The following is a 45,307-nucleotide window of genomic DNA, read 5'->3' as shown; positions in this document are numbered from 1 at the left end:
AACGGTGCGCACGCCCAGATACCCCATATCCCGCCGCGCCTAAAGGACAGATGCAACCCTGCGGCAGACCAACCCATCCCAACATCCAAACACGCTAAATAAGACCTAACCACCAAACCCGCAACCAATACCAAATACTCAAGCAATCCATAACCGCAATCGAACGGCTTATGTGCTTTGGAACACCATGCCTTTGGTCGAAACCAATACAACTGCCGCAAATGGCCAGTATCCAACACCCAGTTGGTTGCAGAAACAGGCGCTGCAACAATTACAGACGCAAACGTGACTGCTTGGAGCAGGAGTTTCGTTTCATTTCACTGCTAAATATGGCAATTCTGCCCTTGCGGGTCCGATCCGCGATTGAGAAACACAAGCAGGTCGCGATCATTCGATGAGAGCTGAGATGACTTCTGAACAAGCCGTCCGCGATGCGGTTCAGACGCATTCGAAGCGTGTCTGGCGGTTTGCGCTGGCATTATCGGGTGCCTCGGATGTAGCGGACGATTTGTTGCAGGCCACATGTTTGCGCGCGCTTGAACGACATCATCAGGTGACGTCGCATAACCGTCTGGACAGCTGGTTGATGACAATCTGCCGGTCGATCTGGCTGAATGAGCTGCGTTCGCGGTCGGTTCGGAACGCGCAGGCGCTGTCGGTGACCCCCGAAGCGGATCTGGTTGCAACGGGACCAGACACAGAAACGAATATTTTCGCGGCTGAAGTGTTTAATCAAGTGATGCAGTTGCCTGAGGCACAGCGCGAAGCGGTAATGCTCGTCTTCGTTGAGGGGTACAGTTATCGCGAAGCAGCTGCCTTGTTGGAGGTTCCAATTGGCACGATCATGAGCCGGCTTTCGAATGCCCGGCAGAAACTTAAAACCGTGATGCAGATTGATGCAGCGGACACCGCGCGACGGAGTGGCAAATGACGTTTTCCGACGAGACGCTTCTAGCGTATCTGGAAGGCAGCCTGGACGAGGCTCAGACCCGCGCTATTGAGGCTGCGGTTGAAGATGACGCTACGTTGGAACATCGTCTGATGGCGCTGGATCCGTTTGCGCTAGTTGTTCGGGGCGTTTTTGAGAACCTGCCCGCTGAAGCGCCGAAGGTGGACCTGCCGGAAAAAACGACGCGGCCCGGCATTAACGGGTTTCTGCGTCTTGTTGCGGTGGCTGCCAGCGCGGCGTTTGCAGCCGTCGCCGTAACATTCTGGGCCACCCGGCCAGCAGGTTTAAGCTGGGCCCAGCAGGCCGCGATCTATCAATCACTTTACGTGCCGGAAACGATTGCATCGCTGGACAGTTCGGACGCGTCGCTGGCCAAGCAATTTGCAATGGCCGAAGCTGAGTTAGGACGATCGCTGAATCAGGACATACTGGAAGCACTGCCAGGGTTGGAGCTGAAGCGTGCGCAGGTTCTTTCATTCAAAGGCAAGCCCTTGATCCAAGTGGTTTTTGCTGATGATCAGGGTCGACCACTTGCCTTCTGTGTTATTCGCCAAGGACCGAATGCCCCAAGTACCGACGTCCAACTATCGGTCTTGAGCGGTTTGGCAACTGCAAAGTGGGAGCAAGGCGGTTATGGATATATGCTGTTGGGCAGTTCCCCGCATACGGATTTAAGCGCTGAACTGGAAGTGTTGACCCGTACATTCTCGGGCTGATGGAAAACCCTTGTGAACAGTTGCAAATGCCCGAAGAATGCCGGGTATGACGTCGAAGAAAACCATGCTCCTTCCAGAAGACGAGGTCGATGATCTTGGCCCAGCCAGTATCTATGACGGCGATCCGGCAGAAGAGGACGACCCTTGGTTTTTGCCCCCGGACCAGGACGTGGAGGAAGATTTCTTTCTGCCTGGTCCCCGATCAGATCAGCGCCCGTTGTTCGATCCGCGCGATTGGCATTCGGCACAATCAGAATTGTCGGCAGAGCTTGCTGATCTTGCCCTGACCTTTGGCGCTCTGGATGAGCGGCTGCGTTCGGGGCCTGAGGGGTGGACGCACCGTTTGGCACTTATGGAAACGTCCGATCTGGGGTGGTGGACAGGGGATCGGGTCAGCGTAGACCGCCTGGCTTTGTGGACGGGTCTGAGGATCGGCGCGACCCACGATGACGTGCAGGCGCTGTTTCGGGCAGGTTGGGCCGTGCGCCGTCTGAGCTCAGGCGCAGGCCCGGCTACAGGCGGGTGGGAAAGCGGGTTGACAGCGTTTCTCGACCGTCTGGCTCAGGGCTCTGGTGCGACGCCCGAAGCGATCGTTGATCTGGCCGAAGTCATGCAGAATGCTGAAAGGTTGCACCCAGTAACACAATCGGCGATCGCGTTTCATGCTTGGCGAGCTATATCGCAGGGCGTCGGACACGACACCGAGGCGGCAATCATCGCAGCGCGGCACGCGGCTTCGATGGGGCGCGGCGGCGCAACGTTCATGCCACTGGCGCTGTCTGGTCCGGGTGCGTTGCGCGGAACGGGTGGGCCGACGGAAAAGTTAGGGTCTTGGATACTGGGCGCCGGGCAAGCCGTTCTTGCGGCCTTGCTGCACCTCGACCGGATCAGTGCCTGGGAGGGCAAGGCGCGCGACGCAACGCATGATTTGAGCGGTCGCACCCCCCCGCGTCTGATTGATGCTCTGGCGGCGTGGCCCATGGTCTCGGCCCCGCTTGCGGAAGAACTTACCATTTCTTCGCGCGCGGCGGTTCAGCGGAATTTTGACCTGTTCACCCGGAGAGGTCTGGTGCGTGAAGTCACCGGCCAAGGCCGTTACCGGGTCTGGACTGCCGCACTATGATCCGTCAACCACTTGAAGATGCGTGCGGCGGGAAGCACGCTTTCAGCGCCCAACGCCGACATAGGTGTCAAATCCTGACTTCAGCGCCGTAGTTTTCGAGTAGATGTTGCGCAGGTCAACCATCCTGGCTGATTTCATTGACGCCGCAATTTCGGAAAGGTTCAGCGCGCGGAATTCATTCCATTCCGTCAGCAGCACAACAACATCCGCGCCCCGCGCGGCGATATACGGATCGTCGCACCATTCGACGCCCGGCAAGAGCGCCTCCCCTTCAGATTTTCCCTGTGGGTCAACAACACGCACCTTTGCGCCTCCGCCTATTAGGGCGGGGACGATGGACAGTGATGGTGCGTCGCGCATATCGTCTGTGTTGGGTTTGAACGTAACACCCAGAACTGCCACGGTCTTGCCGTTGAAATGATCGTCACATGCGTCACGAATTTTCTCGATCATCCGCTTCTTGATTTCGTCATTAACGCGGATGACGGTCTCGGTGATCTGCATTGGATGCGCGTGGTCCTGCCCGATCCGCGCCAACGCGGCCGTGTCTTTTGGAAAACATGAACCACCGTAGCCGGGTCCTGCATGCAGAAATTTGTTGCCGATCCGCCCGTCAAGGCCGATGCCGCGCGCAACTTCTTTAACATCCGCGCCAACTTTTTCGCACAGTCCTGCGATTTCATTGATGAAGGTGATCTTGGTCGCCAAAAACGCGTTGGCGGCGTATTTAATCATCTCGGCACTTTCCAGATCGGTGGTCAGGATCGGGAAGTCGCGCAGATACAGAGGGCGATATATTTCTGCCATCACTTCGGCAGCGCGGTCGTTTTCCACGCCGACCACGACGCGGTCCGGGCGCATGAAATCGTCGATTGCCGCGCCTTCGCGAAGAAATTCAGGGTTCGAAGCCACGTCAAATTCGGCCTGGGGGTTGGCGGCCTTGACTGTTTCCTGCACTTTTCTGTTTGTTCCGACGGGCACAGTCGATTTTGTGACGATAACGGTATACCCGGTGACAGCCTGAGCGATTTCTTCCGCCGCTGCCATCACATAGGTCAGATCCGCATGGCCGTCTCCACGCCGGGTCGGCGTTCCAACTGCAATAAAGATAGCATCCGCGCCGTCCACTGCGGCTGCAAGATCGGTTGTAAAGCTCAGACGGCCAGCCACGACGTTTCGTGCCATCAGCACGTCCAGACCCGGTTCATAAATAGGCACCTGTCCGGCTTTGAGCATATCGATCTTCTGCTCAGCCTTATCAACGCAAATCACATCATGTCCGAAGTCCGAGAAACACACACCGGACACAAGGCCCACATAACCTGTGCCGATCATTGCAATGCGCATCTGCCAAATCCTTTTTTACCAATTACTATCAACGGCGCGGGCACAATCGAAGAATCCAGGGCCGGTTTCAATGATTTACAGGTATGGCTGTTGAGTTCCCACGTTTTCTTGTTGTTTTTGAGGCAATAAGTGCTGGAAAGGAGTTTCTAAAGTCCGTCGTGCAGCGCAGAAACTGTTGAATCACGGCCATTGTCAGCTGAGAAGATACAATTCTGGGCATGGATCAGTAATAAACAGCCACCAGGCGTGTGGTGTTGCGTCGCTCGCTTTTCGCCCGGAGCAAGGCGTCTGTGGCGGGTCCAATGAAATCGGTGATTGCTAAAGAAATGGGTCGACTACACAAAAAAACCGCCTGAACCACAGTTCAGGCGGCAGCTGTACTCAGAACCAGCGCCCTATGGCGATGACACTTGGTGAAAAAGCGACTGCATCCGAAGTTGAGGAGAGGGCTTTGCAGGTAACTTGAGTGTTTCCGGGCACATCAAACCCGATGAAGCGATTATTAGCTCCAGCGCTGCCACTAACGCTTGGCGCAGAGGAAAATGGCGCTGGGTAGTCCCACGTCATTGCAGCGCTTGCGAATAATGCGCCTTCAGCGGTCGTACATGCGACAGGAAGCAACACGGCGGTGCAAATCATGGTTCCATCAGCAAAACGCGTGAAATCGCCACTGGCATTACTTCCGCGCTCTATGACAGCACCGGTTGGTGTGCCGCCAACTTCTGATACCGCCCCCAGAAGGTTGCCCGGCCCATAGCCGTAGTCGGCACGCATCAGGCGACCCGGAGTGGTATCCGTCATATTACCCTGAATAGCTGCACCAGCCGCTGTTCCGGTCGTAGGGTCAAAAGTCAGAGCTTCCGTCCAGGTACCTCCGTCAGGGGACACTTTAATTGAGAACCCCGTACTTCCGGATAACCCCATTTCAGCGTGGCCGGTCCAGTTCGACTGAAACACCAGCGATGCCGTATCGCTGGCACCCGCCTTGTTGATCTTCAGCTGATGCCCGCCGCCCTCGTGGCTCAGAAGCGTGGCCGGGCTTCGGACAGACAAGCGATTCGTAACGTCCGAACTTGTCGCCACCCCGATACCATCCAGGTTCTGAGTATTGACGGGCAAGGGCAGCCAGTCAGACCCATTCCAGAACTTCAGTTCACCAGTGGCTTCGTCCCAGGCACGCCAGCCCGCATACGGGGTCAAGAAATGCCAGGCGTTGTCCAGCCATGCGGCAAGCTCTCTTGCATGTCCGGCCCAGTCCCCGGTGGGGGTGGCGCCCAGAGCATAGATATCGCCCTGCTCGGGGACTACGGGCGGGGTGCTGGCATTGGTCGTCTGTACTGAAAGTTGAACGACCAGATCAAGCTGTCGCAGTGCTTCATTGTGGATGACGTGTTTTTGGGCCTGCGAAGGTTGCAGAAAAGGCAGGTGCAGTCTGGGTGAGATCTGTGACACGGGGGGGCCTCCTGTGGCTGTCGGTCCGAAAATCGGTTGCGCGCCACCCTGCCGTAAGGCGCGTCAATCTCGTCTGACCTGGCCGACCGCACAGGAAATGATCTGTTAACCTGAGTATCTCCGGGGATAAGCCGACCCGAGTATGGCCTGTGGAGAACTATGTCGCCGCTTAATCCCGGGCATAAATGTCTTCATATCGAATGATGTCATCTTCGCCTAAATAGGTGCCGGTCTGCACTTCGATCAATACCATGGGCACCTTGCCAGGGTTCTCCATCCGGTGCACAGCACCCAGCGGGATATAGACTGACTGGTTTTCACTGACCAACCGTTCCTGATCATCGATTGTGACCTTGGCGGTGCCCTCTACCACAATCCAATGCTCGGACCGGTGGTGATGGGACTGCAGGCTGAGCGCTGCGCCCGGATGCACATGGATTCGCTTGACCTGAAATCTGTCACCGATCACGAGGCTCTCAAACCAGCCCCAGGGGCGGTGATCGACCGGAAGCGTATCTGCCTGTTTGGCCCCTTTTGCCTTTAAGGCAGCAACAGCCTGCTTGACGTCCTGGGCTTTATCCATGCTGGCAACCAGCACAGCATCTGGCATCGCAACTGCGATAACGTTCTCAAGCCCCATTGCCACCACTTCCTGCGCTGGCGATTCTGATCGTATCAGAACGTTGCGGCAGTCGATTGTGGTTACTTCCCCATGTGTCGCTATGTCATTTTCATCAGGATCTGACAATTCTTGAACAGCCGTCCAACTGCCAACATCAGACCAACCTGCGGAATAGGGAACCACGCTGAGGTTGGGAGCTTTTTCCATGACCGCATAGTCGATCGATATGTCATCGACGTCAGCCCAAGCTGAAGGATCCAATCTCAGGAACCCCAAATCTGTCTTTGCGCTGTCGACGGCCTTTTGGACAGGTGCAACAAGGGTGCTAGCGTACTTTTCATATGCGGCAACGATGTCACGTGCCGCAAACAGGAAGATGCCGGAGTTCCACAGGTAACTGCCATCTTTCACCATCGCCTGCGCCGCTTCCAGATCCGGTTTCTCCACGAACCGATCCAGGCGAACTGCACCCTCGGACGCGTCTGGGGCGTCGTTCAGCTTTAAGTAGCCATACCCGGTTTCGGGCCGAGTGGGCGTGATGCCAAATGTCACCAGATCGCCTCGTTCGGCAATTGCGCGCACGCCTATGTCGACTGCCTGATGAAAAGCCGCCTTGTTTGGAAGCACATGATCTGAAGGTGCAACCAGCATGATGGCATCCGGATCACGTAAGGCAAGGTACAACGCAGCCGCCAGTACGGCAGGGGCCGTGTTGCGCCCTTCAGGCTCAATCAGGATCGGGCCGGGGGCGATCCCCACAGCTGTCAACTGTTCAGGGACAATAAACCGAAAGGCATCGTTGGTTAGAACCAGTGGTTTGGCATAGGGCGCATGCGAGGGCCCAAGCATCCGGTCGGCACAATCTTGTAAAAGACTGGTTTTGCCGACAAGTGGGACGAATTGCTTGGGATAGCTTTTGCGCGACAGGGGCCACAAACGCGTTCCTGAACCACCACACAGGATGACTGGATAGACCGTTCTGTTCATGCGCGTGCCCCTGAATTGCTGATGACCAACGATATTTTTCAGTTCTTTTTGTGGAATGAGTGATCCCTTGGCTACTGGGCCGCTTTTCCAGTTGCAACGATGTCATTCAGATACTGGCTCAGGTCATCACGCAGGTCGTCACGGGCAAGGGCAAAGGAAACGGTTGCTTGCAGAAAACCGGATTTTGAGCCGCAGTCGAAACGCTGCCCGTCGAACTTGTAGCCAAAAACGGGCACGCCGGATGCGATATCTTCGGCGATTGCATCAGTCAGTTGGATTTCACCGCCGCTTCCGGTTTTCATTGCGTTCAGGTTGTTTAACACGGAAGGTCGAAGAATATAGCGCCCGATAACGGCCAAATTGGATGGCGCTTTCGATGGTTCAGGCTTTTCAACCATGCTCTTGGCCGGAATGACCGGGCCGATACTGTCGACAACATCCAGCACGCCATACGAACTTGTCTTTTCTGGCGGAACCTCCATCGTTGCCACCATGTTGCCGCCCGTTTCCTCATAGGCTTCGACCATTTGTTGCAGACATGGTTTGTCTGCAGCAATCACATCGTCAGGCAACATAACGGCAAAAGGTTCATCGCCTATCAAGCGGCGCGCGCACCAAACGGCGTGGCCCAGACCCAAGGCTTTGTGTTGGCGGATATAGGCGATCGCGCCGCTTTCCATATTGGTCTTGTTCAGGATATCGAGAAGCTTGTTTTTCCCTTTGGCCATTAGTTCCTGTTCGAGGACGAGGTTATGGTCAAAGTAATCTTCAAGCGCGGATTTCCCGCGAGACGTCACAAAGATGAACTCTTTGATCCCAGCGGCGCGGGCTTCATCGATTGCATATTGCACCAGGGGGCGGTCCACCAACGTCATTATCTCTTTCGGAACGGACTTGGTTGCCGGCAAAAACCGGGTTCCCATTCCCGCCACTGGAAAAACTGCTTTGGTGACTTTGCGTGTCATGGTGCCTCTCAAATCAAAACTTGGCCGGTAAAACAGAAAACATCCGGAATGTCCTCTTAGTCTTCAAAACCGTGTCAATCAATCATGCCCAGTGTGCCGGCTGTTATTGACCAAATCGTGCCACCTTGGTCCAGACGAGTCAAAAGCCGACTCCGTTGTTTCCTGTATACAAGGCCCGAACGACAGTTCCCAGCGACCCTTCCCTTACAACTCTGTGCCAAAAATCTGGCGACGATTTGTCGATCACGGAAAGTTGATATTTTGGAGCAGCATCACTTGCCTTGAAAAGCCCCCGAACGGAGTTCCGCGTGCCTTTCTTTGGATGGGCATATCGCCTTGTTATGACAAGTAGTTTTGGACTGCGCGGTCAAAAAGAACTCAGATGGAAGGGATTACTTAACTGGAATTAACACGGCTCACTTAGTCGCAAGTTGCGTCAAGTAACGTGTCTTAAGGGCACAAGTAACCCGTCGGCAAACATCCGAGCTTCTTGGAAATACATGATCTGACGCATCAAGTCCGTTTTTGAAAGAGCAACAATATGGTCGAAATCATTAAGATTGATGATAAATGCGGTCTGTTGCGACCGGCGATAAGATGCTTCAGCAAGTCGAGAGCGACCGTTCAACGCATGCTTGGTGCCTTATCGGGCCAGTTTCGTTGTCATCGAGGCTTCAGGAAAGCAGGTAGGTGCAACACCCATCGTTTCCTGCCATCTGCCTATTGATCGGCGGGTTTTGAAACCTGGCAAGCCGTCAACGCCTCCGACATCGTACCCCAAGCTTTCCAGCGCGCCCTGCATCTTTGCGATGTCAGAACGGTACAAACCGCCGACCTTGCCCCACCGCCCTGCAAAATCGTCGCTTCCAAATTGGATTCTGTCACCGACATGGCCGACGAACAAAGCATACAGATCACTTTTGTTGTATTCCTTCAGAACGTAAAAATTCGGAGTGACAAGAAAAGCAGGACCAAATCGTCCTGCTGGCATCATCAGGTAACCTACCCCCTTCATCTCGTGGGCTGGAAAAGGTTTGCCAGAGACCCGGTTTATGCCCATCGCTTCCCACTGCTGAATTGACTGCCCCTGGTCGGGTCCTTCCAATGTACATGAAACGGTTGCCGGCACAGACACTTCGAAACCCCAGTCACGCCCGGCGATCCAGCCGTGCTTTTTCAGGTAGTTGCCAATCGAAGTGATTGTATCATCGGATGACCCCCAGATATCGACCTGTCCATCGCCGTTGCCATCTGCGGCGTAATCCAAATAGCTTGATGGCATGAACTGGGGTTGCCCTAACGCGCCTGCCCAACTGCTTTTCATTTGCCGGGCTGGCAGGGGCCCCGCTTCTGCGATTTGCAGAGCTGCGATAAGCTCGGCCGTGAAGTATTCCGCGCGTGTGCTCATGAATGCCTTGGTCGACAGAACCCTGAACGCATCATGGCGGATTGGCACCTGCCCATAGCCGCTTTCTCTGCCCCAGATTGCCAGAATGATACGAGCAGGAACGCCAGTATTGCTTTCGACTTTGGCAAGAATCGCAGAGTGTTGCTTTGCCATCCTGCGCCCGACAGACGTTGCACCCTGAATTGACCCCGTATTGAAATACCGGCTGGGCGAGCCAAATTCGGCTTGTTTTTGCGCCTTGGGCGTTTTGCGTTTATGTCCGGGCGGAACCAGATCCGGCAGGTCCCAGTTCAGAGTAACACCGGAAAACGCCTGTTGCAGTGTGTTGCGTGAAACACCTTTGGCCTGCGCCTTGGGCCAGATCGTCTCCAACAGCCACGACTGAAACTGGCGTTCAATTGCTGCACGATCCTGTGCCAGTGCGGTCTGGGACAGAAGGATCAATCCTAGAGTGACAAGCAAAGTACGCATTGACGATTTTTCTGTCCCGACTGGCCTTGCAAGTCAACGGGAAGATGCCGCGCGACCCGTCGCTGTTTATACCCAAAGTTGAAAGAAAGCTGAGGATGGCAATTTGTGGTTCGGAAAACTCTTGAGAAATTTCACCCACTTGCCGATAGTTGGATGGGATCGAGATGAGGAGAGGACAGTCAGCTGTGGCACAAGTCGTTTCGTCCAATCCATCCTTGCTCAGACTTGCCGCTGTGTTCCTGTTGATCGCTTCGGCGCAACCAGCTTTGGCCAGCGACAGCTTTATGGACCCGCAAGGCCCATTAGCGGCAGTTCAGAAGACGCATTTGCTTCGCGCGACCGTATTGATCCTGCTGGCCGTTATCCCGGTATTGGTGCTGGTCCCGATAATAGCGTTTCGGTATCGCCGCCGAAGCAACCGCATTGCGCCTTACGCACCGGATTGGGATTTCTCGGCCAAGCTGGAATTTGTCATGTGGGGCTTACCTGTAATAATCGTGGCCCTGCTGTCCTTTTATCTTTGGAAGGCGACGCATCGGCTTGACCCGTATTCGGCACCGTTTGGTGAGGATCCGGCGCTGCGGGTTCAGGTTGTCGGTCTGGATTGGAAATGGCTGTTTCTGTACCCAGATCTCGGGATCGCCACAGTGGGAGAGTTTGGAATTCCGACAAAGCGGCAAATTGCATTGACGCTGACGACCGATACCGTAATGCAGTCTTTTATGATACCCGCGCTGGCTGGGCAAATTTATGCGATGCCGGGCATGACCACCCAGTTACATCTTGTCGCGGATGCGCCGGAAGTGATGCAAGGTGAAAACACTCAGTACAACGGACGGGGCTTTACCAAGCAGAAGTTCCGCACCATCGCAATGAGTGGTGAGGATTTCGCCACTTGGGTCGAAGAAGTGCGTAACAACAGCATTCAACTAGACAAGGAAACGTATCGGAAACTGGCCATGCGGACTGACAGGGATGAAGTACAGGCCGCTTTGGGAACATCTCGGATGCCGGATGATGCGCTCTACTTCTCAATAGAAGACGACCTGTTCCGGAGTATCCTGAGCCGCTACCACAGCGGTCAGCCTTTACCGATCGAGCTACAGCCTGGAACTGCATCATTTGGGCAGGAGGCGCAAAAATGACGCCGACCGAGACAGGTTTCTTCGGGCGTCTGAGTTGGGACGCTTTTCCGATTGCCGGGTTGATCCAGAACCCAAATACTAATGAGATCGTGGCCAATACAGCCGCAGCTGTTGTGATTATTGGCGTTGTTGTTGTCGTAGGATTGCTGAGCTGGTTTCGTCTGTGGACACCCCTGTGGCGCGATTGGCTGACCAGCGTCGATCACAAGAAGATCGGTGTCATGTATATCGTCTTTGCCATCGTGATGCTGGCACGCGGTGTGCTTGAAGGCGTTGTCATGCGCGCGCAGCAGGCTTCCGGGCCCGGCGACGGTTTCCTCGAAGCCGAACATTTTGCCGAGCTTTTCAGCACTCACGGCACAATCATGGTCTTCTTTGTTGCCGTTCCCTTTGTCTTTGGTGTTGCGAATTACATTGTCCCGCTGATGATCGGCGCGCGCGATGTGGCATTCCCGCGACTAAACCAGATTAGTCTGGGCCTTACGGTTTCGTCAGGCATGATGCTGATGGTGTCGCTGGTGATTGGAGAGTTTTCGACCGGCGGCTGGACAGCCTATCCACCGTATACCGGCGCGGCGTTCAATCCCGGTGTTGGACCGGATTACTGGATCTGGGCAATCGTTGTTTCGGGCATTGGCACCTCACTGACCGGTATCAATTTTGCTGTAACGATCTACAAGTTGCGCGCGCCGGGCATGACGTTCATGCGGCTGCCGATGTATTGCTGGACAATCATTTGCAGTTCGATCTTGATCGTCTTTGCTATGCCGCCTTTGAGTGTCGCCGCGCTGATGCTTGCCGCTGATCGCTATCTTGATTTCCACTTTTTCACAAACGACCTCGGTGGCAACATGATGAACTATGCCAATCTGTTTTGGCTGTTCGGCCACCCCGAGGTTTACCTGCTGGTTTTGCCTGCTTATGGCATCTATTCCGAGGTGTTTGCGACCTTCTCGGCCAAACGGCTTTATGGCTACAACTCGCTTGTCATCGCGACCATGTCGATCGCCGTGTTGTCGTTCACAGTCTGGCTGCACCACTTTTTCACCATGGGTCAAAGCGCGCTGATCAACGCGGTGTTTGGTATCGCGACCATGCTGATTGCCATCCCAACCGGCGTGAAAGTCTATGACTGGATGGCGACGTTGTGGCGGGGACGCATTCGGTTCTCGGTGCCGATGCTTTATGGGTTGTCATTTTTGATGCTGTTTGCCATCGGCGGGCTGAGCGGCGTGATCCTGGCAAATCCAACCGTAGACTACCAGGTTCACAATACGCTGTTTTTGGTAGCTCATTTCCACAACGCGTTATTGCCTGGCGTGTTGTTCGGATTGTTGGCGGCATACAATTACTGGTTCCCCAAGGCCTTTGGATTCCGACTGAACGAATTCTGGGGCCGGGTTTCTGTTTATTGCTGGACCGGGGGGTTTTTGCTGACATTCATGCCTCTCTACTTCGTCGGGCTGTTGGGCATGCCGCGCCGATCTTTCAGCTATAGCGATCCGTCTTTCCACCCTTTCATGATCGTGGCCATCATCGGAGCGATTGTTATTACTTGTGGATTGTTCTCGATCCTGATCCAGCTATGGGTCAGCATTCGTGACCGCGACCAAACCCGTGTTCCGGTTGGGGATCCCTGGGATGGTCGCACATTGGAATGGTCTATCCCTTCACCGCCTCCCGCTTATAACTTTGCGATCATCCCCAAGGTTTCGGATCGGGATGAGTTCACGGCACAGAAGGCAAAAGGAACGGCCTATCCAACACCAGACGCTTATGAAGATATCGAACTGCCCCGAAACACGGGAATTGGCTTTGTTCTGTGCGTTCTCAGTGGCATATGGATGTTTGCGCTGGTCTGGTGGATCTGGTGGCTTGCGGCGTTAATGACGGTTTTGATGATCCTTGTGGTGATCATCTGGACATTCGATGACAGTACAGAACTCACCATCCCAGCGGAAGAGGTGCGAAGGGACCACGAAGCCTGGCTGGCATTGGTCCACAGCGAAGCGGCGGTTGATCGCGATTATGAAACTTCTCCGGAAAACCGCGGCCTTGCCCGCCCGGATCTGGAGGTGGCGACATGAAGCGCGCGCCCACTCACAGCTATCCCGGTATCAATCTAGGGGAACATCACGCCAGTGCCCACAAGGCAACCGAGGTTGTCACCTTTGGGTTCTGGGTCTTCTTGATGAGCGATCTGGTCTATTTTGGCCTGATGTTTGCGATTTACATAACGATGATCGATGCGCAGGCAGGTGGCCCCGGCCCGCACGAGTTGTTTGATCTGAAAAGTGTCTTTGCGCAGACCATGATACTGTTGACCAGCAGCCTGACAGTGGGTCTTGCCATGCTGGCGTTGAAGTACAATCTGCCGCGCGGTCGCATTGTCTTATGGTTTGGCGTCACTCTTGCGCTTGGGCTTGGTTTTCTGGTGCTTGAAGTGCGTGACTTCATGGCTATGGCGGATAAAGGCGGCATTCCGCAGCGCAGCGGTTTTCTGTCGGCTTTTTTCGGGTTGGTCCCACTGCATGGTCTGCACGTTGCGACTGGATGCCTTTGGTTGATCGTTTTGGGTATCCAGCTGCGCGTCAAGGGTATGACGGATGTGGTTATCTCGCGCGTGGTGCGACTGGCGTTGTTCTGGCATTTTCTCGATCTGATCTGGATTGGGATCATTACCATCGTGTATTTCGGAGGTCTGACCTATGGATAAGCGCTCTGAAATGCATCGTCGCGAGCGTCGGCGCTATGTGATCGGGTATGGTGGCTCGCTGTTGCTGACCTTGGCGATGTTTGGCGTGGCGCAGGTTTATGGGATTGAAACGGTTGGTGTTTACCTGACCATCGGGTTGCTTGGATTGGCACAGCTTGTGTTGCAGCTTGTCTACTTCCTACATATCGACCGTCGGCGCAGCAGCCGCGAAGATCTGCACCTGGTGCTGTTTTCGACATTGGTTCTGATGATCATGATCCTTGGCACCATCTGGGTTCTGGGCAGTCTGGCCACCCGAATGCACATGCACTTGATGTAGTGCGTACTTGAAACAAGCGGGGGTAGCGGATCGAGATTTTGGCATTCGGCGGGATCACCAATAACGAATACGGCCTCAGTACGTAGTCCGCATTTGATAACCCTGATGAAAGGTCATGCGCACAAAGGTGACCGGGGTTTTTCGAAACCACGTTGTCCGCTCCAACTGGAACAAAGGGGTGCCGGGCGGAACGGAAAGAAAATCCTGAAGCGGACCGGTTGCCGGAACAGCTGAGAATGCAATTTCCGCGTTCGAAAAAGGAACCTCGGCCAGCAACCATTCGTTAGGACCGGTGGTCAGAAAGTCTTCATCCATGACGTGCGGTACTGCGGCGGTATTGATCCATCGTTCCTCGTACTGGAAGGGGCGGTTGTCGGCATGGTGCATACAGCGCAAATGCAGAATTTGCGTACCCTCGGGCAGTCCGAGTTTGGCTTGCAGCCATGCCGGACAATCTATCAGCGTACGGTTGACCAACGCATATCGGTATTCGGCATTCATATCTTCAATGGTTTGCCGGACTACCGCAATAGGCAGTCGGGCTTGTTTGACCGGTGTTGTGACCACACGCGTGCCGCCTTTGCGTTTCCGTGTGACAATACCCTGATCAGCAAGTTCACGCAGAGCGCGATTGACAGTTGCACGAGCACAACCGAACTCGGCGGCAAGCTCCAGTTCGGTAGGCAGCAAGCTGCCTTGCGGCCAGATTCTGGTCTGGATGCGATTCAAAACTTCATCGCGGACATCCTGGAAGCCGACGTTTTTCTGCTCGTTCACATTGTGCTCACTATATTTTTTGAACTTATTAGTATTATGTCTAGGTTAACGGTGAGATGCAAAGAATTTGACCCAGAACCTTATCAGATTGCAGGATTGCGCGGTTACGCCATGGGCCAATGGTGGCGGTGTAACTACCGAACTTGCCGCGAAGCGGGTCGGCGAGCACGTCGCCTGGCGTATTAGTGTGGCCCGGATCGATCGGGATGGGCCATTTTCCCGATTTCCAGGGATGTCGCGCGTACACACGATCATCGAAGGGGCAGGGCTTGATTTGCTCGGCGATAGCGGCGTTTTAACGGCACGCCCTTTGCTGCCGCTTTCGTTCGACGGGGCGCTCGCGCTGAATGCGCGGCTGTTGGACGGGCCGTGTCGTGCGTTCAATGTGATCTACGATCCAAAGGACGTCGTTGTGGTAGTGAACGTTTTTGCAAATGATCAGGAATTCGAGGGGGCGGCGGGCGAGTTTATCTTTGTCGCCTCGGGAATGGCCCATATGTCAGACAAAACGCCTCTGGTGGCCGGAGACGCAATGACGCTGAACGCCGCCGTTACGGTCAGGCCCGCTGCTGGTGCCAAGATCCTTCGCGTGAGTTTCAATAAGGCCCCCAGCTAAAGCTCAGCCAGAAGCTCACCTATTGCCCGTTTGTAGTTACGCGCGACCTTGTCCCGCAGGAAGTGACGCCCGTTTTGAACCTGATGTCGGCCTGCGGACCAAAGATCAGTAACGACATTATCTTTGGCGGCAAAGACAAGACCATCCAGCAACTGCTGGGGCTGTAATGCGCAAAGGGCAGGGGCTTGGCTGTCAATGGCGACAAGATCAGCCAGCATTCCTTCGGCAATTTGCCCCGCATTGCGGCCTAGCGCCTGCGCGCCGCCAATAGCTGCGCCGCGGTAAAGGGTTTGTCCGACAGAACCTTCACCAACCACCAGCACGTTACGTGACAGGTCGCGCAGTCGTTGCGAATATTCGAGTGTGCGGAGCTCTTCGGTCATGGAAATCAACACGTTGGAGTCTGATCCCACGCCAAAAGCGCCGCCTGCATTCAAATAGACAGGGCCATTGAAAGGCCCATCGCCCAGGTTGGCTTCTGTCACCGGGCACAGACCGGCAACGGCATTGCTGTGGGCCATGGCGCGAGTCTCTTCGTCGGTCATATGGGTTGCGTGGATCAGGCACCAGTTGGAATCAACCGGGGCATTATCCAGCAGCCATTCGACCGGACGCGCGCCAAGGCCAGCCTGCACTTCCTCAACCTCTCTGGGTTGTTCAGCAATGTGGATATGGATCGGACCGGAATTTTGTGATGCCACCACCTGCGCCATATCGCGCGGACACGTGGCGCGCAGTGAATGTGGCGCGATGCCGACGCGACAGTCGTCGGGAAGATTGCCGAGCGCTTCCCGCGCCTGAGCGACAAGTTCGCAAAAACGGCCCACATCATTGCCAAAGCGTCGCTGCCCGGCCTCCAGCGGTTTTTCTCCAACTCCTGCATAGCTGTAGAGCACGGGCAGATGGGTCAGGCCAATTCCGGTCTCGGCGGCGGCGGCCATGATCCGGTCGCTGAGTTCGCAAAGCCTGTCATAGGGTTGCCCGTCCGGTTGGTGGTGCAGATAATGGAATTCCCCGACCGACGCGTACCCGGCCTCCTGCATCTCGACATAGACTTGCGCGGCGATGGCCTGAATTTGGTCAGGGCTCAGGTGGGCTGTGAAACGATACATCAGATCGCGCCAAGTCCAGAAACTGTCACGGCCAGCCAGCCGATATTCGGTCATTCCCGCCATGGCGCGCTGAAAGGCATGGCTGTGAAGGTTGCCCAAAGCGGGCAGGAGAGTGTCAACGCAGGTGTCGCCGTTTTGCGCGACCGCGTCGGTTGTCAGATGCGCGATACGACCATTCTTGATCTCGACTCGCAGGTTTTCTGCCCAGCCGGCTGCCAGAAAGGCCCGTTTTGCGAATATGACCGTCATTCCTACCTCCGGTTTTATGAATAGACATATGCCATAAAGACCTGTACCAGAAAAGAGAGAATTGCACCGAAGAGGGATTCGAATGCAAACCCACGATCATCTGTTCACAGATCTGCACGCCGCTACCATGGTTGGTTCGGATGCATACGGATTGGTCGAAGACGCGGCGATTGTCGTGCGTGGCGACCGGATTGCATGGGTCGGTCCGAAGACGCAGTTACCGGAAGAATACGCGACGTTCTCTCCAACCTCGCTGGACGGGCGGCTGGTGACGCCGGCTCTGATCGATTGCCATACCCATGTGGTGCATGGCGGCGACCGCGCGGCTGAGTTCGAGATGCGCCTTAACGGTGCCAGCTATGAAGAGGTGGCCCGCGCAGGCGGAGGGATCATTTCGACCGTGAAAGCCACACGTGCGGCCAGTAAAGAGGATTTGATCGCGCAGGCTCTGCCGCGCGTGGACGCGATGATCGCCGAAGGGGTCTCGGTGATCGAAGTCAAATCGGGCTATGGGCTGGATCAAGAAACTGAGTTGACCATGCTGCGCGCCGCGCGGGCCCTGCAGGAAAGCCGCCCGGTGCGCATAGCGACCAGCTTTCTGGGCGCTCATGCTGTACCCGCCGAGTATAAAGACCGGCCCGAGGCGTACATTGCTGAGATTTGCATTCCGACGCTTCGCGCGGCTCATGCCGAGGGTTTGGTAGACGCAGTTGACGCATTTTGCGAAGGGATTGCCTTCCTGCCCGACCAACTGGTGCCACTGTTTGACGTTGCCAAGGAACTAGGACTGCCGGTCAAATTGCATGCCGAACAACTGTCCAACCTGGGTGGCGCGAAACTTGCTGCAAGCTATGGTGCGCTTTCTGCCGACCATATCGAGTATTTGGACGAAAGCGGTGTCAAAGCCATAGAAGCGGCAGGCACGGTGGCCGTGATCCTGCCTGGGGCTTTCTACACCCTGCGCGAGACGCAACAACCGCCTGTTGACCTGTTGCGCAAGTACGAGGTGCCAATGGCCCTTGCGACCGACTGCAACCCGGGTTCGGCTCCGATGACATCGCTTTTGCTTGCAATGAACATGGGGTGCACTTTGTTTCGAATGACACCTGAGGAAGCTTTGAAAGGTGTCACCGTGAATGCCGCGCGTGCACTGGGCCTGAGAGACTGCGGCAGGATCGTTCAGGGCCTGCGGGCGGATCTGGCCGTCTGGAATGTCACCCACCCGGCCGAGCTTGCCTACCGCATCGGTTTTAATCCCCTTCACGCCCGCATATTCGGAGGCGCATTTTGACCACTCTGACGTTAACTCCCGGTGCTGTATCTCTGGCGCAGCTGGAACAGGTATTCCGCCAGGAATGCGCCGTTCGGCTGGACCCGGTTTGCAGGCCTGCCATAGCCTCGGCGCACGCTCGCATTATTGAGGCGGCGACTGGTCAAGCCGCCGTTTACGGGGTTAATACGGGTTTTGGAAAACTGGCAAGCGTTAAGATCGCGGCCGAGGATACCGCGACGCTGCAACGCAACCTGATCTTGTCCCATTGCTGTGGCGTTGGACCAGCGATCCCGCGTGCTGTTGCGCGGCTCATGATGGCGCTCAAACTGCTCAGCCTCGGACGTGGCGCGTCGGGTGTGCGGTTGGAGCTGATTGACCTGCTGGAAGCGATGCTTGTCGCAGGCGTGACACCGGTGATCCCGGCACAGGGGTCTGTTGGTGCTTCGGGCGATCTGGCACCACTGTCGCACATGGCAGCCGTCATGATGGGCGAGGGTGAAGCTGAGTTTGGCGGTACAGCCATGCCTGGCGGCGACGCACTGGCAGCGGCAGGTTTGACCCCGGTCGAACTTGGTCCCAAAGAAGGGCTGGCACTGATCAACGGCACACAATTCTCGACGGCGTTTGCGCTGGCGGGGCTATTCGGCGCGTGGCGGGCGGCGCGAAGCGCTTTGGTCACTTCTGCCCTGACAACGGATGCGATCATGGGGTCTACCGCGCCGTTGCAACCCGAAATACACGCCTTGCGTGGTCACCGGGGCCAGATCGAAGCGGGCGCAACCATGCGCGCGCTACTGACTGGGTCGGTCATTCGCGAAAGCCACCGGGACGGTGATACGCGGGTTCAGGACCCGTACTGCATCCGCTGCCAACCGCAGGTTGTTGGCGCCGCGATGGATGTGCTGCGTCAGGCTTCAGTAACCCTGGAAACCGAGGCCAACGCCGCCACCGATAACCCTCTGGTTCTGGCCGAGGCCGGGTTGATCGTATCAGGTGGAAACTTTCATGCAGAACCGGTCGGGTTTGCCGCCGACATGATTGCTCTGGCAGTGGCCGAGATCGGGGCGATTGCGCAGCGGCGTATCGCGCTGATCGTCGATCCAGTACTCAGCTTTGATTTGCCTCCCTTTTTGACACCCAACCCCGGTTTGAACTCTGGCCTGATGATTGCCGAAGTCACGACAGCCGCGCTGATGAGCGAAAACAAGCATCTGGCCAATCCTTGCGTCACAGATTCAACACCAACTTCGGCCAATCAGGAGGATCACGTGTCAATGGCCGCACATGGTGCGCGGCGGCTGGGGCAAATGGTGACCAATCTGGAGCGTATCCTTGGGGTCGAGTTGCTGTGTGCAACGCAAGGGGTTGAATATCGCGCGCCGCTGCCAACCAGTGAAAGCCTTCAAGGTGTCATGGCGCGCCTGCGTTCGGTTGTACCGGCGTTAGAAGATGACAGATACATGGCAAATGACATCGAAGCAGCCTCGGCCCTTATTGCAAGCGGTGAGATTGCCGAAAGCACCGGTGTGGCCATGCCAGAGCTTGGCGCATGACTGCTCCGGTCGAGGTTGTTCAGGGTGGTAGTCCAATTGTTTTGGGCCTGCCTCACACGGGCACTTATGTGCCTGCGGCGATTGATGCCAAACTGAATGCTCGGGGTCGGGCGCTGACAGATACGGATTGGCACATCCACATGCTCTACGACGGGCTTTTGCCCGGTGCTACCACGGTGCGGGCCGCCTTTCATCGCTATGTGATCGATGCCAATCGTGACCCAGGCGGTACTTCTCTTTACCCTGGCCAAAACACGACGACCTTGGTGCCGCTTACGGATTTCGACGGGCAGGATATCTGGGACATCCGTCCAACTGAAAAAGATACCATTGAACGACGTGACGCATTTCATGCGCCATATCATGCCGCTTTGCTGGCCGAACTGGAAAGGGTGAAGGCGATCCATGGCATCGCTGTGCTGTATGATTGCCACTCAATCCGCAGTCACATTCCTTTTCTGTTCGACGGCGTTTTGCCCGACATGAACATTGGAACAAATAACGGGATGACCTGTGCACCGGAAATCGAAACAATTGCACATGAATTCGCCTCTTCATCCCCTTTCAGCACCGTTTTGAACGGGCGCTTCAAAGGCGGGTGGACGACACGGCACTACGGACGCCCGGATAACGGTATTCACGCGATCCAGATGGAGCTGGCGCAGTCGACCTACCTGACATCAGAAACGCCACCCTGGACTTTTGACGCCGCCAAAGCCACCCGTCTCCGGCGTTGGTTGAAAGACATTCTAGACGTCCTCAATGACACAGCATTGGAGCTTGCCCGATGACCGATCCTCGCAAAAACACCCGTGACATCTTTCCACCCACCGGACCTGAACTGAACGCCAAAAGCTGGATGACCGAAGCGCCGTTGCGGATGATGATGAATAACCTGCATCCTGACGTGGCCGAAAACCCGCATGAGCTGGTGGTCTATGGCGGGATTGGCCGCGCGGCACGGACGTGGAAGGATTTTGACACCATCGTTGCCAGCCTGAAAGATCTGGAAGAGGATGAAACTCTGGTCGTCCAGTCCGGCAAGCCGGTTGCCATTGTTCGCACCCATAGCGATGCACCCCGCGTATTGATTGCAAACTCGAACCTTGTGCCGCACTGGGCCAATTGGGACCACTTCAACGAGCTCGATAAGAAAGGTCTGATGATGTACGGCCAGATGACCGCTGGCTCGTGGATCTATATTGGTACACAGGGCATCGTGCAGGGCACTTATGAAACCTTTGCCGAGGCCGGGCGTCAGCATTATGGCGGTGACCTGACAGGTAAGTGGATCCTGACCGGGGGGCTGGGTGGAATGGGCGGCGCGCAGCCTCTGGCCGCTGTCTTTGCAGGGGCTTGTTGTCTGGCCGTGGAATGCAACCCGGACAGCATCGACTTTCGCTTGCGCACTAAATATCTGGACGAGAAAGCCGAGACGCTGGATGAAGCGCTGGCATTGATTGATCGCTGGACTAAGGCGGGCGAAGCGAAATCTGTTGGTCTGTTGGGAAATGCCGCTGAAATCTTCCCGGAAATTTACGCTCGGATGCAAGCTGGCGGGATGCGCCCCGATATTGTCACGGATCAGACCAGTGCCCACGATCCGGTAAATGGCTACCTGCCGCTTGGTTGGACCATGGCGCAATGGAAAGACAAGCGCGAAAGTGACCCGAAGGCGGTCGAAAAGGCTGCACGTGCTTCGATGAAGCAGCACGTCGCTGCAATGGTGGACTTCTGGAACGCGGGCGTGCCGACGTTGGATTACGGTAACAACATCCGACAGGTTGCGCAGGATGAAGGGTTGGAGAACGCCTTTGCCTTCCCCGGCTTCGTGCCCGCCTATATTCGCCCGCTGTTTTGTCGGGGTATCGGACCCTTCCGCTGGTGTGCGTTGTCCGGTGCCCCTGAAGATATCTACAAGACCGACGCCAAGATGAAGGAACTGTTCCCCGACAATACCCATCTGCACAACTGGTTGGACATGGCGCAGGAGCGTATTGCGTTTCAGGGCTTGCCAGCGCGGATCTGCTGGATCGGGCTGGGAGATCGCCACAAGGCTGGGCTGGCGTTCAACGAGATGGTTAGAAACGGCGAATTGAAAGCTCCGGTCGTCATCGGCCGAGACCATCTCGACAGTGGCTCTGTTGCCTCACCCAACCGCGAGACCGAGGCGATGAAGGACGGTTCGGATGCTGTTTCGGACTGGCCGCTGCTGAACGCGCTTGTCAATACGGCGTCGGGTGCGACCTGGGTTTCGCTGCATCATGGTGGCGGGGTTGGTATGGGCTTCAGCCAGCATGCGGGCGTCGTCATCTGTGCAGACGGAACAGATGCCGCGGCCAAGCGATTGGAACGGGTGCTCTGGAATGATCCCGCGTCAGGTGTCTGGCGTCACGCGGACGCAGGGTACGAGGACGCGAAAGCCTGCGCGCGTGAACATGGGCTGCGATTGCCGGGCATTTTGGGCTGACTACCACGCCAACCTTTGTTTTGTCGGTTTGCCTTAGCGCTAACGTCACATTTTCCGGTTTCGAACCGGTACTGTTTCGGCTAGGGCTAAGCCGTTCAGCAGCCCCGAGGGGTTGAAGGCAACTGACAAAGGTGGCTACCCGTTGCTCGATATTGCACATGTCCGCTCGGTGATTTCGGACGTTTATGACCTTGCCCCATCGGCCTCTCTGGCCAATGAGATGAAAGACACGTTTGCCCGCATGGATCGCGTGGTCAGCCCACCAGATTGGGCGATCTACGCGCCTTACGTGCGGGCCATCAATACGCTCAAGAAAGAACGTAACGCCGTGATCCTTGGGCACAATTACATGACGCCCGAGATTTTTCACGGTGTGTCCGATTTCGTTGGGGACAGTTTGCAGCTTGCGATCAAGGCCAGTGAGGTCGAAGAAGATGTGATCGTTCAGGCCGGTGTTCATTTCATGGCCGAGACATCAAAGATCCTCAGCCCTCAGAAGACTGTTCTGATGCCCGACATGGATGCCGGTTGTTCGTTGGCAGAATCGATCACCGCTGAGGGAATCGATGAAATGCGCGCCAAGTACCCCGGCGCGCCGGTTGTGTCCTATGTAAACACCACTGCCGAGGTCAAAGCAGCTTCGGATATCTGCTGCACCTCTTCGAACGCGCTTCAGATCGTGAACGCCATGGAAAGTGATACGGTCATCATGACACCGGATCAGTATCTGGCGCAAAATGTTGCCAATCAAAGCCACAAGAACGTGGTGTATTGGCCTGGCTCTTGCATCGTGCACGAACAATACACGGCACAGGACCTGCGCGACTTCCGCGAATGGAACCCGGGAACACGGCTGATTGCGCATCCTGAATGCCCGCCGGATGTGGTGGCCGAGGCAGACTATTCCGGTTCGACCAGCGGCATCATCAAATACGTGCATGATGAAAAGCCGAAAAAGGCGATGCTGATCACCGAGTGTTCGATGGCATCCAACATTGCCGATGAATTGCCCGAGGTCGAATTTGTAGGGCCATGCAACATGTGCCCGTATATGAAGAAAATCACGCTTGAAAAGATCCTCTTCGCCCTGCACACGATGGAAGGGCAGGTCGAGGTCGCCGAAGATGTGGCTGAAAAGGCGCGCAAATCCGTTCAGGCGATGATTGATCTGTCCCGCAAGCTCGGCATTTGATCTGAAATGACCAAAGTCACCACGGATCGCGTCATTATTGTGGGGGCTGGCATCGGTGCGCTTTATGCAGCATTGAAGCTCGCGCCGCGACCAGTGGTTGTAATCTCACCGGATGCTTTGGGTGAAGGTGCAAGTTCCTCATGGGCGCAAGGCGGTGTGGCCGCAGCAATGGATTTGTCGGACAGCCCGGAAAGCCACAGCCTGGACACCGTAATGGCTGGCGCTGGCATAGTCGTTCCGGCTGTTGCCGATCTGGTCACGCGCGAGGCGCGTCAATATATCCTCGACCTGACGACATTGGGCACGCCATTCGATCGCACCAAGGATGGCAGTTATGTGTTGTCACGCGAAGCGGCGCATAGCTTCGCGCGTGTCGTACGGGTGAAAGGGGATCAGGCAGGTAGTGAAATCATGGCTGCCCTGATCGAACGGGTGCATGAAACGTCCTCGGTTCAGGTGTTGGAAGGTGTCCTTGCCACGGCGCTGGACGTATCCAACGGTCGGGTGACTGGTGTCACGGTTCAGGACGCATCAGAAACGGGGTCCGAGCCCGTTACGCTCTGCGGGCCTGCTGTGTTGCTTGCCGGGGGTGGCTCTGGCGGGTTGTATGCCTTGACGACCAACCCGGCGCGCATTCGCGGGCAGGTCATCGGGATGGCCGCGCGTGCTGGTGCACTTATTGCTGACGCCGAATTCGTTCAGTTTCATCCGACGGCAATGGATGTTGGCGAAGATCCGGCACCGCTGGCAACCGAAGCGTTGCGCGGCGAAGGGGCAACCCTGATCAACAATAAGGGTGAGCGGTTCATGTTATCCGTTCATCCGGACGCAGAACTCGCCCCGCGAGACGTCGTCGCGCGTGCAATTTTTGCCGAAGTGCAGGCAGGTAACCGACCCAAGCTGGACACCCGCACCGCATTGGGCTCGAAGATAACGGACCTGTTCCCGGCAGTTGCTGAATACTGCGCGCGCAATGGCGTCGACCCGGTCAACGAACCGATTCCGGTCGCACCGGCAGCGCATTATCACATGGGCGGTATTGCCACCGACACTGACGGTCGCGCGACACTTGACGGGCTTTGGGTCTGCGGCGAGGCATCTTCGACAGGCCTTCACGGTGCCAACCGGTTGGCCTCGAACGGGTTGCTTGAGGCGCTTGTCTTTGCACGCATCTGCGCCGAAAGTATCGGGGCATCCGTTCCGGTGGTGTCAAATGCTGACCCCGTTGCATTGCAGTTTGTTCAGGTAATGTCCCCGGACACAACAAAATCTATCCAGGAGTTGCGCGAAACCATGACGCGCGACGTGGGCGTTGTCCGGGACCGGGCGGGCCTAATCCGTGCTCTGCAAACTATAGCGCAGTTGGAGGCGCAGCACGATGCCTGCCCGTCATTTCGCAACATGTGTGCAACCGCGACCTTGATCGCTGCCGCAGCCTTGCAGCGCGAAGAAAGCCGCGGTGCGCACAAGCGATCCGACTTTCCAAAAGCCAATGATGGGCCCGGAGAGCGGTCCCGGATGTATTTGTCCGAAGCAATGAGCATTCGGGCCAAAGCCTGCGAGGAACTGTCATGACATATGCAATCCTGCCGGATCTGATTCTGGAACCCGTGGTCCGCGCTGCGCTGATGGAGGATCTGGGAAGCTACGGTGATGTGACAACCCGCGCCGTGATCTCACAGGAAACAACCTATACAGCCAGCCTGAACGCACGCGAAAACGCTGTCGTGTCGGGGATGCAAGTTGCTGCAATCGCGTTCCGGCTTGTGGATCCGTCGCTTGAGGTTGACGTGCGGCTCAAGGATGGTTCGCGTTGCGCACGCGGTGATACGCTGATGACCATCAAGGGCTCTGCCGCATCGATCCTGTCCGGCGAACGTGTCGCTCTGAACTTTGCCGGTCGCCTGACGGGTATTGCCACAATGACAGCCGCATTTGTGGAGCAGACCAACGGCACAACAGCCCGTATGACCTGTACACGCAAGACAACGCCAGGTCTGCGCATCGTGGAAAAACAGGCCGTGCTGCACGGTGGCGGTTTCAACCACCGCTATTCCTTGTCAGATGCGATCCTGATCAAGGACAACCACATTGCTGCGGCAGGCGGCATCCGTAAGGTTCTTGAAGCCGCTAAGGCAAAGGTCAGTCACATGATGGCGGTCGAGATTGAGGTTGATCGACTGGACCAGCTTGCCGAAGTGCTGGACGTTGGCGGGGCTTCGGTTGTTTTACTGGACAACATGGACAATGACATGCTGCGCGAAGCGGTTGCCATGGTGGGTGGGCGGTTGAAGACCGAAGCCAGCGGCAACGTGACCTTGGAACGGGTCGCATCGATCGCGGCGACAGGGGTGGATTACATCTCGTCCGGTGCCTTGACGCATTCTGCCCGCACCGTCGATCTGGGGCTCGATTTCTGAAGGCGCGGCATTTCCGCTTGATTTAAGATCGTTTGCGCCAACACAGTTGCGTATTCAAGTTTTATCGATAATAAATCCACAGCAACGCAAGCTGCAAAGAGTTTTATAGATAAAATGATCATCCCACACTCCGGCTGGACCCGTAAAACTGCGCAAGCTATTCACGATCTTCCGCTGATGGATCTTTTGTTTCGTGCGCAGACCGTGCATCGCGAAAACTTTGATCCGAACCAGATCCAGACCTCGAAGCTATTGTCGATCAAGACTGGTGGCTGCGCCGAGGATTGCGCCTATTGCTCGCAATCAGCCCGCAATGGATCAACCTTGCCCGCATCGAAGCTGATCGAGGTTCAGCGCGTTCTGACCGAGGCCAAGAAAGCTCGCGATGGTGGCGCGACCCGGTTCTGCATGGGGGCGGCGTGGCGCGAGCCAAAGGCGCGTGACATGGATGCGCTGGTCGCGATGGTCGAGGGCGTCAAGGAACTGGGCATGGAAACCTGCATGACGCTGGGTATGCTCGACGACACCCAGGTGGTTCAGCTGCGCGACGCCGGTTTGGACTATTACAATCACAACATTGACACCTCGGAACGCTATTACTCCGAAGTCATCACCACCCGTACTTTTGCGGATCGGATTGACACGATGAACCGGGTACAGGAAGCCGGGATCAAGGTTTGCTCGGGTGGCATTCTGGGGATGGGTGAACATACTGGCGACCGTATCGACATGTTGCTGACATTGGCCAACATGACGCCTCCACCTGACTCGGTGCCGATCAATATGTTGATGCCGCAGGCTGATACCCCGCTTGCGGACGCCGAGCCGATTGACCCGATCGACTTTGTGCGGATCATTGCAACGGCCCGCATTCTGATGCCCAAGTCCTATGTGCGGCTTTCTGCCGGGCGCAGCGACATGAGTGACGAGATGCAGGCGATGTGCTTTTTCGCCGGTGCCAACTCGATCTTTGTTGGCGAAACGCTTTTGACAGCAGAAAACCCCGAAGAAGACACCGACGCGGTCCTGTTTGCGAAACTTGGTCTTCAGGCCGAAAAAGCCGAAACGCGAAACTGCACGGAAGCTGCCGAATGAAAGCAGTCAACCGACTGGAATCGATGCTTGATGCGCTTCAAGCCCGGCACCGCCGCCGGGCCTTGATCCCGACGCAAGGGCTGGATTTCGCGTCGAATGACTATCTGGGTCTTGCCGGTTCTCAAGTGTTACAACGTGCGGCGCATGATGCGTTGTCGCGGGGTGTGCCTGTAGGTTCGGGAGGTTCGCGTCTGTTGCGGGGCAACCACCCTGAACATGAAGCGCTGGAGCGGGAAGCGGCCGCATTCTTTGGAGCTGAGGCCGCGCTGTTCATGGGAGGCGGGTTTCAGGCCAATCAGGCGATCTTCTCCACGTTGCCAGCGGCTGAGGATTTGGTCCTATATGACGCCCTGGTTCACGCGAGCGCCCATGAAGGCATGCGGTCCAGCCGTGCAGACCTGCGTGCCTTCCGCCACAATGACGTTGCTGATGCACGCAACGTATTGCGCGACTGGCAATCTACAGGCGGTTCGGGTCAGGTCTGGATTGCCGTCGAAAGCGTGTATTCCATGGAAGGTGACCTGGCGCCGCTGGAAGACCTGTCCGTACTTGCGCGCGAAGCTGATGCGGTTTTGGTTGTTGATGAGGCCCACGCAACCGGCGTTTTCGGAGAGCGAGGCAGGGGTCTCGCGCATGACCTGAACGCTGATCTGCTGACATTGCATACCTGCGGTAAAGGGCTTGGTGTCTCAGGCGGGCTGATCTGCGGTCCGCGCGTGATGATTGATACCCTGATCAACCGCGCTCGTCCCTTCATCTTTGCGACCGCTCCGTCGCCTTTGAACGCTTCTCTGGTTCGTGCTGCGCTACGGGAACTGGCCGAGGATGTCAGCCTGATTGAAGGCGCGCATGAACGTATGCGCCATGCCCATGACGCCGCACGGCAACTGGGGTTGCCCGCAGCCGCGTTGAACAGCCAGATCATCCCGGTTGTACTGGGAGATGACGAGCGCACAATGGCGATGGCGGCCACTTTGCAGCAGCAGGGTTTTGACGTTCGGGGCATCCGCCCGCCCACTGTCCCAAAAGGCACATCCCGTTTGCGCGTCTCGATTACCGGAAATGTCACCCTTCAGGATATCTCGACCCTGTTTTCAACCATCGCAATCTGTCAGTCGGAGGCCGCATGAGCGCGCTGATCGTTACCGGAACCGACACAGGTGTTGGAAAAACCGTGTTTTCGGCTGGTCTGGCGGCAGCTTTGCAGGCCCGGTACTGGAAGCCTGTTCAGTCTGGTCTTGAGGATGCTACGGACACTGAAACCGTCAGCGCGCTGAGCGGTGCCGAGGTCCTGCCCGAAGCGTACCGGCTGAACATGCCCGCTTCACCGCATCTGTCTGCCGAAGACATGGGTATTGAGATTGACCTCTCGCGTCTTGAAATTCCGAAAGTGGACGGGCCTCTTGTTGTCGAAGGCGCAGGGGGCCTTATGGTGCCGCTGAACCGCCAGTCGTTCTTTCTGGACCTGATTGCCGGATGGCAGGCTCCGGTTGTTCTTGTTGCGCGCACCGCCTTGGGAACGATCAACCACACCACATTGTCTCTGATGGCGCTTCGGGCTGTTGGCTGCGAGGTAGTCGGCGTCGCATTCGTGGGTGACCCCGTGCCGGACGTGGAGCAAACCATCGTCGAGATGTGTAAAGTGCATCATCTGGGACGCCTGCCATTTCTGAGCGACCTGACACCGCAGAGCCTGAACAGTGCATTTTCGGCAATTGATGTGGCGACCATTCGGAGGTTCCTGTGACCCCGTTGGAATTTGATGCGCGCCATCTGTGGCACCCTTATACACATGTGCTTGAACCTGGCCCGATGCACCTGATTACCGGGGCAGAAGGTGTCTGGCTGACGCGTGCTGATGGCGTCAGAATGATCGACGCAATGTCGTCCTGGTGGTGTACGGTGCATGGGCACAGGCACCCGGCCATCATCGATGCGATGCAAAAGCAGCTGAATACACTGCCGCATGTGATGTTTGGCGGTCTGACCCACGAACCCGCCGTGGAACTTGGCCGCAGGTTGGTCGACCTTCTGCCAGATGGCCTGGATCGCATTTTCTACAGCGACAGCGGCTCGGTCGCGATCGAAGTCGCGTTGAAGATGGCAGTCCAGTACCAGATTGCCAAAGACCGGGGCGAACGGTCTGAATTTGCCACGATCCGTGGTGGCTATCATGGCGACACATGGAAGGCGATGAGCGTTTGTGATCCCGTCAACGGGATGCATGGCCTGTTTCGCGGTGCGTTGTCGATCCAGCACTTTCTGCCACGCCCTCACATTCAATTTGGCGATGTGTGGCTCGACGATCCTTCCGAGAACGGGTTGGAGGCGCTGGAGGCGCTGCTGCACGACAAAGGGAACAGAATAGCCGCACTGATCCTTGAACCGGTGGTGCAGGGCGCAGGTGGGATGTATTTCTATCACCCCGCCTGGTTACGTGGGGCGCGTGGCTTGTGTGATGCGCATGACGTTTTGCTGATCTTCGATGAGATCGCGACCGGATTCGGACGCAGTGGCGAGATGTTTGCAATGGATCACTCCGGGGTGGTTCCGGATATCCTGTGTCTTGGCAAGGCGCTGACCGGTGGGCATATCACCTTGGCCGCCACTATCGCGACTGAGGCCGTCGCTCGCGGGATCGGTGAAAGTGAGGCCGGAGTTTTGATGCACGGTCCCACCTACATGGCCAACCCTCTGGCTTGTTCGGCAGGGGTGGCGAGCCTCGACCAGTTGCAACAGCGAAACTGGAAGCAGGAAGTTGCATCAATCTCGCAGCAGATGAAGGCCGAACTCGCGCCCGCACGCAATTTGCCCGGTGTTACAGATGTGCGCGTGCTCGGCGCAATTGGCGTCATCGAGATGGATGAGCGGGTCGACCCCTCCATCGCACATGGGTTGGCTACGGAAACCGGTGTGTGGTTGCGCCCGTTTGCTCGCAATATTTATTGCATGCCTCCCTATGTTATTTCACCTGACGAACTGAGCAGGGTAACGTCCGCGATGCTTGCTCTGGCTGGGGGGCAGAAATGAAAAGCCGTTGGCTGGCGCAATCAGATGACAGTACTCTGACCCTTGTGTTTGGTGGATGGGCACTGGGCGATGCTCCGTTCCGGGGTCTTACGGGGGGCGGAAATACTCTGTTGGTGGAAGGCTACATCAGTCTCGATGATCCCCTGCCTGATCTCGCCCGTTTCGATCACATTGATATGCTGGCCTTTTCCTTCGGTGTCTCGTCGGCTGCGCATTGGCTGGCGTGCTCGGGCTTTCGTCCCGACCGATTGATCGCCATCAGCGGCACTTTGCACCCTGCGTGCCCGGAACGTGGTATTGCGCCCGACATGATCAAGGCAACAGCGGCTCAGCTTTCCGAGCGCAGCTTCGCCAAGTTCTGCCGCCGTGCAGGTTTGCCAAGTGAGCCCCCGGAACTCGATATAGTCGCGGCGAAGCAAGAGCTTTTTTCCGTGATCCAGCGCGGGCCTGCCCCTGATCCGGGTTTTGACAGGGTGTGGATACCCACAAACGACCGGATCATTCCGACTACGGCCCAAGAAGCCGCATGGGCCTCAACCTCGGCCCGCGTCGAGCGTGTGGCGGCGCCGCACGTACCATTCCTACCGGAGCAAAGTTGGGCGAGTTGGGTATCATGACAGCGCAACTGGCAGACAGGGTGCAGCGGAGCTTTAGCAGAAGCTTTCAAACCTACCACGACACAGCAAGTCAACAAGCCTGGGTCGCAGGCAAGCTGGTGTCTGAACTGCGTCGTGCCGGAGCTCCGGACCGCTTTGAAACTGTCTTCGAGCTGGGATGTGGCACAGGGCATCTGACCCGTCTGATGCGACAAAGCTTTCACCTGCCAAACTTCATATTGAACGACATCGCACCACAGGCTCAGGCAACAGCGGATGCGGAAAAGGCCACGTTCATTGCCGGTGATGCGCGTGAAGTTCACTGGCCCTCCCGGATTGATCTGATCGTCTCGGCTTCGATGATCCAATGGATGGAAAGCCCGTTGCAATTGCTTCACAGAGCGATGGACGCGCTGGAGCCCGGCGGATGGTTGGCGGTTTCGGGTTTTGGCCCTCAGCAATATCGAGAGCTTAGCGCGATCGGATCAGCTGCGCGTGCACCGGGTCTTACTACTCCGGCTGCTCTTGCCGCTGCTGTCGACGGCCCGATGCAGAAATTGGCCGTTGGTGAAAGCCTGAGGCGAACCTACTTCGATACGCCTCGCGAGGTTCTTAGGTATTTGCGAAGAACAGGTGTAAACGGCAGGGCGCAAGGAACATGGACCAAGTCCACGCTGGCTCGGTTCGAAAACGTATACGCTAAGGAGTTCGGCACGGATCGCGGGGTCTCGCTGACATATCATCCCGTGTGGATCATTGCCCGGAAGTGATAGATACTTTTCTGCCGTGGCCTAACGTAATTTGTGAGCCTGCCAGGCGGTCGCAAACTCCGCAGCCACGGCCCTCGGACTTGATGCGATTGTCACCAGTTCGATTTTTCGGGTTTTTGCCGACAATCAAATCTCATGTGCCCAGGGAGGTTCTGCCCCGGCGCGTGATACTGTTACTGCGGCAACAGTTGCACCCAACGCCATGGCCGCCCGCAAGCTTTCGGAGGTCAGATTGCGCAGCCCCTGCTTTGTCAAATTCCCGGCGCGGCTGAGTTCAGTCAGAACACCAGCGTTAAACGTGTCGCCCGCGCCGATTGTGTCGACAACCTGAACAGGTTTCACAGGAACCGAAACCTTGGAACCGTCGGCCAGGTACCCATTCGCTCCGTCGCCACCCCTGGTCACGATGAGGGCTGACGGACCGGTCTGCAACAAAAGAGACGCTTTGGCGGCCTCGGGCTCGGCTCCCGGGATGATCCAGTCAAGATCTTCGTCTGAAACCTTCACAATATCGGACTGCGCAATCATGCGGTTCAGACGGGTCCGATACCGGGTCTGGTCCTTGATGAATCCCGGTCGGATATTCGGGTCCAACATCACTGCGCGATCCCCTCCGTGGCGATTCAGAAGTGAAGCATAGGCATCCGCGCAGGGTTCACACGCCAGACTGATACCCCCAAGATACAGGGCGGACACGGCTGTTAGCTGCTCCGGCATGTCCTCGGGTTGCAGCATTCGTCCGGCGGTGTTTTCATCGACAAAGCTGTAAGTGGCGTGACCGTCTTTTAGCTGTACGAAGGCAAGGGTCGTGGGGCGGTCAGAGACAATCACATGTGACGTGTCAACATGGCTTGAATTCAGCGCCTTTGTAATTTGTTGGCCAAACATGTCAGACGACACGCCGGTCAGCATTCCGACGGAAACACCTAGACGACCGACTGCGACCGCCGTGTTCAATATCGCCCCACCTGTGTGCGGTACAAATCCTTGTTCGCCCGACACTGTCGGCTCGGAAATCATGTCGATCAGGGCTTCACCACAGCACAGGATCATTTCGTAGTCCTTTTCAGAGTATTTTGTCAGGGAGACTTGTTATCGCATCAAAGCGTTCTTGCAGAAATTGTTCGCCCCGATGATGCCGAACTCTGCTTGCTCGGAGACATACAGGTTCAACGAGCGGCGCAGCTCGCTGAAACGGCCACCGCCGTTGAACGCTTCCCGGAACTCTTCGCCGAATAACCAGCGATTCTTTTCCGCGACGCCGCCAACAAGAAACACTCCGCCCGAAGGCATCAGTGTGACAGCCATGTCGCCCATCAAAGCCCCCAGATGGGTGTTGAACATCCGAGCGGCTTGTACCGCGATGGGGTCAGAACGGTCGCGGGCATCGAGCAGAATGTCTTTCGCCGAGCGCGTTGGTGTCTGTATATGGCCTGCCGCCAGCCCGATCGCCTGATATAGGATAGGCAAGCCCGTACCGCTCAGGAACATCTCAGCTTCCAGTGCGAGGCTGTCACCAAAAAAACACTCAGGCGCAATGCTGCGGGCTGCTTCAAAGATGTCAACTTCGTCGCGGTGACGCGGATACAGACCCACATGACCACCTTCTCCGGAGACTGTGTGATAGTGGCCCTCGGAAAACAGCAACGCTCCCACGCCAAGCCCGGTGCCAGGACCCACCACCAATCGCGTGCCTGCGGGCGGTGTCGCGTGACCTTGCAAGACGGCAACATCTTTCTGGGTTACTTCTGCCACCGACCACGCGGCAGCGGTGAAATCATTGATTACAAACGTATGACTGGCGCCGGTGGCTTTTGCCAATTCGGCCTCGGACAGGTCCAGATTGGCATTTGTCAGCCGAATCGTGCCATTCCGGACAGGGCCTGCACCCGCCGCCACGACCGCCTGTGGATTTGTTCCGATTTCATCCCGAAGCGCGTGAAACGCTTCCAGCAGATCTTCCAGTGTCCCCGTTGGGCGCTTGCGCAGGGCTGTCAGCTCTCCGTTCGTAACCACGCCCAGCCGCGTGTTGGTGCCCCCTATGTCAGCAACCAGATTCCAATGCTCATGCACCGCACCGAATGGTTGCGCTAACGGCTGAGAGACGTTCTGACCCCCGGAATGGGCAGACTTTAGCGCCATGAAAGACGCTTTGGGTGTTCTCTCAAGCGTTTCAAAATTCACGTTCACCAGTCCAACCCTTTTTCCACATTCGAAGGCCCATTCGCATTTGTCGCAGTAGTGACCAAACAAAACAGCCCTTTACCGGAACATTTTGTGCAAAAGCGTCCCTTACGGCAGCCAGGTGTCGGTCGAGATAATCCATGCGATTATCATTCTGAAGACCCTCTGCGCGCGCCATACCGTTTTTGGTGATACAGATTGGTGGCTCGCTCGTATAGCCCTTCATTGTTCGGATCAGAAATCGGTTGCGGAAAATGGCTCGATTTCCCACCCCATCTGGGTTTTAGGCAAAGGCTCGGAGCCTTATTCAAAGCTGGCGTACGGATCGAATCAATACGGCGCTTGACAAGGATACAGCTCGTAATTCACCATATTTGAAACGTTTCAAAGGTGAGGGATGCGAGTTTCTGCCCAACTCTACACAGTGCGGCAATGCGGTGATCTTGCAGATCAGCTGCAATTGGTTGCGGCCTGCGGTTTTTCAGATGTCGAAACCACTGGCTTGCACGGCCTGACCCCAGCTCAGATGGCGGGAACTATTTACGGGTCAGGCCTTAATGTTCGGTCTGCACATTTTGATTGGGAAGAGTTCGAAGGGCGTTTTACGGATATCGTCGAAGTATTAAACCTAATGGAATGCCGGGTGGCTGTCATGCCTTGGCTGGCGCCCCAGGTGCGGCCCGACACTGCCGAGGGATGGAGGGCGGTGTCGGGCCAGTTGTCCAAATGGGCAAATCAGCTGACAGATCATGATATCAGCCTAGCGTATCACAATCATGATTTTGATCTTATCGGTGAGGCTGGTGACACACCTCTTGACCTGATCCTTGCCGGCGGAGATGTCTTTTGGCAACCAGATATCGGTTGGCTGGTTGCGGCTGGTCTGGATCCGGCGGACGCGATCCGCCGCCACGCCAATCGAATCCTGTCCGTGCATGCAAAGGATATCGACCCAGCAGGCGGAACAGGTGACGCGCGCTGGCGCGATTTGGGCGAAGGCGTAGTTGACTGGAACGCAACCCTGCGTGCACTTGCCTCGACCAACTGCACGGACCTGTTTGTCGAACATGACGAAACCGATGATCACGTGCGCACCCTGCAAACGGGTCGGTCATTTTTGACGGAACAATTGGCAGGGTTTGGGTGATGGCGCGGGCGACGATCAAATCGATTGCCAGAAGTACTGGGTATTCCGTTGGCACAGTCTCGAATGCTTTGCGGGATTCCGTATCGGTGAAACGGGAAACCCGGGAAGAGATTCAAAAAGTTGCGTCGGATCTGGGATACCGGGTGAATCTGGATGGCCTGAAGCTACGCACCAATAAATCCTATAGAATCGGGGTCATGGTCAGTGTTTCGAACGATGCTGCGGAAGAGTGGGAAGGTGTAGAGTTTACGCGTATTCTGGCCGGAATATCCAATGCGCTAATAGGAACGCGCTATCAGTTGAGCGTATTCAGCACATGTGATGGCGAGGCTGCGGTGCAGACGTTGAAGTCCATCGTGCAGGAAGGGCAGGCTGATGGCGTGATCTTTTCCGGCACGCGTGTTCATGATGAACGCGTCGCGTATCTGCAGGGGCAGGGCTTTCCTTTTGTCACATACGGCATGAGCGACAGCCCCCAACCGCATCCTTATGTGGATCTCGACAGTCAGGCAGCGGCTTATGATGCCACCGCCAGGCTGCTTGGGCTGGGGCATCGCCGCATCGCTTTGATAAACCCGCCGGATGACCTGATCTATGCGCAGCAACGCCGCAGGGGTTATGCTGATGCGCTGTCAGAATGCGGTGTGGAGTTCGACCCGACACTGGTTCCCACCGGCCCGACCACCGCGGAATCCGGTCAGCAGAAATTTGCTACGCTTATGGAGTTGCCGAAACCGCCGAGCGCCATCATCTGCGCTAATGAGGCCATAACCCTTGGGGCGCTGTCAGCTGCCGATAAAGCCGGAGTGCAGGTTGGAAGGGACGTTGTGGTCATCTCGAACGACGACTTGAAGCTCAGCCAGTATTTTGTACCGCCACCCAGCACTTATTACTTGCCGATTGCTGAAACAAGCCGTCTGCTGGGTGAGTTCATGTTGAAAGCTTTGGACGGGGTCGATCCGTCCGAGATTCAGAAAAAGATCAGGGCCTCATTGATCGAGCGGCAACCTGACACCCCGGCGCCCGATGCGGCGCAAACCACCTGATCCAACAAAGGAGTACCTGAAAATGTTTAAAAACCTACTTGCCGCTGCAACACTCACAACACTGATGGCTCCAGCGGCCTTTGCTGCCGACCTGGAAGGTCGTGTTCTGAAAATCGGAACCGATGCGACATACCCACCGATGGAAACCGTGGATGAAACAACCGGTGAGATCGTGGGCTTTGACGTCGATGTGATGAATGCAATCTGCGCGAAGGTCAATTGCGTCCCCAATTTCGTAAACACCGCCTGGGATGGTATCTTTGCGGCCCTTCAGCAGGGTGAGTTCGATCTGGTTATCTCGGGCGTGTCGATCACACCGGAACGCGAAGAAACCATGGACTTTTCCGAGCCTTACATCGTTGTCAGCCAGGCCATTCTGTTGCAGGTCGATAATGCTGACATGACACTTGAGGATTTCAAAGCCGGTGGCCAGAAACTGGCCGCGCAAACTGCGACGACCAACGCCCAATTGGCGGAAGAGCTTGTTGGGCGCGAGAATGTCAGCCTTTACGACAACTTCTCGGCCGCCATTCTGGCGCTTCAGAACGCGGACGTGCAGGGCGTGATCATCGATGGCACATCGGCAGCGGCCTATGAACAGGAATTTGCGGGCGAGTTGACTGTTGGCATCACAGGCTTGCAATCCGATCCATTGGGTATCGTGTTTCAAGAAGGCGATCCGACGGTGGATGCGATTAACGCCGGTCTGAAAGCCATTCAGGAGGATGGAACGCTGGACGAACTGACAGCCAAATACTGGGGCACCAATTGATCCATTAGCGCCCTTCCGGTCCGGCGGCCAGCGCTGCCGGGCCTTGTCTTAGCGGAGAAGTTCCATGTTGCGCCTCAGCACGATCCGCCCGAGTAACCTGGTGTTGCTCGCAGCAGCGCCCTTTATTATCTACCTGTTCGCCACATCCTCAAAATACTTGCGGTCTCTGGTCGCAATTCTGGGGATCGGCACCGACGCGGGGCCCATCTTTGTTGGATTTCTGCTGATTGCGACCGTTGCGATCCTTGGATATCTTTGCGCACGCTACGTGCGGTTTTCACAAAACTCCCCCGGCTGGTTGCGATTCTGCGCGCTTGCCGCGTTCCCAGCTTCTGCGGCGCTTTTGGTCATCAGCTTTGTTTCTCCGCTGCTTCTGATGCCATTTGCCGAGTCGGTCTTCTTCCATGCGCTCAGCGAAAACACATCACCCCTTATCGATCGATCCAGTCAGACCTGGGTACTGTTTCCGGGCGTGATCGCCAAGGTTCAGACGGGATTACAAGTTTTCCTGGCGGTTTACGCGGCTGTCGTCGCACTATGCCTAATTTCGGCACGTTTGCAACCGCCCTGGCGCGGGCGCGTCTTGTTGGGGTTGGAGTGTCTCACAGGCGCGGTTCTGTTTTATCTCATGTTCATGGCTCATTGGCAGTTCGCGACCGGGGTGGCCATTACATTCCGCGCGGCCATATTTGCCTATATCTTCGCGGCCATTCTTGGTTTGGTCTGGGTCGGGTTGCAATCGTTTAAACCAAAGGCGCGTACGACGGTCGTCTATGGTTCGATCAGTTTGGCATTGCTTGCAGCCTCAGCCTTTTTCTTCATGCAGCCGCAGGTCAGCTTTGTTCTGGTGGGCAGCACCGAAGGGCGTATCGCGGTTGTGCGCGGCACGCCGCAGGCGCAGGCTGACGTTATCCGGTTTGGTGAGTTCGAAGGGGCCGACGGTCAGCAATATCGCATCCGCAGCGCAACCGATGCCACTGCCGCGCTTGAACAGATCGAAACGGTCGACAGTGTCTCGGGCGCTTTTGTCCCGGCCGATGCCCATACACAAGGTTATCCGGTCCTGTGGCAAACAAGATTTCTACCCGACAAATACCGCAATCCGGCCCTGGCATTTGCCGTGTTCGGGTTTTTGTTGCTGACACTGACCATTGGCGGGGCTCAGCATAAGCTGCATCCTCTGGCGGTCGGGGCCGAGTTTTTCGTGGATACGATACGCGGCATTCCGATGCTGGTGATCATTCTTTATATCGGACTGCCACTGGCGGGCGCAGTCAAAGACGCCACCGGCGGCGGTATCGACATGACCAATATGACCCGCGGGATCATCGCGATCTCAGTTGGTTATTCCGCCTATATGGCCGAAATTTTCCGATCCGGGATCGAGGCGATACCGAAAGGCCAATTGGAGGCGGGCAGCTCTCTGGGTTTGTCGCGCTGGCATACGGCGCGGCTTATCGTTCTGCCGCAGGCCCTGCGGATTGTCACTCCACCGCTTGGCAATGAGTTTATCGCGATGATCAAGGACACGTCATTGCTGTCTATCCTGTCCGTCCGCGACATGACCCAGAGGATGCGAGAATTTCAGGCGGCTAGCTTTCTGCCCTTTGCACCCTTCAATACGGCGGCAATCCTGTATGTCGTTCTCACACTCGGCTGTGCCAGTTTCCTGAAGTGGATCGAACGACGCACAGCAAAGGACACACGATGAGCGCGCTGGAACTTGGGGTTTGTTACTACCCCGAACAGTGGGACCCTTCGCAATGGCGAGACGATGCCGCCCAAATGGCAGACATGGGGTTGGATTGGGTGCGGATTGCTGAATTCACCTGGGGTCTGATCGAACCCGCGCGCGGTCAGTTCCACTGGGACTGGCTGGATGAAGTGATCGAGATACTGGGTCAGGCTGGTCTGCGGGTCATGATGTCCACCCCAACAGCCGCCCCCCCCAAATGGTTGATCGATGAGTATCCCGAAATCCTGCCCGTTGGGCCGGATGGTCGGGTCAGAGGGTACGGTTCGCGCAGGCATTATTGTTTTTCCAGTGAGGTTTATCTGGCCGAGGCGCAAAGGATCGCAACTGAATATGCCCGCAGATATGGTCAGAATTTGTATGTCCAAGCGTGGCAGATCGACAATGAGTACAACGACCACGATACAGTTCTCAGCTATTCCGATGCCGCGCGAACAGGTTTTCAGAACTGGTTGGAGGAACGATACGGGGCAATCGATGCGTTGAATGACGCGTGGGGAACCGTTTTCTGGGGGTCGCTCTACTCTCAGTTTGGTCAGATCGAACTGCCCAACGGGCTGGTCGCCACGCCCAATCCAGCCCATGCTCTGGAATTCGCGCGCTATTCTTCCGATCGAGTTCGTCTGTTCAACAAAACGCAGGTGGATGTTCTGCGCAAATATGCGCCGGGCCGGGATATTACCCATAACTTCATGGCAGGTAGTTTCGAATTCGATCACCACGCCGTAGCGGCTGATCTGGATATTGTCGGGTTCGACAGCTACCCGCTAGGGAACTTATTGGGCTCTACCCTTTCAGATGAGGAAAAGCGCCGCTATCTGCGCACCGGCGCACCGGATTATCAGGGCTTTCATTGTGATTTGTATCGCAGTCAGGGGCGCGGTCGGATGTGGGTGCTGGAACAGCAGCCGGGCCCGGTGGATTGGGCTGACAAGAATCCGTCGCCGGCAGAGGGGATGGTTCGGCTTTGGACCTGGGCGGCCTATGCACATGGCGCGCAAGCCGTGATGTTTTTTCGCTGGCGACAGGCAAAATCTGCGCAAGAGCAATACCATACTGCGATTTTGCGGTCAGATGGCAGCCCGGATCAAGCCGCTGTTGAATTGGCTGAGATCGTGAAGGATCGCGCCATTTTGCCGCCCGAGAGACGGGCAAAATCACGGGTTGCAATGCTACTGGATTATACCTCTATCTGGGCGGCGGACATCCTGCCACATGACAACGATTTCCCCAATGCCCAGATTTTTCGCGAGTGGTACACTGCAATTCGTGGTTTTGGGGTCGATCTTGATTTTGTTGGCCCTGAAGATGAACTGAGCGGCTACGCCCTCATCATATTACCTCAAAGCATGATCGTGACCGCTGACCTTGCAGACAAGCTTGACGCTTCGGGGGCCAAGATTCTGATAGGTGCTCGTTCCGGCAGCAAGACATCCGGGATGAACACCCCGTCCAATCTGGCTCCAGGCGAACTGGCAAAGTTAACAGGTATCCGTGTCACGCGCGTCGAATCACTTCCTTCACTTGCGCATGAGGCTGTGGTTCTTCCCGATGGGCAGCAATTTGAATTCACGGGTTGGCGTGAAATTGTCGAGACCAAAGAGCGCGTTTTAGCCCGCTTCAAGAGCGCTTATTGCGATGCCAGTCCGGCGGTCATCCGTTCTGACCGCACGACCTATCTGGCAATGGTTCCGCGAAATGAGCTTTTGCAGGCGATTGTCGGGGAGGTACTGAACTGGGCTGGGATAAATGCAACGCCTTGCGACCCCGATATGCGCATAACCCAACGCGGCTCGACCTACTACGCGTTCAACTTCAGTGACGTTTCAAAGCCTTTGCCTGCTGGTCGTGCACGTCAAATTCTGCTTGGTTCAGATCCGGTCAAACCAAGGGACATCACCGTTTGGCAGGAGAATGCAGCGCCTCATAAATCAGCTTAGACGTGTCAAATCGCGAAACTGGACATAAGATTTTCGCAAACTGTCACTTTTGGACTGACGGATGGGCGCAGAAAGTCCTATGAATAGAAAACAAAAAACGAGTCCAACAACGGGAGAACACTATGGTTACCAAGTCATCACTTTCCAGACGCACTGTTTTGAAAGGAGCGGGTGCCGCAGCACTTGCCGCGCCTCTTTACAGCAAGAGCGCACTGGCTTCGTCGGGTGAAATCAACATACTGATGTGGTCGGATTATCTGCCGCCCAGCTTTATCGAAGAGTTTGAGACCCTTACTGGCATCAAGGTGAACTACACCGGGATCGGCTCAAACGAAGAAATCATCAACAAGATGAAGGCGACCAAAGGTCAGGGCTTTGACATCGTCTCGCCAACCAACAACCGCTCGTTGCAGTGGGAGCCGCTGGAGTTGTTGCAGCCCTTTGACATGAACAAGGTTCCGGTCGACCTGGTGAACCCTGCCATGGCCAAAATCGGTACGGATGCTTGGAACTTTGGCGGCGCCGGGGTTCACTGGTTGCCGCATATCTGGGGCACCGAAGGCATTGCATACCGCACCGACTTGTGGCTGCCGGCTGGGGACGCCCCATCCTATGGCGATGTTTGGTCGGAAGAAAACGCAGGCAAAACCATGGGCCGCGCGCATTCGATGATGCTTGGCGCTGGTCTTTACATGGAGCGTTCCGGCGAGATGGAGCCGGGTTCGGTCTGGGCCGCTTATGGTGACGAAGAAACCATGCGCAAGGTCTGGGGTCAGATCACTGACTGGTGCATTGCACGTAAGAATCGCATCAAGCTGATCTGGAACGATGCCGATACACAGAAGAACGGTCTTCTGAATGAAGGTGTTGTTGTCGGTCAGACCTGGGACGGCCCGCCACTGGCACTGAAATCGGCTGGTGAACCAGTGCACTATCAAGCGCCCATCGAAGGGGCGATGGCATGGGTTGACGGAATGTCGATTCCGTCTGGCGCGGCGAATATCGACCAGATCTATGCCTTCATCGACTTCGCCTATCAGGCCAAACCTGCCGGTGTTGCCATCGACAGCCATGGGTACAACTCTCCTGTTCTGGGGGCGGATCAGTATTCAGGCGACACCTACAAGAAGAACTTTGCCGAGGCCTATCCGGGCGACTCGCTGGCCAACCTCAATCCGTGGCCGGCCGAAGCCCCATGGTATGCTGAAACGCGGACCGAGTTCGTCAACAAGTTCAAGAGCGCATAAGCGATCTGAAACCATGCCCCTCGCGTTCTGCGAGGGGCCACAATCTGTGCGCCGCTCCGGCGTAACGGAAAGCTATGTGGTGTGGTGACAGTGCACACCTCAGGGAGATACCAAAAATGAGTGCAGGGGTCGGAGTCGATCTGGAAAACCTGTGGATCCGTTTCGGTGACTTCGTCGCCGTGCGCGATGCAAACGTCACAATTAACGGGGGAGATTTCTTTTCATTCCTCGGACCCTCGGGTTGCGGCAAAACAACGATCTTAAGGGCTGTTTCCGGCTTTCTCGAGCCCAGCGAAGGCAATGTTCTGATCGGCGGCAAAAACATGCGCGGGATTGGGCCCAACAAACGCCCCACAGCTCTGATCTTTCAGAACCTAGCGTTGTTTCCCTTGATGAAGGTTTGGGAAAACATCACGTTCTCGATGGAAATCAAAGGCGCCAGTGCTGCCGAGCGCCGCAAGCGCGCTGACGAGCTTTTGGACATGATCGCGCTCCCGGAGCAAGGCGACAAACTTCCCAGCGAATTGTCTGGTGGCCAACGTCAGCGAGTGGCCATCGCTCGTGCCCTTTGCGCCGAGCCGGATGTATTGCTTCTTGATGAGCCTCTGTCAGCACTTGACCTCAAACTGCGCCAGCACATGCGAACGGAACTGCGAGAGATACAACAGCGTGTGGGCATTACTTTTATCTACATTACCCATGACCAGGGCGAGGCGCTGACCATGTCAGATAATATCGCCGTCATGCGTGCAGGTGTGATTGACCAGATTGCCGATGGGAAAACCATCTACAATGATCCTAACACGGCTTTCGCGGCCTCATTTGTCGGCGAAAACAATGTATTCCGTGGCAAGATCAAACAGGTCATGGGCAACGAGGCGCTGATCTCGACCAACCGCTCGGGCGATCTGGTTGCACGGATATCGACCGCCAATCAAGGCAAAATGAAAGAAGGCGATAGTGCAATGTTGTTCATTCGCCCCGAAGCCTTCGCCATTGCGCCCGAGGGGGCTTCGGGTGACCATTTTGTTACCGCGCGGGTCAACCACGAAGAATTTGAAGGCAACGTCTTCAACATCTTTACCGAAGGTGAAGGTGGAAAAGAGATCAAAGTGTCGATCCCGAACCATGGACAATCCTTCGAGGACCACACCGGACAGAACATCACGTTGGAATACAAGACGCATAACGCCGTCATCGTTCCTGCGGGTGAACTGGCTGCAGAATAAGGGGATTAACTCATGCCCCAGTTTCTGAAAGACTTCTTCAATCGCAACGGCACCGGCATGGGAGTGGCGATCCTGGGTCTGGTTCTGTTCTGGACCATCGGCCTGATCATCCTTCCGCAGCTGTCGATGTTGGACTTCTCGTTCCGTCCGAATCTGCCACCGCCAGAGATTGGCGGACCCAAAGACATATATACGCTCGAGAACTACAAATATCTGGTCTACGGCCCCGAAGGCGGCAGTCAGGACTACAACACTGTTGATCTGAGGGTGTTTTTCCGAACTCTTGTGGCCGCGGTTTTTGTGACGGTTTTCAACCTGATCATCTGCTATCCGATTTCCTATTACCTGGGTCAGGCCGAGGGCAGCCATATTCGTATCTTCGCGATCATGCTAATCATCCCTTACTGGATCAACGAGATCCTGCGCGCCTTTGCGCTGCGCATCATCTTTGGGGAAACAGGTGTGTTGAACACGTTGTTCACGGGTCTGGGCATCTGGGATACACCGTTCGACTTCATTCGCAATGACATCGCGCTCTATGCGGGTCTGGGATACGCCTATATCCTGCTGATGATTTTCCCGATGTATAACGTGATTGAAAGTCTGGACAAAAACCAGATCGAAGCAGCACGCGACCTTGGGGCGCCTTGGTGGCGGATACATTGGCGAGTGGTCATTCCTTATGCCAAGCCGGGGATCAGTTCGGGCTGTACTATGGTCTTCATGTTGTCCGCCGGTGCGTTGGCTGCGCCGCAAATTCTGGGCGGGCCGTCCAGTCTGTGGTTCACCCAACTGATCTATCAGCAGTTCAATGACAACAACGACTGGCCACAGGGCGCCGCCTACGCAATCGTTCTGCTGGTCACTTGTATTCTGTTCGTGCTGGCCATGATGCGCCTGTTCAAAGTGAACATGGGGGATATAGGGAAATGAACAATTCCTTCCTCCGCATAAGCATCTGGGTCTATCTGGCGATCTTCTTCCTGTATCTGCTGGGCCCGCTGGTGATCATGTCCGTCACCGCGTTCAACTCGTCCGGGTTCCCCCGAATGAGCCCATGGGAATGTCTGACATTCCAATGGTTTGGCGAGCTGTTTCAGGATCAGCGTATCCTGAACGGGATCAAGAACTCGCTGATCATCGGAATCGGCACGGTCATCCTGTCCGTGGCGATGGGTTTGGCAGGCGCGCTGATGCTGACCCAGATCTGGCCGAAGCTTCGCGCGACCTACTATACGGTCATTATCGCACCGATCCTGATCCCCGGTGTGGTTCTTGGTATCTCGACGCTGGTCTTCTGGGACCGGATCAACCGGATGCTGGGGCTGGGGGCCGACAGTTTCCTGTCAAACGGCATCTTCCTGACAGTGATCGGCCAGTCCACCTTTATTGCCAGTTACTGTATGCTGGTGCTGGTGGCGCGGTTGCAGCGTTATGATGTCGCCCTGACTGAGGCGGCACTGGACCTTGGGGCCAGCCACGCTCAGGCTTTCCGCAAAATCCTGCTGCCGTTCATGCGCCCGGCGATTGCCTCGGCGGCGGTTTTGGCATTCCTCGCTTCTTTCGAGAACTACAACACCACCACTTTCACTTTTGGCGAATACCCGACGCTGACGATTGAGCTGGCTCAGAAGGTTCGCTACGGCATCACGCCCGCGATCTCGGCGCTGGCGTTTATCATCGTTGCGCTGACGGTTTTCTTCGCTCTGCTGAACGAAGCCAAGCTGAAACGTCAGGAACTGGTAGCCGCGGCGCGTAAAAACGCAACGGTCGAGGAACTGGCTGGCAAGATCAAGCTGCCGAGTTTCTTTGCCGGTAATATGGCCGCCGTGTTGCTGGTCGCATTTGCGGTTGTAACGATCACCGTTATAGGCACAGCGGCGACCTACAGTCCGGCGCAGTGCATTGCCGACGTTCGCGAGCAAAAGCATTTGGAAGCGGAACAACGCATTCAGGAACTGCGTCAGCAGCGTGAGGAGCGCCGCAAACAGCAAGAAGCGGAAAAAGCCGGGCAGGGTGATGCCCAAACCGCGCCAAAGCCGTCAAATAACAGCGGTTTTGGTAATGTCTTCGCTCCGAACTCGCTGGATGGCAGCGAGAATGAAAGCAACGAAGGTGCTTCTCAAACCGAGGGTGAGCCATCCAACAACGGCGGTTTCGGAGGGGTGTTTGACCCCAACAGCCTAAAAAGCGACTAATCGCTGTGCCAAGCGGCAACCAACGCATCTGCCCGGATAGGATTCAAGTCTGTCCGGGCAGATTGCGCTTCAGGATCTTCACGTCACAGCCGCCGATGGTCGATCCGTTCCAGACCACCGGTTCAGCGTTATAGTTGATCAGGAACATGTGGTCGGCTGTCTCACGCAGTCGAAGTCCTGGCGGCATCGGTTTCAGGCCCAAACCGCTTTCTTCCGCAGCCAAGCCGATGACGCGATCCCATAATGCTTCGTTTGGGAAGCCGGCAAGATACCAGAACCCGTCCCTTGCCATTAGCGCAGGCGCTCCATCTTCAAAACTCAGAATTTCTTCAGCAGATCCTGAAAGGCGATCGATCCAATGCTGTGCCGCGCCGCCGCCACGGACAGCCCGGTTGACAGCAGGGGGCAGTGTTTCGAC

At 56.3% G+C, this 45,307-nt stretch carries 40 protein-coding genes and 1 pseudogene; 30 read left to right on the top strand and 11 right to left on the bottom strand.

Features of this window, described 5'->3' with window-relative positions; all coding sequences use genetic code 11:
* Positions 1-406: 406 nt before the first annotated feature.
* The 3 genes from AC2FLZ_RS13580 to AC2FLZ_RS13570 all read left to right on the top strand — a co-directional run bounded on the left by AC2FLZ_RS13580 (position 407) and on the right by AC2FLZ_RS13570 (position 2,788).
* Entirely contained in the window at positions 407-931 is a 525-nt protein-coding gene (locus tag AC2FLZ_RS13580) for an RNA polymerase sigma factor (protein WP_480554851.1), read from the top strand.
* Positions 928-1,665, top strand: coding sequence for an anti-sigma factor (locus tag AC2FLZ_RS13575; RefSeq protein WP_496809389.1), 738 nt, complete (start codon positions 928-930; stop codon positions 1,663-1,665). Before AC2FLZ_RS13580 ends, AC2FLZ_RS13575 begins: the two co-directional genes overlap by 4 nt.
* 64 nt (positions 1,666-1,729) lie before the next feature.
* Positions 1,730-2,788, top strand: a complete 1,059-nt coding sequence (locus AC2FLZ_RS13570; protein WP_496882273.1) for a helix-turn-helix domain-containing protein — start codon at positions 1,730-1,732, stop codon at positions 2,786-2,788.
* Positions 2,789-2,830: 42 nt separating this feature from the next.
* Here the strand turns inward: AC2FLZ_RS13570 and AC2FLZ_RS13565 are convergent, their stop codons facing one another.
* From AC2FLZ_RS13565 to AC2FLZ_RS13545, 5 genes are all read right to left on the bottom strand, one after another.
* Positions 2,831-4,135 carry a UDP-glucose dehydrogenase family protein gene (locus tag AC2FLZ_RS13565; protein ID WP_480554855.1) on the bottom strand — a complete coding sequence of 435 codons (1,305 nt, stop codon included), beginning with the start codon at positions 4,133-4,135 and terminating at the stop codon, positions 2,831-2,833.
* Between the two features lie 381 nt (positions 4,136-4,516).
* Positions 4,517-5,587: a DUF2793 domain-containing protein gene (locus AC2FLZ_RS13560; protein WP_480554856.1), complete on the bottom strand. Its 1,071-nt coding sequence runs from the start codon at positions 5,585-5,587 to the stop codon at positions 4,517-4,519.
* A gap of 169 nt (positions 5,588-5,756) precedes the next feature.
* On the bottom strand, positions 5,757-7,196 hold the full coding sequence (locus AC2FLZ_RS13555; RefSeq protein ID WP_496809391.1) for a mannose-1-phosphate guanylyltransferase/mannose-6-phosphate isomerase: 1,440 nt from the start codon (positions 7,194-7,196) through the stop codon (positions 5,757-5,759).
* A 71-nt stretch (positions 7,197-7,267) separates the two neighbouring features.
* Positions 7,268-8,161 carry a UTP--glucose-1-phosphate uridylyltransferase GalU gene (gene galU / locus AC2FLZ_RS13550; RefSeq protein WP_480519762.1) on the bottom strand — a complete coding sequence of 298 codons (894 nt, stop codon included), beginning with the start codon at positions 8,159-8,161 and terminating at the stop codon, positions 7,268-7,270.
* 643 nt (positions 8,162-8,804) lie between these two features.
* Positions 8,805-10,040, bottom strand: a complete 1,236-nt coding sequence (locus tag AC2FLZ_RS13545) for a lytic murein transglycosylase (RefSeq protein ID WP_480477029.1) — start codon at positions 10,038-10,040, stop codon at positions 8,805-8,807.
* Between the two features lie 185 nt (positions 10,041-10,225).
* Between AC2FLZ_RS13545 and AC2FLZ_RS13540 the strand changes: the two genes are divergently transcribed.
* The 4 genes from AC2FLZ_RS13540 to AC2FLZ_RS13525 are packed head-to-tail and all read left to right on the top strand — an operon-like array spanning position 10,226 to position 14,220.
* Complete coding sequence (locus AC2FLZ_RS13540; protein ID WP_496882272.1) at positions 10,226-11,185, top strand: cytochrome ubiquinol oxidase subunit II family protein; 960 nt, start codon at positions 10,226-10,228, stop codon at positions 11,183-11,185.
* Complete coding sequence (locus AC2FLZ_RS13535; protein WP_496716439.1) at positions 11,182-13,272, top strand: cbb3-type cytochrome c oxidase subunit I; 2,091 nt, start codon at positions 11,182-11,184, stop codon at positions 13,270-13,272. The genes AC2FLZ_RS13540 and AC2FLZ_RS13535 overlap by 4 nt, the downstream gene beginning before the upstream one ends.
* Positions 13,269-13,901, top strand: coding sequence for a cytochrome c oxidase subunit 3 (locus AC2FLZ_RS13530; protein WP_480554863.1), 633 nt, complete (start codon positions 13,269-13,271; stop codon positions 13,899-13,901). The genes AC2FLZ_RS13535 and AC2FLZ_RS13530 overlap by 4 nt, the downstream gene beginning before the upstream one ends.
* Positions 13,894-14,220 (top strand): cytochrome o ubiquinol oxidase subunit IV, encoded by a 327-nt coding sequence (locus AC2FLZ_RS13525; protein WP_480554864.1) that lies wholly within the window; start codon positions 13,894-13,896, stop codon positions 14,218-14,220. The genes AC2FLZ_RS13530 and AC2FLZ_RS13525 overlap by 8 nt, the downstream gene beginning before the upstream one ends.
* A 75-nt stretch (positions 14,221-14,295) precedes the next feature.
* On the opposite strand, the gene hutC is transcribed toward AC2FLZ_RS13525, so the two are convergent.
* Complete coding sequence (gene hutC / locus AC2FLZ_RS13520; RefSeq protein ID WP_480519774.1) at positions 14,296-14,997, bottom strand: histidine utilization transcriptional repressor HutC; 702 nt, start codon at positions 14,995-14,997, stop codon at positions 14,296-14,298.
* Positions 14,998-15,064: 67 nt separating this feature from the next.
* Between hutC and AC2FLZ_RS13515 the strand changes: the two genes are divergently transcribed.
* Entirely contained in the window at positions 15,065-15,613 is a 549-nt protein-coding gene (locus AC2FLZ_RS13515) for a HutD/Ves family protein (RefSeq protein WP_480625128.1), read from the top strand.
* On the opposite strand, the gene AC2FLZ_RS13510 is transcribed toward AC2FLZ_RS13515, so the two are convergent.
* Positions 15,610-16,974, bottom strand: a complete 1,365-nt coding sequence (locus AC2FLZ_RS13510; protein WP_496716368.1) for a formimidoylglutamate deiminase — start codon at positions 16,972-16,974, stop codon at positions 15,610-15,612. The two genes, AC2FLZ_RS13515 and AC2FLZ_RS13510, sit on opposite strands and share 4 nt — an antisense overlap.
* A gap of 82 nt (positions 16,975-17,056) precedes the next feature.
* Here AC2FLZ_RS13510 and hutI point away from each other — a divergent pair, with 82 nt between their 5' ends.
* The 13 genes from hutI (at position 17,057) to AC2FLZ_RS13445 (ending at position 31,373) form a co-directional block, all read left to right on the top strand.
* Positions 17,057-18,265 (top strand): imidazolonepropionase, encoded by a 1,209-nt coding sequence (hutI, locus tag AC2FLZ_RS13505; protein ID WP_496716366.1) that lies wholly within the window; start codon positions 17,057-17,059, stop codon positions 18,263-18,265.
* Positions 18,262-19,800 carry a histidine ammonia-lyase gene (hutH, locus tag AC2FLZ_RS13500; RefSeq protein ID WP_496809396.1) on the top strand — a complete coding sequence of 513 codons (1,539 nt, stop codon included), beginning with the start codon at positions 18,262-18,264 and terminating at the stop codon, positions 19,798-19,800. The genes hutI and hutH overlap by 4 nt, the downstream gene beginning before the upstream one ends.
* Positions 19,797-20,591 carry an N-formylglutamate deformylase gene (hutG, locus tag AC2FLZ_RS13495; protein WP_496882271.1) on the top strand — a complete coding sequence of 265 codons (795 nt, stop codon included), beginning with the start codon at positions 19,797-19,799 and terminating at the stop codon, positions 20,589-20,591. Before hutH ends, hutG begins: the two co-directional genes overlap by 4 nt.
* A complete protein-coding gene (gene hutU, locus AC2FLZ_RS13490) occupies positions 20,588-22,270 on the top strand; it encodes a urocanate hydratase (RefSeq protein ID WP_480554870.1) in 1,683 nt (560 codons plus the stop codon). Before hutG ends, hutU begins: the two co-directional genes overlap by 4 nt.
* Positions 22,271-22,412: 142 nt before the next feature.
* Positions 22,413-23,462, top strand: a complete 1,050-nt coding sequence (nadA, locus tag AC2FLZ_RS13485) for a quinolinate synthase NadA (RefSeq protein WP_480554871.1) — start codon at positions 22,413-22,415, stop codon at positions 23,460-23,462.
* Positions 23,463-23,468: 6 nt separating this feature from the next.
* Positions 23,469-25,037: an L-aspartate oxidase gene (locus AC2FLZ_RS13480; RefSeq protein WP_480554873.1), complete on the top strand. Its 1,569-nt coding sequence runs from the start codon at positions 23,469-23,471 to the stop codon at positions 25,035-25,037.
* Positions 25,034-25,882, top strand: coding sequence for a carboxylating nicotinate-nucleotide diphosphorylase (gene nadC / locus AC2FLZ_RS13475; RefSeq protein WP_480554874.1), 849 nt, complete (start codon positions 25,034-25,036; stop codon positions 25,880-25,882). The genes AC2FLZ_RS13480 and nadC overlap by 4 nt, the downstream gene beginning before the upstream one ends.
* Positions 25,883-25,996: 114 nt before the next feature.
* Complete coding sequence (gene bioB / locus AC2FLZ_RS13470) at positions 25,997-26,977, top strand: biotin synthase BioB (protein ID WP_209507670.1); 981 nt, start codon at positions 25,997-25,999, stop codon at positions 26,975-26,977.
* The gene (locus tag AC2FLZ_RS13465; protein ID WP_480519792.1) at positions 26,974-28,107 is read left to right on the top strand and encodes an 8-amino-7-oxononanoate synthase; all 1,134 of its coding nucleotides are present in this window, start codon (positions 26,974-26,976) and stop codon (positions 28,105-28,107) included. Before bioB ends, AC2FLZ_RS13465 begins: the two co-directional genes overlap by 4 nt.
* On the top strand, positions 28,104-28,724 hold the full coding sequence (gene bioD / locus AC2FLZ_RS13460) for a dethiobiotin synthase (protein WP_480519794.1): 621 nt from the start codon (positions 28,104-28,106) through the stop codon (positions 28,722-28,724). Before AC2FLZ_RS13465 ends, bioD begins: the two co-directional genes overlap by 4 nt.
* Entirely contained in the window at positions 28,721-30,007 is a 1,287-nt protein-coding gene (gene bioA / locus AC2FLZ_RS13455; RefSeq protein ID WP_480554876.1) for an adenosylmethionine--8-amino-7-oxononanoate transaminase, read from the top strand. Before bioD ends, bioA begins: the two co-directional genes overlap by 4 nt.
* Positions 30,004-30,624, top strand: a complete 621-nt coding sequence (locus AC2FLZ_RS13450) for a pimeloyl-ACP methyl esterase BioG family protein (protein ID WP_480554877.1) — start codon at positions 30,004-30,006, stop codon at positions 30,622-30,624. The genes bioA and AC2FLZ_RS13450 overlap by 4 nt, the downstream gene beginning before the upstream one ends.
* Positions 30,621-31,373 carry a methyltransferase domain-containing protein gene (locus AC2FLZ_RS13445; RefSeq protein WP_480554878.1) on the top strand — a complete coding sequence of 251 codons (753 nt, stop codon included), beginning with the start codon at positions 30,621-30,623 and terminating at the stop codon, positions 31,371-31,373. Before AC2FLZ_RS13450 ends, AC2FLZ_RS13445 begins: the two co-directional genes overlap by 4 nt.
* 126 nt (positions 31,374-31,499) lie before the next feature.
* On the opposite strand, the gene AC2FLZ_RS13440 is transcribed toward AC2FLZ_RS13445, so the two are convergent.
* The 3 genes from AC2FLZ_RS13440 to AC2FLZ_RS13430 are packed head-to-tail and all read right to left on the bottom strand — an operon-like array spanning position 31,500 to position 33,735.
* Positions 31,500-32,426: a carbohydrate kinase family protein gene (locus tag AC2FLZ_RS13440; protein WP_496882270.1), complete on the bottom strand. Its 927-nt coding sequence runs from the start codon at positions 32,424-32,426 to the stop codon at positions 31,500-31,502.
* 39 nt (positions 32,427-32,465) lie between these two features.
* Positions 32,466-33,515 (bottom strand): glucokinase, encoded by a 1,050-nt coding sequence (locus tag AC2FLZ_RS13435; protein WP_480492861.1) that lies wholly within the window; start codon positions 33,513-33,515, stop codon positions 32,466-32,468.
* A gap of 31 nt (positions 33,516-33,546) precedes the next feature.
* On the bottom strand, positions 33,547-33,735 hold the full coding sequence (locus AC2FLZ_RS13430; RefSeq protein WP_496882274.1) for a family 1 glycosylhydrolase: 189 nt from the start codon (positions 33,733-33,735) through the stop codon (positions 33,547-33,549).
* Positions 33,736-33,954: 219 nt separating this feature from the next.
* Between AC2FLZ_RS13430 and AC2FLZ_RS13425 the strand changes: the two genes are divergently transcribed.
* From AC2FLZ_RS13425 to AC2FLZ_RS13385, 9 genes are all read left to right on the top strand, one after another.
* Positions 33,955-34,704 (top strand): sugar phosphate isomerase/epimerase family protein, encoded by a 750-nt coding sequence (locus tag AC2FLZ_RS13425; protein ID WP_480605623.1) that lies wholly within the window; start codon positions 33,955-33,957, stop codon positions 34,702-34,704.
* Entirely contained in the window at positions 34,704-35,750 is a 1,047-nt protein-coding gene (locus tag AC2FLZ_RS13420; RefSeq protein ID WP_480494227.1) for a LacI family transcriptional regulator, read from the top strand. Before AC2FLZ_RS13425 ends, AC2FLZ_RS13420 begins: the two co-directional genes overlap by 1 nt.
* Before the next feature lie 22 nt (positions 35,751-35,772).
* Entirely contained in the window at positions 35,773-36,522 is a 750-nt protein-coding gene (locus tag AC2FLZ_RS13415; RefSeq protein WP_480483651.1) for a basic amino acid ABC transporter substrate-binding protein, read from the top strand.
* 64 nt (positions 36,523-36,586) lie between these two features.
* Positions 36,587-38,233 carry an amino acid ABC transporter permease gene (locus tag AC2FLZ_RS13410; protein ID WP_480494225.1) on the top strand — a complete coding sequence of 549 codons (1,647 nt, stop codon included), beginning with the start codon at positions 36,587-36,589 and terminating at the stop codon, positions 38,231-38,233.
* Positions 38,230-40,215 (top strand): beta-galactosidase, encoded by a 1,986-nt coding sequence (locus AC2FLZ_RS13405; RefSeq protein ID WP_496882269.1) that lies wholly within the window; start codon positions 38,230-38,232, stop codon positions 40,213-40,215. The genes AC2FLZ_RS13410 and AC2FLZ_RS13405 overlap by 4 nt, the downstream gene beginning before the upstream one ends.
* Positions 40,216-40,337: 122 nt before the next feature.
* Positions 40,338-41,462 (top strand): extracellular solute-binding protein, encoded by a 1,125-nt coding sequence (locus tag AC2FLZ_RS13400; RefSeq protein ID WP_480477085.1) that lies wholly within the window; start codon positions 40,338-40,340, stop codon positions 41,460-41,462.
* A 116-nt stretch (positions 41,463-41,578) separates the two neighbouring features.
* Positions 41,579-42,691, top strand: a complete 1,113-nt coding sequence (locus AC2FLZ_RS13395; RefSeq protein ID WP_480477087.1) for an ABC transporter ATP-binding protein — start codon at positions 41,579-41,581, stop codon at positions 42,689-42,691.
* Between the two features lie 12 nt (positions 42,692-42,703).
* A complete protein-coding gene (locus AC2FLZ_RS13390) occupies positions 42,704-43,624 on the top strand; it encodes an ABC transporter permease (protein WP_496882268.1) in 921 nt (306 codons plus the stop codon).
* Entirely contained in the window at positions 43,621-44,889 is a 1,269-nt protein-coding gene (locus AC2FLZ_RS13385; RefSeq protein WP_496882267.1) for an ABC transporter permease, read from the top strand. The genes AC2FLZ_RS13390 and AC2FLZ_RS13385 overlap by 4 nt, the downstream gene beginning before the upstream one ends.
* Positions 44,890-44,932: 43 nt before the next feature.
* Here AC2FLZ_RS13385 and AC2FLZ_RS13380 read toward each other — a convergent pair.
* Positions 44,933-45,307, bottom strand: a pseudogene (locus AC2FLZ_RS13380) (beta-galactosidase); the annotation flags it as partial.

Source organism: Ruegeria sp. YKSF131 (genome assembly GCF_059612645.1).
This window is presented reverse-complemented; position numbering and strand designations above follow the sequence as displayed.

Coding starts and splice junctions, on each gene's coding strand:
- AC2FLZ_RS13580 (WP_480554851.1), top strand. CDS start 407: ATGACTTCTGAACAAGCCGTCCGCGATGCGGTTCAGACGCATTCGAAG.
- AC2FLZ_RS13575 (WP_496809389.1), top strand. CDS start 928: ATGACGTTTTCCGACGAGACGCTTCTAGCGTATCTGGAAGGCAGCCTG.
- AC2FLZ_RS13570 (WP_496882273.1), top strand. CDS start 1,730: ATGCTCCTTCCAGAAGACGAGGTCGATGATCTTGGCCCAGCCAGTATC.
- AC2FLZ_RS13565 (WP_480554855.1), bottom strand. CDS start 4,135: ATGCGCATTGCAATGATCGGCACAGGTTATGTGGGCCTTGTGTCCGGT.
- AC2FLZ_RS13555 (WP_496809391.1), bottom strand. CDS start 7,196: ATGAACAGAACGGTCTATCCAGTCATCCTGTGTGGTGGTTCAGGAACG.
- galU (WP_480519762.1), bottom strand. CDS start 8,161: ATGACACGCAAAGTCACCAAAGCAGTTTTTCCAGTGGCGGGAATGGGA.
- AC2FLZ_RS13545 (WP_480477029.1), bottom strand. CDS start 10,040: ATGCGTACTTTGCTTGTCACTCTAGGATTGATCCTTCTGTCCCAGACC.
- AC2FLZ_RS13535 (WP_496716439.1), top strand. CDS start 11,182: ATGACGCCGACCGAGACAGGTTTCTTCGGGCGTCTGAGTTGGGACGCT.
- AC2FLZ_RS13530 (WP_480554863.1), top strand. CDS start 13,269: ATGAAGCGCGCGCCCACTCACAGCTATCCCGGTATCAATCTAGGGGAA.
- AC2FLZ_RS13525 (WP_480554864.1), top strand. CDS start 13,894: ATGGATAAGCGCTCTGAAATGCATCGTCGCGAGCGTCGGCGCTATGTG.
- AC2FLZ_RS13510 (WP_496716368.1), bottom strand. CDS start 16,974: ATGACGGTCATATTCGCAAAACGGGCCTTTCTGGCAGCCGGCTGGGCA.
- hutI (WP_496716366.1), top strand. CDS start 17,057: ATGCAAACCCACGATCATCTGTTCACAGATCTGCACGCCGCTACCATG.
- hutG (WP_496882271.1), top strand. CDS start 19,797: ATGACTGCTCCGGTCGAGGTTGTTCAGGGTGGTAGTCCAATTGTTTTG.
- hutU (WP_480554870.1), top strand. CDS start 20,588: ATGACCGATCCTCGCAAAAACACCCGTGACATCTTTCCACCCACCGGA.
- AC2FLZ_RS13480 (WP_480554873.1), top strand. CDS start 23,469: ATGACCAAAGTCACCACGGATCGCGTCATTATTGTGGGGGCTGGCATC.
- nadC (WP_480554874.1), top strand. CDS start 25,034: ATGACATATGCAATCCTGCCGGATCTGATTCTGGAACCCGTGGTCCGC.
- bioB (WP_209507670.1), top strand. CDS start 25,997: ATGATCATCCCACACTCCGGCTGGACCCGTAAAACTGCGCAAGCTATT.
- AC2FLZ_RS13465 (WP_480519792.1), top strand. CDS start 26,974: ATGAAAGCAGTCAACCGACTGGAATCGATGCTTGATGCGCTTCAAGCC.
- bioD (WP_480519794.1), top strand. CDS start 28,104: ATGAGCGCGCTGATCGTTACCGGAACCGACACAGGTGTTGGAAAAACC.
- AC2FLZ_RS13450 (WP_480554877.1), top strand. CDS start 30,004: ATGAAAAGCCGTTGGCTGGCGCAATCAGATGACAGTACTCTGACCCTT.
- AC2FLZ_RS13445 (WP_480554878.1), top strand. CDS start 30,621: ATGACAGCGCAACTGGCAGACAGGGTGCAGCGGAGCTTTAGCAGAAGC.
- AC2FLZ_RS13440 (WP_496882270.1), bottom strand. CDS start 32,426: ATGATCCTGTGCTGTGGTGAAGCCCTGATCGACATGATTTCCGAGCCG.
- AC2FLZ_RS13435 (WP_480492861.1), bottom strand. CDS start 33,515: ATGGCGCTAAAGTCTGCCCATTCCGGGGGTCAGAACGTCTCTCAGCCG.
- AC2FLZ_RS13430 (WP_496882274.1), bottom strand. CDS start 33,735: ATGGCGCGCGCAGAGGGTCTTCAGAATGATAATCGCATGGATTATCTC.
- AC2FLZ_RS13425 (WP_480605623.1), top strand. CDS start 33,955: ATGCGAGTTTCTGCCCAACTCTACACAGTGCGGCAATGCGGTGATCTT.
- AC2FLZ_RS13420 (WP_480494227.1), top strand. CDS start 34,704: ATGGCGCGGGCGACGATCAAATCGATTGCCAGAAGTACTGGGTATTCC.
- AC2FLZ_RS13415 (WP_480483651.1), top strand. CDS start 35,773: ATGTTTAAAAACCTACTTGCCGCTGCAACACTCACAACACTGATGGCT.
- AC2FLZ_RS13410 (WP_480494225.1), top strand. CDS start 36,587: ATGTTGCGCCTCAGCACGATCCGCCCGAGTAACCTGGTGTTGCTCGCA.
- AC2FLZ_RS13405 (WP_496882269.1), top strand. CDS start 38,230: ATGAGCGCGCTGGAACTTGGGGTTTGTTACTACCCCGAACAGTGGGAC.
- AC2FLZ_RS13400 (WP_480477085.1), top strand. CDS start 40,338: ATGGTTACCAAGTCATCACTTTCCAGACGCACTGTTTTGAAAGGAGCG.
- AC2FLZ_RS13395 (WP_480477087.1), top strand. CDS start 41,579: ATGAGTGCAGGGGTCGGAGTCGATCTGGAAAACCTGTGGATCCGTTTC.
- AC2FLZ_RS13390 (WP_496882268.1), top strand. CDS start 42,704: ATGCCCCAGTTTCTGAAAGACTTCTTCAATCGCAACGGCACCGGCATG.
- AC2FLZ_RS13385 (WP_496882267.1), top strand. CDS start 43,621: ATGAACAATTCCTTCCTCCGCATAAGCATCTGGGTCTATCTGGCGATC.